Annotated in this window: 52 protein-coding genes, 3 rRNA genes and 1 riboswitch (1 of these 56 running past the window's edge); of the genes, 51 read left to right on the forward strand and 4 right to left on the reverse strand. The window is 47.3% G+C overall.

The window, feature by feature from the left end; genetic code table 11:
* The 6 genes from dnaA (at position 1) to gyrB (ending at position 6,317) form a co-directional block, all read left to right on the forward strand.
* Positions 1 to 1,347, forward strand: coding sequence for a chromosomal replication initiator protein DnaA (gene dnaA, locus T3H97_RS00005; protein ID WP_250241425.1), 1,347 nt, complete (start codon positions 1 to 3; stop codon positions 1,345 to 1,347).
* A 186-nt stretch (positions 1,348 to 1,533) separates the two neighbouring features.
* Positions 1,534 to 2,676, forward strand: coding sequence for a DNA polymerase III subunit beta (dnaN, locus tag T3H97_RS00010; protein ID WP_029518977.1), 1,143 nt, complete (start codon positions 1,534 to 1,536; stop codon positions 2,674 to 2,676).
* Positions 2,677 to 2,723: 47 nt separating this feature from the next.
* Positions 2,724 to 2,942, forward strand: coding sequence for a S4 domain-containing protein YaaA (gene yaaA, locus T3H97_RS00015; RefSeq protein WP_023986416.1), 219 nt, complete (start codon positions 2,724 to 2,726; stop codon positions 2,940 to 2,942).
* 54 nt (positions 2,943 to 2,996) lie between these two features.
* Positions 2,997 to 4,112: a DNA replication/repair protein RecF gene (recF, locus tag T3H97_RS00020; RefSeq protein ID WP_013308098.1), complete on the forward strand. Its 1,116-nt coding sequence runs from the start codon at positions 2,997 to 2,999 to the stop codon at positions 4,110 to 4,112.
* Between the two features lie 12 nt (positions 4,113 to 4,124).
* Positions 4,125 to 4,376, forward strand: a complete 252-nt coding sequence (gene remB, locus T3H97_RS00025) for an extracellular matrix regulator RemB (protein WP_007433255.1) — start codon at positions 4,125 to 4,127, stop codon at positions 4,374 to 4,376.
* A gap of 30 nt (positions 4,377 to 4,406) precedes the next feature.
* Positions 4,407 to 6,317: a DNA topoisomerase (ATP-hydrolyzing) subunit B gene (gene gyrB, locus T3H97_RS00030; protein ID WP_013308100.1), complete on the forward strand. Its 1,911-nt coding sequence runs from the start codon at positions 4,407 to 4,409 to the stop codon at positions 6,315 to 6,317.
* Between the two features lie 141 nt (positions 6,318 to 6,458).
* Here gyrB and T3H97_RS00035 read toward each other — a convergent pair whose 3' ends face one another.
* Complete coding sequence (locus T3H97_RS00035) at positions 6,459 to 7,286, reverse strand: YheC/YheD family protein (protein ID WP_025720769.1); 828 nt, start codon at positions 7,284 to 7,286, stop codon at positions 6,459 to 6,461.
* Between the two features lie 466 nt (positions 7,287 to 7,752).
* On the opposite strand from T3H97_RS00035, the gene gyrA reads away from it, so the two are divergent.
* The 6 genes from gyrA to T3H97_RS00065 all read left to right on the forward strand — a co-directional run bounded on the left by gyrA (position 7,753) and on the right by T3H97_RS00065 (position 17,685).
* Entirely contained in the window at positions 7,753 to 10,317 is a 2,565-nt protein-coding gene (gene gyrA, locus T3H97_RS00040; protein WP_165178328.1) for a DNA gyrase subunit A, read from the forward strand.
* A 215-nt stretch (positions 10,318 to 10,532) separates the two neighbouring features.
* Positions 10,533 to 11,621 carry an HD-GYP domain-containing protein gene (locus tag T3H97_RS00045; RefSeq protein WP_328802886.1) on the forward strand — a complete coding sequence of 363 codons (1,089 nt, stop codon included), beginning with the start codon at positions 10,533 to 10,535 and terminating at the stop codon, positions 11,619 to 11,621.
* Positions 11,622 to 11,940: 319 nt separating this feature from the next.
* Positions 11,941 to 13,496, forward strand: a 16S ribosomal RNA gene (locus T3H97_RS00050).
* A gap of 339 nt (positions 13,497 to 13,835) precedes the next feature.
* A 23S ribosomal RNA gene (locus T3H97_RS00055) occupies positions 13,836 to 16,762 on the forward strand.
* Between the two features lie 150 nt (positions 16,763 to 16,912).
* Positions 16,913 to 17,029 (forward strand): 5S ribosomal RNA (gene rrf / locus T3H97_RS00060).
* Together the 16S, 23S and 5S rRNA genes form the textbook arrangement of a ribosomal RNA operon.
* A gap of 236 nt (positions 17,030 to 17,265) precedes the next feature.
* Positions 17,266 to 17,685, forward strand: coding sequence for a hypothetical protein (locus T3H97_RS00065; protein ID WP_013308104.1), 420 nt, complete (start codon positions 17,266 to 17,268; stop codon positions 17,683 to 17,685).
* A 372-nt stretch (positions 17,686 to 18,057) separates the two neighbouring features.
* Here the strand turns inward: T3H97_RS00065 and T3H97_RS00070 are convergent, their stop codons facing one another.
* Complete coding sequence (locus T3H97_RS00070; RefSeq protein WP_103049266.1) at positions 18,058 to 18,585, reverse strand: hypothetical protein; 528 nt, start codon at positions 18,583 to 18,585, stop codon at positions 18,058 to 18,060.
* Between the two features lie 400 nt (positions 18,586 to 18,985).
* On the opposite strand from T3H97_RS00070, the gene T3H97_RS00075 reads away from it, so the two are divergent.
* The 10 genes from T3H97_RS00075 (at position 18,986) to rsmI (ending at position 26,920) form a co-directional block, all read left to right on the forward strand.
* Positions 18,986 to 19,171, forward strand: coding sequence for a sigma factor G inhibitor Gin (locus tag T3H97_RS00075; protein WP_023986422.1), 186 nt, complete (start codon positions 18,986 to 18,988; stop codon positions 19,169 to 19,171).
* 144 nt (positions 19,172 to 19,315) lie between these two features.
* Entirely contained in the window at positions 19,316 to 20,902 is a 1,587-nt protein-coding gene (locus T3H97_RS00080; RefSeq protein WP_328801374.1) for an aminotransferase class I/II-fold pyridoxal phosphate-dependent enzyme, read from the forward strand.
* Between the two features lie 103 nt (positions 20,903 to 21,005).
* Positions 21,006 to 21,653, forward strand: coding sequence for a dTMP kinase (gene tmk / locus T3H97_RS00085; protein WP_013308107.1), 648 nt, complete (start codon positions 21,006 to 21,008; stop codon positions 21,651 to 21,653).
* 74 nt (positions 21,654 to 21,727) lie between these two features.
* Entirely contained in the window at positions 21,728 to 22,057 is a 330-nt protein-coding gene (locus tag T3H97_RS00090) for a cyclic di-AMP receptor DarA (protein ID WP_007427998.1), read from the forward strand.
* 197 nt (positions 22,058 to 22,254) lie between these two features.
* Positions 22,255 to 22,698 (forward strand): YaaR family protein, encoded by a 444-nt coding sequence (locus T3H97_RS00095; RefSeq protein WP_013308108.1) that lies wholly within the window; start codon positions 22,255 to 22,257, stop codon positions 22,696 to 22,698.
* Positions 22,699 to 22,859: 161 nt separating this feature from the next.
* Entirely contained in the window at positions 22,860 to 23,855 is a 996-nt protein-coding gene (gene holB / locus T3H97_RS00100) for a DNA polymerase III subunit delta' (protein WP_023986424.1), read from the forward strand.
* Positions 23,856 to 23,993: 138 nt separating this feature from the next.
* Positions 23,994 to 24,794 (forward strand): PSP1 domain-containing protein, encoded by an 801-nt coding sequence (locus T3H97_RS00105; protein ID WP_013308110.1) that lies wholly within the window; start codon positions 23,994 to 23,996, stop codon positions 24,792 to 24,794.
* 27 nt (positions 24,795 to 24,821) lie between these two features.
* Positions 24,822 to 25,196, forward strand: coding sequence for a DNA replication initiation control protein YabA (yabA, locus tag T3H97_RS00110; protein WP_025722558.1), 375 nt, complete (start codon positions 24,822 to 24,824; stop codon positions 25,194 to 25,196).
* Between the two features lie 90 nt (positions 25,197 to 25,286).
* The gene (locus tag T3H97_RS00115) at positions 25,287 to 26,042 is read left to right on the forward strand and encodes a tRNA1(Val) (adenine(37)-N6)-methyltransferase (RefSeq protein WP_025722559.1); all 756 of its coding nucleotides are present in this window, start codon (positions 25,287 to 25,289) and stop codon (positions 26,040 to 26,042) included.
* On the forward strand, positions 26,039 to 26,920 hold the full coding sequence (gene rsmI / locus T3H97_RS00120) for a 16S rRNA (cytidine(1402)-2'-O)-methyltransferase (RefSeq protein WP_328801375.1): 882 nt from the start codon (positions 26,039 to 26,041) through the stop codon (positions 26,918 to 26,920). The genes T3H97_RS00115 and rsmI overlap by 4 nt, the downstream gene beginning before the upstream one ends.
* 124 nt (positions 26,921 to 27,044) lie before the next feature.
* Here the strand turns inward: rsmI and T3H97_RS00125 are convergent, their stop codons facing one another.
* Positions 27,045 to 27,299 carry an AbrB/MazE/SpoVT family DNA-binding domain-containing protein gene (locus T3H97_RS00125; RefSeq protein ID WP_007428005.1) on the reverse strand — a complete coding sequence of 85 codons (255 nt, stop codon included), beginning with the start codon at positions 27,297 to 27,299 and terminating at the stop codon, positions 27,045 to 27,047.
* Between the two features lie 331 nt (positions 27,300 to 27,630).
* Between T3H97_RS00125 and T3H97_RS00130 the strand changes: the two genes are divergently transcribed.
* The 13 genes from T3H97_RS00130 to T3H97_RS00190 all read left to right on the forward strand — a co-directional run bounded on the left by T3H97_RS00130 (position 27,631) and on the right by T3H97_RS00190 (position 40,218).
* Entirely contained in the window at positions 27,631 to 28,914 is a 1,284-nt protein-coding gene (locus tag T3H97_RS00130; RefSeq protein ID WP_103049269.1) for an HD domain-containing protein, read from the forward strand.
* A gap of 42 nt (positions 28,915 to 28,956) precedes the next feature.
* Positions 28,957 to 29,727 carry a TatD family hydrolase gene (locus T3H97_RS00135; protein ID WP_328801376.1) on the forward strand — a complete coding sequence of 257 codons (771 nt, stop codon included), beginning with the start codon at positions 28,957 to 28,959 and terminating at the stop codon, positions 29,725 to 29,727.
* 201 nt (positions 29,728 to 29,928) lie between these two features.
* Positions 29,929 to 30,211, forward strand: a riboswitch (cyclic di-AMP (ydaO/yuaA leader).
* A 271-nt stretch (positions 30,212 to 30,482) separates the two neighbouring features.
* Positions 30,483 to 31,631 (forward strand): resuscitation-promoting factor, encoded by a 1,149-nt coding sequence (locus tag T3H97_RS00140; RefSeq protein ID WP_023986430.1) that lies wholly within the window; start codon positions 30,483 to 30,485, stop codon positions 31,629 to 31,631.
* 146 nt (positions 31,632 to 31,777) lie between these two features.
* Positions 31,778 to 32,323: a ribonuclease M5 gene (gene rnmV / locus T3H97_RS00145; protein ID WP_013308117.1), complete on the forward strand. Its 546-nt coding sequence runs from the start codon at positions 31,778 to 31,780 to the stop codon at positions 32,321 to 32,323.
* A 7-nt stretch (positions 32,324 to 32,330) separates the two neighbouring features.
* Complete coding sequence (gene rsmA / locus T3H97_RS00150; RefSeq protein ID WP_103049272.1) at positions 32,331 to 33,215, forward strand: 16S rRNA (adenine(1518)-N(6)/adenine(1519)-N(6))-dimethyltransferase RsmA; 885 nt, start codon at positions 32,331 to 32,333, stop codon at positions 33,213 to 33,215.
* A gap of 55 nt (positions 33,216 to 33,270) precedes the next feature.
* A complete protein-coding gene (yabG, locus tag T3H97_RS00155; RefSeq protein WP_272640836.1) occupies positions 33,271 to 34,167 on the forward strand; it encodes a sporulation peptidase YabG in 897 nt (298 codons plus the stop codon).
* 200 nt (positions 34,168 to 34,367) lie between these two features.
* Entirely contained in the window at positions 34,368 to 34,649 is a 282-nt protein-coding gene (veg, locus tag T3H97_RS00160) for a biofilm formation stimulator Veg (protein ID WP_013308120.1), read from the forward strand.
* A gap of 162 nt (positions 34,650 to 34,811) precedes the next feature.
* Positions 34,812 to 34,991 (forward strand): small, acid-soluble spore protein, alpha/beta type, encoded by a 180-nt coding sequence (locus T3H97_RS00165; protein WP_007428013.1) that lies wholly within the window; start codon positions 34,812 to 34,814, stop codon positions 34,989 to 34,991.
* Between the two features lie 144 nt (positions 34,992 to 35,135).
* Positions 35,136 to 35,990 (forward strand): 4-(cytidine 5'-diphospho)-2-C-methyl-D-erythritol kinase, encoded by an 855-nt coding sequence (gene ispE / locus T3H97_RS00170; RefSeq protein ID WP_029519377.1) that lies wholly within the window; start codon positions 35,136 to 35,138, stop codon positions 35,988 to 35,990.
* Between the two features lie 181 nt (positions 35,991 to 36,171).
* The gene (gene purR, locus T3H97_RS00175) at positions 36,172 to 36,999 is read left to right on the forward strand and encodes a pur operon repressor (RefSeq protein ID WP_013308122.1); all 828 of its coding nucleotides are present in this window, start codon (positions 36,172 to 36,174) and stop codon (positions 36,997 to 36,999) included.
* Positions 37,000 to 37,174: 175 nt separating this feature from the next.
* Positions 37,175 to 37,462 carry a septation regulator SpoVG gene (gene spoVG / locus T3H97_RS00180; RefSeq protein WP_007428016.1) on the forward strand — a complete coding sequence of 96 codons (288 nt, stop codon included), beginning with the start codon at positions 37,175 to 37,177 and terminating at the stop codon, positions 37,460 to 37,462.
* A gap of 345 nt (positions 37,463 to 37,807) precedes the next feature.
* A complete protein-coding gene (gene glmU, locus T3H97_RS00185; protein ID WP_328801377.1) occupies positions 37,808 to 39,205 on the forward strand; it encodes a bifunctional UDP-N-acetylglucosamine diphosphorylase/glucosamine-1-phosphate N-acetyltransferase GlmU in 1,398 nt (465 codons plus the stop codon).
* 59 nt (positions 39,206 to 39,264) lie between these two features.
* Positions 39,265 to 40,218, forward strand: coding sequence for a ribose-phosphate diphosphokinase (locus T3H97_RS00190; protein ID WP_013308125.1), 954 nt, complete (start codon positions 39,265 to 39,267; stop codon positions 40,216 to 40,218).
* Between the two features lie 68 nt (positions 40,219 to 40,286).
* Here the strand turns inward: T3H97_RS00190 and T3H97_RS00195 are convergent, their stop codons facing one another.
* Positions 40,287 to 40,487, reverse strand: a complete 201-nt coding sequence (locus tag T3H97_RS00195; protein ID WP_023986434.1) for a hypothetical protein — start codon at positions 40,485 to 40,487, stop codon at positions 40,287 to 40,289.
* 74 nt (positions 40,488 to 40,561) lie between these two features.
* Between T3H97_RS00195 and pth the strand changes: the two genes are divergently transcribed.
* The 16 genes from pth to T3H97_RS00275 all read left to right on the forward strand — a co-directional run.
* Positions 40,562 to 41,122, forward strand: a complete 561-nt coding sequence (gene pth / locus T3H97_RS00200; RefSeq protein ID WP_061831840.1) for an aminoacyl-tRNA hydrolase — start codon at positions 40,562 to 40,564, stop codon at positions 41,120 to 41,122.
* A gap of 86 nt (positions 41,123 to 41,208) precedes the next feature.
* The gene (locus tag T3H97_RS00205; protein ID WP_013308128.1) at positions 41,209 to 41,439 is read left to right on the forward strand and encodes an anti-sigma-F factor Fin; all 231 of its coding nucleotides are present in this window, start codon (positions 41,209 to 41,211) and stop codon (positions 41,437 to 41,439) included.
* A 134-nt stretch (positions 41,440 to 41,573) separates the two neighbouring features.
* Positions 41,574 to 45,101, forward strand: coding sequence for a transcription-repair coupling factor (gene mfd / locus T3H97_RS00210; protein WP_103049274.1), 3,528 nt, complete (start codon positions 41,574 to 41,576; stop codon positions 45,099 to 45,101).
* On the forward strand, positions 45,085 to 46,203 hold the full coding sequence (locus tag T3H97_RS00215; protein ID WP_103049275.1) for a peptidylprolyl isomerase: 1,119 nt from the start codon (positions 45,085 to 45,087) through the stop codon (positions 46,201 to 46,203). The genes mfd and T3H97_RS00215 overlap by 17 nt, the downstream gene beginning before the upstream one ends.
* Positions 46,204 to 46,370: 167 nt before the next feature.
* Complete coding sequence (gene spoVT / locus T3H97_RS00220) at positions 46,371 to 46,913, forward strand: stage V sporulation protein T (RefSeq protein WP_013308131.1); 543 nt, start codon at positions 46,371 to 46,373, stop codon at positions 46,911 to 46,913.
* Between the two features lie 141 nt (positions 46,914 to 47,054).
* The gene (locus tag T3H97_RS00225) at positions 47,055 to 48,713 is read left to right on the forward strand and encodes a putative polysaccharide biosynthesis protein (protein WP_328801378.1); all 1,659 of its coding nucleotides are present in this window, start codon (positions 47,055 to 47,057) and stop codon (positions 48,711 to 48,713) included.
* Between the two features lie 159 nt (positions 48,714 to 48,872).
* Positions 48,873 to 50,372 (forward strand): bifunctional methyltransferase/pyrophosphohydrolase YabN, encoded by a 1,500-nt coding sequence (gene mazG / locus T3H97_RS00230; RefSeq protein ID WP_328801379.1) that lies wholly within the window; start codon positions 48,873 to 48,875, stop codon positions 50,370 to 50,372.
* Between the two features lie 333 nt (positions 50,373 to 50,705).
* On the forward strand, positions 50,706 to 50,978 hold the full coding sequence (locus T3H97_RS00235; RefSeq protein WP_007428028.1) for an HU family DNA-binding protein: 273 nt from the start codon (positions 50,706 to 50,708) through the stop codon (positions 50,976 to 50,978).
* Positions 50,978 to 51,256 (forward strand): RNA-binding S4 domain-containing protein, encoded by a 279-nt coding sequence (locus T3H97_RS00240; RefSeq protein WP_016818913.1) that lies wholly within the window; start codon positions 50,978 to 50,980, stop codon positions 51,254 to 51,256. The genes T3H97_RS00235 and T3H97_RS00240 overlap by 1 nt, the downstream gene beginning before the upstream one ends.
* Before the next feature lie 179 nt (positions 51,257 to 51,435).
* Positions 51,436 to 51,720 carry a sporulation protein YabP gene (yabP, locus tag T3H97_RS00245; RefSeq protein ID WP_025721693.1) on the forward strand — a complete coding sequence of 95 codons (285 nt, stop codon included), beginning with the start codon at positions 51,436 to 51,438 and terminating at the stop codon, positions 51,718 to 51,720.
* Positions 51,717 to 52,295, forward strand: a complete 579-nt coding sequence (gene yabQ / locus T3H97_RS00250) for a spore cortex biosynthesis protein YabQ (protein WP_328801380.1) — start codon at positions 51,717 to 51,719, stop codon at positions 52,293 to 52,295. Before yabP ends, yabQ begins: the two co-directional genes overlap by 4 nt.
* Positions 52,296 to 52,299: 4 nt before the next feature.
* On the forward strand, positions 52,300 to 52,629 hold the full coding sequence (locus T3H97_RS00255; RefSeq protein ID WP_328801381.1) for an FtsB family cell division protein: 330 nt from the start codon (positions 52,300 to 52,302) through the stop codon (positions 52,627 to 52,629).
* 123 nt (positions 52,630 to 52,752) lie between these two features.
* Positions 52,753 to 53,277, forward strand: a complete 525-nt coding sequence (locus T3H97_RS00260) for a S1 domain-containing RNA-binding protein (protein WP_013308138.1) — start codon at positions 52,753 to 52,755, stop codon at positions 53,275 to 53,277.
* 505 nt (positions 53,278 to 53,782) lie between these two features.
* Positions 53,783 to 56,290 carry a stage II sporulation protein E gene (spoIIE, locus tag T3H97_RS00265; RefSeq protein ID WP_328801382.1) on the forward strand — a complete coding sequence of 836 codons (2,508 nt, stop codon included), beginning with the start codon at positions 53,783 to 53,785 and terminating at the stop codon, positions 56,288 to 56,290.
* 125 nt (positions 56,291 to 56,415) lie between these two features.
* Positions 56,416 to 57,165, forward strand: a complete 750-nt coding sequence (locus tag T3H97_RS00270; RefSeq protein WP_328801383.1) for a hypothetical protein — start codon at positions 56,416 to 56,418, stop codon at positions 57,163 to 57,165.
* On the forward strand, positions 57,149 to 57,671 hold the 5' portion of the coding sequence (locus T3H97_RS00275) for a protein kinase domain-containing protein (RefSeq protein WP_103049279.1). 416 nt of this gene lie beyond the right edge of the window; the window shows 523 of its 939 coding nt (coding positions 1-523); the start codon lies at positions 57,149 to 57,151; its stop codon lies off the right edge, out of view. Before T3H97_RS00270 ends, T3H97_RS00275 begins: the two co-directional genes overlap by 17 nt.

Raw genomic sequence — 57,671 nt, forward strand, 5'->3', positions numbered from 1 at the left:
GTGGACAGCCATACCTCTGAACTATGGCAGCAAATTCTATCCATTATACAAACCAAGCTGAGTAAGCCGAGTTACGACACTTGGTTTAAGGCTACCAAGGCAGCGAAACTAAATGACCACTCCATTGTGATTTCTGCACCGACAACTTTTGCCGTGGAATGGCTTGAAAGCCGCTATACCAAGCTAGTCGGAGCAACGGTTTATGAAATTTTGGGCAAACAACTAGAGGTCAAGTTCGTTATTGAAGAGAACAAGCCCGCCGAGGTCGACCTTCAGCAACAACCTCAGCAGCAGCCGGTCGTTCATGAAGAAGCTGTGTCCCATATGCTGAATCCCAAATATACATTCGATACATTCGTCATCGGATCGGGGAACCGTTTTGCCCATGCGGCATCGCTGGCCGTCGCCGAGGCGCCGGCCAAAGCTTACAACCCGCTGTTTTTATACGGTGGTGTAGGGCTGGGAAAAACGCATCTGATGCACGCTATCGGGCACTATATTTTGGAGCACAATCCGGCCAGCAAGGTCGTTTATTTATCGTCGGAAAAGTTTACGAATGAATTCATTAATGCCATCCGGGACAACCGCGGGGAAAGTTTCCGGAATAAATATCGCAACATTGATATTTTGCTCATTGATGATATTCAATTCATTGCGGGCAAGGAATCGACGCAGGAGGAATTTTTCCACACGTTCAACGCGCTTCATGAGGAACGCAAGCAGATTATAATCTCAAGCGATCGGCCGCCTAAAGAAATTCCAACGCTGGAAGAACGGCTACGCTCTCGCTTCGAGTGGGGACTTATTACGGATATTCAACCGCCGGATCTGGAGACAAGAATTGCTATTCTTCGGAAAAAGGCGCGGGCGGAAAACCTGGATATTCCCAATGAGGCCATGATGTATATCGCTAATCAAATTGATACGAACATCCGTGAGCTGGAAGGGGCGCTAATACGCGTTGTCGCCTATTCTTCCTTAACAAATCAGGATGTAACAAGTCATCTTGCGGCTGAAGCGTTGAAGGACATTATCCCGTCCAGCCGTCCAAAAATGATCACGATTCAGGATATACAGCATCAAGTCGGGGAATTTTACAATCTACGGCTGGAGGATTTTAAAGCGCGTAAGCGGACGAAGGCTGTAGCTTTTCCACGACAAATTGCCATGTATCTGTCTCGTGAGCTAACCGACTATTCTTTGCCGAAAATCGGCGAAGCTTTCGGTGGGCGTGATCATACGACTGTCATTCATGCGCACGAAAAAATCTCCAAATCCATTCAAGTGGATCAGGATCTGTTTAAAGTTATCAACAACCTAATAGAAAAAATCAAAAATCCAACCTGAACAAGTTCAGAGCCTATACACAATTTATACACATGTGGATAGGCTTGATTTTATTAGGGTTACAGTGACTTATCCACATATTCAGTGCGCCTATTACTATTACTAATATATTTTAAAGATATACATCACCTAAATAAGGCCCGCGTCAACGCGTGCTTGAAGGATTAAAACCCGTAGGAGGAACTTATGAAGATCAGCATTCTGAAAAACGTTTTGAACGAGGCTATACAACATGTATCCAAAGCGATATCAAGTCGGACTACGATTCCAATTCTGAGTGGTATTAAGCTGGATGTGAATCACCAGGGAGTAACGCTGACTGCCAGCGATACAGATATCTCCATTCAATCCTTTATTCCGATGGAGGATGGCGACCAAACTGTCGTTCAGGTCGAACAACCCGGTAGTGTTGTGCTACCAGCCAAATTCTTTGTCGAAATTATCAAAAAGTTGCCGTCTCAGGAGATCCGTATGGAGGTAAAAGACCAATTCCAAACCTTTATCTCGTCCGGTGCAACTGAAATTCAGATTGTTGGTTTAGACCCTGAAGAATTCCCGGTGCTTCCCAACATTGAAGAAAATCAAGTCATCTCTGTGCCAGGAGATTTACTTAAAAATATGATTAAACAGACGGTGTTCTCCATTTCCACCCACGAAACGACACCGATTTTAACCGGCGTGTTGTGGAATCTGGCTGAGGGGGAACTAAAGTTTGTGGCAACGGACCGCCACCGTCTTGCCACCCGCAGCGCTCATTTGGAGACGTCTGAAGGCTTGCGCTTTAGCAATGTTGTCATTGCGGGCAAAACGCTGAATGAGTTGAGCAGAATTATTCCGGATCAAAATATGCTTGTGGATATCGTAGTAGCGGACAATCAGGTATTATTCAAAGTAGATCGGGTGCTATTTTATTCCCGCATCTTGGACGGCACCTATCCTGATACTTCTAGAATTATTCCGACCTCCTACAAAACAGAACTGATTGTGGATACAAAAAGTTTAAGTGAGTCAATTGACCGTGCTTATTTGCTGTCCCGTGAGGAAAAAACGAATATTGTAAAAATGCAGTCCCTGGAAAATGGAGGTTTGGAAATTTCCTCTAGTTCCTCTGAACTTGGCAAAGTGCGTGAGGAAGTAACTGTATCCAAATTTGAGGGAGAGCCGCTCAAAATTTCGTTCAACTCCAAATACATGCTCGACGTGCTCAAGGTGATTGACAGCGAGCAGCTGACGATTGCTTTTACCGGCATTATGAGTCCCATTATTTTAAAACCGGCAGATTCCAGCAATGCGCTGTATATCATCCTGCCATATCGCACAACCAACTGACGTTTAGCTTTAACCCACCCGAGGACAAGCGAAAGGATGAACAAGCCTTGAAACAGATATCTATACAGACCGAATACATCAAGCTCGATCAATTTTTAAAATTAGCCGATTGTGTATCCACAGGAGGCATGGCTAAAGCCCTGCTGCAAGAGGGACAAGTCCGTGTGAATGGTGAACCGGAAGAACGTCGTGGAAGAAAACTGTACCCGGGTGATACCGTAGAAGTAGAGGACAACGGAAGTTTCGAAGTTACAGCAGGAGCATGATCGCCTGGGTGGCAAGGACTCCTTTTAGGTACGGAGTAACAAGGGGGACCCTATGTGTTTGTGAACAACATTGTTTTGCAGCAGTACCGGAACTATGAACAGCTGGAGCTGAATGAATTTGGGCCCGTTAATTTGCTGATCGGACAAAATGCGCAGGGCAAAACGAATCTGGTAGAGGCGATTTTTGTACTGGCTTTAACCAAAAGTCATCGAACGTCCCGCGACAAGGAGTTAATCTCTTTTGGGGCTACTTCCACTCACCTAGCTGCGGATGTGGATAAAAAATACGGGAAAATCAGACTGGATCTCGCGTTATCCACACAAGGCAAAAAAGCAAAGATCAACGGACTGGAGCAGCGAAAACTGAGCGATTTTATCGGTTCGTTAAATGTGGTCATGTTTGCACCTGAGGATCTGGAAATCGTTAAAGGAACACCGGGGGTTCGCCGCCGGTTTCTTGACATGGAAATCGGACAGGTTGCGCCAGGATATCTGTATCATTTGCAGCAATATCAGAAAGTATTGGTTCAGCGAAACAACCTGCTCAAGCAAGCTTGGGGTAAGGATATGGCGTCAGTGCAGCTGATGCTGGAGGTATGGAATGAGCAACTTGTTGAGCATGGTGTTAAAATTGTTAAAAAGCGGAAACAATTTATAACAAAGCTACAAAAGTGGGCTCAGGCCATTCATGAAGGGATCGCAGGTGGGACAGAAGAGTTAAAATTAACCTATGTTCCCTCCTTCAGTGAGCCAGAGGAAGAAGATGAAGCTGTCTTATTGGAGCGATTTATGATAAAGTTATCCCAAATGAGGGAACAGGAAATCCGCCGTGGCATGACTTTGGCGGGACCCCATCGTGACGATTTGGCCTTTGCCATTAACGGCAGAGAAGTGCATACGTATGGCTCTCAGGGGCAGCAGCGGACGACGGCCCTGTCCTTGAAGTTGGCCGAAATAGAGTTAATTCATGAGGAAATTGGTGAATATCCTGTCTTGCTGCTGGATGATGTTTTGTCCGAGCTGGACCCCTATCGTCAGACCCAGCTGATCGAGACTTTCCAAAGCAAGGTACAGACCTTTATCACGGCAACCGGGGTTGAGACTTTGAACGCAGAACGACTCAAGGATGCCAATATTTATCACGTCCACGACGGGCATGTGGAACACTAAGGAGTGACCGCTATGTATATTCATCTGGGTGGAGAAAAAATCATCCGCTCGTCAGAGCTTGTGGCTATTTTCGATATCTCGATTGAAAAATCCTCTAAAATCTCCAAGCAATACGTGAACCACGCCCAACAGCAAAAGCATGTCGAGATGATTGGCGAAGAGGAAGCCAAGTCCATTGTAGTGACTCAGAATACGGTGTATTATTCCCCCATCTCCTCAACAACACTCAAAAAGCGGGCAAACCAGTTTGTTGCCAATGCTTAACCATAGAATCTATAGAAGTAGGTGAAAGGCATGTCTATGAATCAACCGTCTTATGATGCGGGCGAGATTCAGGTCCTCGAGGGCCTGGAAGCGGTTCGGAAACGTCCCGGGATGTATATTGGCTCCACGAGCGCCAAAGGTCTCCATCATCTGGTCTGGGAAGTTGTGGACAACAGCATTGACGAAGCGCTGGCGGGTTATTGTGACAGCATTCAAGTTGTGGTTCACGAAGATAACAGCGTTACCGTTACAGATAACGGACGCGGTATTCCGGTAAGCGAACACGCCAAAATGAAAAAATCTGCGCTGGAAGTCGTTATGACTGTACTTCACGCAGGTGGTAAATTCGGAGGCGGAGGGTACAAGGTATCCGGTGGTCTGCACGGGGTTGGTGTATCGGTAGTGAACGCTCTCTCCAGCAAAATGATCGTTCATGTTAAACGGGACGGACATCTGTATGAGCAGGAATATCACCGTGGTGCTCCGCAGTATGATGTCAGAGTCATCGGTGATACAGACGAGACCGGTACCCAAACGACCTTCTATCCAGACGACCAAATCTTTACAGAAACGACCGTATATGATTATGATACGCTCCAAACGCGGATTCGTGAGTTGGCCTTCCTGAACAAAGGCATTGCAATCAGCTTGACTGATGAACGGACGGGAGCCAGCGATACATTCCATTATGAGGGCGGAATCAGTGAATATGTGCAATTCTTGAACCAAAAAAGAGAAGCGCTACATGAACAGCCGATTTATGTCGAAGGTTCGCGTGATATGATTCAAGTCGAAGTTGCATTGCAATATAACGACAGCTATACCGAGAATATTTATTCTTTTGCCAACAACATCAATACCCATGAGGGCGGAACCCACGAATCAGGCTTCAAGAGTGCATTAACCCGGATTATTAACGATTATGCACGTAAAAATGGCTTGATTAAGGACAACAATGCCAACTTGACCGGTGACGATGTGCGTGAAGGATTGACGGCGATTATCTCCGTCAAAATTCCAGAACCACAGTTTGAGGGTCAGACCAAGACAAAGCTGGGGAACAGTGAGGTGCGAGGGATTGTCGAATCCTTATTCGCAGAGAAACTCCAGGAGTTCCTAGAGGAAAATCCGTCTGTTTCCCGCCGGGTGGTTGATAAATCATTACAAGCAGCACGTGCCCGGGAAGCAGCGCGTAAAGCGCGTGAGCTTACACGTCGCAAAAGTGCGCTGGAAATTAGTTCGCTCCCAGGCAAGCTGGCGGATTGCTCCTCTAAGGATGCTTCGATTAGTGAACTGTACATCGTCGAAGGTGACTCAGCAGGGGGATCGGCCAAGCAGGGTCGTGATCGTCACTTTCAAGCTATTTTGCCGATTCGCGGTAAAATCCTGAATGTCGAAAAGGCACGCTTGGACCGTATTTTGTCCAGTGATGAAATCCGGTCGATGGTAACAGCAATGGGTACAGGGATCGGAGACGACTTTGACATCGCCAAAGCCCGTTATCATAAGGTCATTATCATGACAGATGCGGATGTCGATGGTGCCCATATTCGTACGTTGTTGCTGACGTTCTTCTATCGGTACATGCGTAAAATCATTGATGCAGGCTATATTTATATTGCTCAGCCACCACTATTCAAAGTGGAGCGTAACAAAGTTGTACGTTATGCGAACTCCGAGGCGGAACGTGATGAGATCATCAGGGAATTTGGAGAAAACGCGAAGTACAATGTACAGCGCTATAAAGGTTTGGGTGAGATGAATGCGACCCAACTTTGGGAAACTACGATGGACCCTGAGAGTCGTACTATGCTTCAGGTAACTGTCAGTGACGCGATGCTGGCTGATACACTGTTCAATACCTTGATGGGTGATAATGTAGAACCTCGTCGTGACTTTATCCAAGAACATGCGAAGTACGTGAAAAATCTCGATTTTTAATGTGTGATGTTCTTTCCTAGTGACTGTATTACGTGCTCATTAGGTAGTATTTTGTAGGAGTTCACAAGGGGCGCCCAAATGGGCGTCCCTTTTCTTGTCATTAACCAGCCCGGGTGTATTTGAATATTTAATCTCATTGTTTTAGGCTTTTTTCTTAGAGCGTACGGCTTTACCCGTGGATGGAGAGTACCGTCCGTAGCCTACTGCATATCTGAATATTTTATGATAGAGGCTTTTGTTTGGAAGGGAAGAGAACACCTTGATTGCTGGTCTCGTGTTAACCTCCAGAATCCACGGATAATTTTGCTGATCCAGTCCCACATCTAATCCAATTTCCCTTAAACGTGGGTATCTTTTTTGCAACTGCCAGGCTACCCGTTCGCCCATTTTCGATAATTTTTGCTCCAGTCGTACAGATTCCTTTACATCCATGTATGGAGCGACCAGCTCATTGAAAAAGCGTGTTGTCCCACCGCTGTGATGATTGGTGACGACTTTGTCAGGAGCAGCTACGCGTCCTACAATAAGCGTTGTTTCCCATTGGTGTCTCAAGTTCATCTGGGTTAATACCCTCAAATCGAAGGGGCGTGCTTCATGCTGAAGAAGTGGAATTCCACGCTGGATCAGATATGGACGTTTTCGTATGCGGGAAGAAACCACTCTATGCAGATCTTCTAGACTTTCGAAGGTGAAGGTATCTACTTCATAGCGAAGCACATACCAAGTTCTCTCTTCGATGATTCCTTCTTCTGTCGGCGGAAGCGGCTCTGTCAGCCTCTCTGCCCGCATAACCCCTTTTCCATAAGTACCGTTATCAGGCTTAATATAGACAGTACCATACACGGCCAACATTTCGTTCAAGTGATCAAATGTGTACAACCGTGTTTCCGGTACATAAGCGGCCAATGTCGGATTGGGGAGAATGGCATTTGTTTTGGTCCACTTACTGGATACTCGCTGAATAGACAAGTAATCTCATCCCTTTCTTTTCGAAATATGAGTCATGTACTTGGAATCCGCAACACTTTGACAAAACAAGGGAAACTAAAGGACAAGTGCGTAAAACAATGATATAATAGAGAAATACGGCGTTTTTCGGAATTTTGCTAAGTGAACCCTGACCGTATACGTATTGTATGTGGAAAATGCCCTTAGGGTGGGGGCTAATCCCCAGCTCTGGGGAATTTGTTATAATCAGGGCTTGTGAGTTGTACAAGAGAATAGCGATCTGCTACAGGCAGAGAGAGAATGACGAGGGATTTACGCTGTAAAGAGGACAGATGCGTTTAATTGTGCTCTTTTTGTGAAAGTAATATAATTATACAGATGAGGATTTCAGCCAAAATCCTGCGCAGAGAGCGGAGTGTATAGGCAGTATCTTGTTAGGCTTTTCACATAGAGAGCATTGTATTGAAGGATAAGAAGGAGGACCAGCATGGCGGATCAAAATAACTCGCAAATCATCAATAGGGATATCGGAGTGGAAATGCGCGAATCCTTTATGGATTATGCCATGAGTATTATTGTTAGCCGTGCCTTGCCTGATGTGCGGGACGGACTGAAGCCGGTACACCGTCGTATTTTGTACGCGATGTCCGAGCTAGGCATGTCGCCAGATAAGCCTTACAAAAAATCGGCAAGAATCGTCGGCGAAGTTATCGGTAAATATCACCCTCATGGTGATACGGCTGTATATGATACGATGGTGCGGATGGCGCAGGATTTTTCTTTGCGTTATATGTTGGTGGATGGACACGGTAACTTTGGCTCCGTGGATGGAGATATGGCGGCTGCGATGCGTTACACCGAAGCACGGTTGTCCAAGATTGCCATGGAAATGCTACGTGATTTGAACAAAGAGACCGTTGATTTTATGCCGAACTACGATGGTGAAGAGAGCGAGCCCGTCGTATTACCTGCACGTTATCCTAACTTGCTGGTGAATGGTGTCGGCGGAATTGCAGTCGGGATGGCTACCAATATTCCTCCGCATAACTTGGGAGAGGTTATCGATGGTGTACAAGCATTGATCGAAAACCCCGACATTACGCCGATGGAACTTATGGATTATATTCAAGGGCCCGATTTCCCGACAGCAGGTTATATTTTAGGACGCTCTGGTATCCGTCAGGCGTACCAGACTGGCCGCGGATCTGTGACCATGCGTGCGAAGACCACCATAGAAGAGATTGGCAATAAAGCACGGATTATCGTGCATGAGCTGCCTTACCAAGTGAATAAGGCTCGTCTGGTCGAGAAAATTGCCGAATTAGTACGTGACAAACGTATTGAAGGCATTACGGATCTTCGGGATGAATCGGACCGTACGGGTATGCGTGTCGTTATCGAGTTGCGTAGGGACGTGAACCCGAACGTCGTTCTAAATAATTTGTTTAAACATACGGCTATGCAGTCGAATTTCGGTATTAATATGCTTGCCATTGTAAACAACGAACCGAAGATTTTGAACCTGAAGGATGTCTTGTATCATTATCTCAAACATCAGGTCGAGGTTATTCGTCGCCGGACAGAATTTGATCTGAAAAAAGCCGAAGCTAGAGCGCACATTCTGGAAGGCTTGCGCATTGCCCTTGACCATCTGGACGAAGTTATTGCCTTGATTCGGTCTTCCCAAACTGCAGAAGCAGCTCGTGAAGGACTGATTGAGCGTTTCTCGCTCACTCTTGAGCAGTCTCAGGCTATTCTCGATATGCGTCTGCAGCGCTTAACCGGTTTGGAACGTGAGAAGATCGAAAACGAATATAACGAGCTAATACAAAAGATTGCGGAATACCGTGAGATTTTGGCGAACGAGCATCTGGTACTCAACATCATTAGCGAAGAGCTGAATGAACTTAAGGAACGTTTCGCTGATGACCGTCGCACTGAAATTACAGTGGGTGAAGAGAGTATTCTGGATGAGGATCTCATTCCGCGTGAAGATGTTATTATTACTGTAACCCATACAGGATATATCAAACGCCTTCCTGTTACTACCTATCGCAGTCAAAAACGCGGTGGTCGTGGTGTAGTGGGTATGGATACCAAAGATGAGGATTTCGTAGAGCATCTGTTCATTACGAATTCACATCATCATTTGTTATTCTTTACCGACAAGGGTAAGGTATATCGGATTAAGGCCTATGAGATTCCTGATCTAAGCCGGACAGCCCGGGGGACACCGATTATTAACCTGATTCAGATTGAACAGGGTGAGTCGATCAATGCGGTAATTCCTATCGAGGAATTTGTGGAGGATAGCTATCTATTCTTTGCGACCCAGCATGGAATCATTAAGAAGACACCTCTTGACGACTATGCAAATATCCGCAAAGGTGGCTTGATTGCCATTAACTTGCGTGAAGATGATGCCCTGATCGAAGTGAAGCTGACGGACGGACAGCAGGAAATGATTATTGGTACAGCACAAGGCATGTCTATCCGTTTCCCTGAAAGTGATGTACGGTCTATGGGCCGTAGCGCTACAGGGGTTAAAGGGATCAACCTTGATGAGAGTGATGCTGTAATTGGTATGGACATCGTGGATACCAGCCTGGATATCCTGATTGTAACGGCCAAAGGTTATGGCAAGCGTACCCCTGTTGTGGATTATCGTATCCAAAGCCGTGGAGGTAAGGGGATCAAGACGATTAATGTTACGGATAAAAATGGTCCGGTTGTCGGTCTCAAGGTTGTAAAAACCGAAGAGGATCTGATGATCATTACAGCTAGTGGCACCTTGATTCGGACTAGCATGGGGGAAATCTCCACGATGGGTCGGAATACACAAGGGGTAAGGCTGATTAATATTCGCGATGATGATTCGGTTGCAACTGTTTGTCGAGCGAACAAGAATGAGGAGCAGGATGAACTGCTTGAAGAATTATTAGAGGATGGGGAAGCTGGAGAGGGCTCATCTCTATCATCTGTTGAACCAACTCTCGAAACGAATACAGAAGATACGGAAGGTAACGACCCAGAATCTTCTGAAGGCGAATAAGAGCCTGAATATGGAAACAACAATAGTTATTAAATTTTAGATGGAAGAGACTCTCTGACTATTTGGTCGGGGAGCCTTTTTCTTTTTCTGGCTAACGAATTCAGACAAGTATGCTTTAAATGGCATAAAATGAATGTACAGGATCATTCCCAAGTAATATAATGACATCATAACTGGCAGCTGGAGCAGCTGTTGTGAGAACAGAGAGGTTGACCATGACAACTGTACCCGTATCCGAATTAAAAGCAGGACTTAGATTGGAAAGCGATGTATTTACAGAAATGGGCAGCTTGCTGCTACCGAAAGGGCGCATTCTGCTACCACGTGACTTGGAGATTTTACAGGCGTTCCTGATCCAGCAAGTTGAGGTAGGGACGGATGATCTTACAAAATCCAGTAGCGAGTCTACGACTGTTCGATCTGGAATATCTGAATCGCAAGGACCTTCGTTAGATGGACGAGATGAATCTGAACAATTTCAGGATGAGTATGACAAAATGGTGATGCTCATTAAGAACGCATTTCAATCGGTACTCGTCTCTAATTTATCTATATATGAACTGCGAGGACAATTGGAGTCCTTACTGGTGCACATTCAGCGCTATAATGTAATGACCTATACTCCGCCCGCCATGATCGAAGTGGACTATATTTTTCACAATGCCGTGCTAACCTCCCTTACTTCCTACTCCATTGCACAATGGATCGGATTACCTCAAAAGGATTGGATGCAGGTGGCTTTTGCTGGATTGCTTCATGACATAGGGAACGCTAAAATGGACCCGGCCATTCTGTACAAGCCCTCCAAACTAACGTGGGAAGAGCAAGAAGAAATACGTAGTCATACATCACTAGGATACCAGTTGCTTAAAAATGTGAAAGCTATTAACGAAGGTGTGCGTTTGGCAGCTCTTCAGCATCATGAGAAAGTGGACGGTACTGGATATCCACTGCGTCTTAAAGGTGAACAAATCCACATCTACGCTAAAATCGTTGGAGTGGCTGATGTATTCCATGCCATGACTCTAGAGAAAACATACCGGCCTGCCCAATCCCCGTATCTGGTTCTAGAGCAAATCAAGTCAGAATCATTTGGAAAGCTGGACCCAAGTGTTGTACAAGTTTTTATTCATAAGTTAACCCAATTCAATAATGGAACCAAGGTGCGCCTCAATGATAACCGCACAGGGGAAATTATATTTGCTGATCGAGATCATCCGACTCGTCCGTTGATTCAAGTAGATGGGAAAATCATTAGCTTAATGCTGCAAAGAGAGCTTTATATCGAGTGTATTGTTACTTGACTAAGTATTTCAAAAAAACAGTTGCACAATATAAAGAAAGTATGATATATTATTTCTTGTCGCTTCAAGTGTTATCGAAAAGGGCGAAAAACACTTTTGAAAAAAGTGTTGACATAACTCTAGAAAATATGATACACTATAAAAGTTGCTGAGGGGTTGAGAGAAAACACCGAGGCGGACGATAGATGTTTGATCTTTGAAAACTGAACAACGAGTGAGTAAAACGATTTTGCTTGCAAAATCAAACAAGAGATATTTTTATCTCGTCAGTTTCAACATGAGCTTATCGCTCTTTCTATAAACCAACTTCGGTTGGTCTTTAATGGAGAGTTTGATCCTGGCTCAGGACGAACGCTGGCGGCGTGCCTAATACATGCAAGTCGAGCGGGGCTGTTTAGAAGCTTGCTTCTAAACAGCCTAGCGGCGGACGGGTGAGTAACACGTAGGCAACCTGCCCACAAGACAGGGATAACTACCGGAAACGGTAGCTAATACCCGATACATCCTTTTCCTGCATGGGAGAAGGAGGAAAGACGGAGCAATCTGTCACTTGTGGATGGGCCTGCGGCGCATTAGCTAGTTGGTGGGGTAAAGGCCTACCAAGGCGACGATGCGTAGCCGACCTGAGAGGGTGATCGGCCACACTGGGACTGAGACACGGCCCAGACTCCTACGGGAGGCAGCAGTAGGGAATCTTCCGCAATGGGCGAAAGCCTGACGGAGCAACGCCGCGTGAGTGATGAAGGTTTTCGGATCGTAAAGCTCTGTTGCCAGGGAAGAACGTCTTGTAGAGTAACTGCTACAAGAGTGACGGTACCTGAGAAGAAAGCCCCGGCTAACTACGTGCCAGCAGCCGCGGTAATACGTAGGGGGCAAGCGTTGTCCGGAATTATTGGGCGTAAAGCGCGCGCAGGCGGCTCTTTAAGTCTGGTGTTTAATCCCGAGGCTCAACTTCGGGTCGCACTGGAAACTGGGGAGCTTGAGTGCAGAAGAGGAGAGTGGAATTCCACGTGTAGCGGTGAAATGCGTAGAGATGTGGAGGAACACCAGTGGCGAAGGCGACTCTCTGGGCTGTAACTGACGCTGAGGCGCGAAAGCGTGGGGAGCAAACAGGATTAGATACCCTGGTAGTCCACGCCGTAAACGATGAATGCTAGGTGTTAGGGGTTTCGATACCCTTGGTGCCGAAGTTAACACATTAAGCATTCCGCCTGGGGAGTACGGTCGCAAGACTGAAACTCAAAGGAATTGACGGGGACCCGCACAAGCAGTGGAGTATGTGGTTTAATTCGAAGCAACGCGAAGAACCTTACCAGGTCTTGACATCCCTCTGACCGGTCTAGAGATAGACCTTTCCTTCGGGACAGAGGAGACAGGTGGTGCATGGTTGTCGTCAGCTCGTGTCGTGAGATGTTGGGTTAAGTCCCGCAACGAGCGCAACCCTTATGCTTAGTTGCCAGCAGGTCAAGCTGGGCACTCTAAGCAGACTGCCGGTGACAAACCGGAGGAAGGTGGGGATGACGTCAAATCATCATGCCCCTTATGACCTGGGCTACACACGTACTACAATGGCCGGTACAACGGGAAGCGAAATCGCGAGGTGGAGCCAATCCTAGAAAAGCCGGTCTCAGTTCGGATTGTAGGCTGCAACTCGCCTACATGAAGTCGGAATTGCTAGTAATCGCGGATCAGCATGCCGCGGTGAATACGTTCCCGGGTCTTGTACACACCGCCCGTCACACCACGAGAGTTTACAACACCCGAAGTCGGTGGGGTAACCCGCAAGGGAGCCAGCCGCCGAAGGTGGGGTAGATGATTGGGGTGAAGTCGTAACAAGGTAGCCGTATCGGAAGGTGCGGCTGGATCACCTCCTTTCTATGGAGAATCGTTTCCTGCAACGGAAACATTCAAATATGAAGCGTAAGCTTCAAAAACTACTCACTCGTTGCTCAGTTTTGAGAGCTCAAACTCTCAACATACTGCATGAATATCATCTACTCGGTTGAGTTAGACCGATATTCACACAGGCTACAGTTTCGATGAAACTGTATTGCACCTTGAAAACTGGATACCGAAACGAAATTGCGTTTTAGAATATTCCTTTAAGCTGATCTTGTGTAAACAAGTGAAATAAAGGTAGCAGCCTTGAATTTCATTCACACGTAAGTGTTGAACCAAAATTCAAAGCAAATCGTATTTACGATGTAAATACTAGGTTAAGCTACAAAGAGCACACGGAGGATGCCTAGGCGCCAGGAGCCGACGAAGGACGTGGCGAACAACGATAAGGCCTCGGGGAGCTGTAAGCAAGCTTTGATCCGGGGATGTCCGAATGGGGAAACCCGGCTGTCTTCATCGACAGTCACTTTCTGCTGAATACATAGGCAGAATAGAGGCAGACCAGGGGAACTGAAACATCTAAGTACCCTGAGGAAGAGAAAACAATAGTGATTCCGTCAGTAGCGGCGAGCGAACGCGGATTAGCCCAAACCAAGGAGCTTGCTCCTTGGGGTTGTGGGACGTCTCACATGGAGTTACAAAGGAACCGGTTAGATGAAGAGGTCTGGAAAGGCCCGCCAGAGAAGGTAAAAGCCCTGTAGTTCAAAACTTGTTCTCTCCGAGACGGATCCCGAGTAGTGCGGGGCACGTGAAACCCCGTATGAATCCGGCAGGACCATCTGCCAAGGCTAAATACTCCCTGGCGACCGATAGTGAAACAGTACCGTGAGGGAAAGGTGAAAAGCACCCCGGAAGGGGAGTGAAATAGATCCTGAAACCGTGTGCTTACAAGAAGTCAGAGCCCTATTTATGGGTGATGGCGTGCCTTTTGTAGAATGAACCGGCGAGTTACGTTCCCGTGCAAGGTTAAGGTGAAGAGCTGAAGCCGCAGCGAAAGCGAGTCTGAATAGGGCGAATGAGTACGTGGACGTAGACCCGAAACCGGGTGATCTACCCCTGTCCAGGGTGAAGGTGCGGTAACACGCACTGGAGGCCCGAACCCACGCATGTTGAAAAATGCGGGGATGAGGTGGGGGTAGCGGAGAAATTCCAATCGAACCCGGAGATAGCTGGTTCTCCCCGAAATAGCTTTAGGGCTAGCCTCGGAAAGAAGAATCGTGGAGGTAGAGCACTGATTGGGTGCGGGGCCCGCAAGGGTTACCAAGCTCAGTCAAACTCCGAATGCCATAGATTTAGTTCCGGGAGTCAGACAGTGAGTGCTAAGATCCATTGTCGAAAGGGAAACAGCCCAGACCATCAGCTAAGGTCCCCAAGTGTGTGTTAAGTGGGAAAGGATGTGGAGTTGCACAGACAACCAGGATGTTGGCTTAGAAGCAGCCACCATTGAAAGAGTGCGTAATAGCTCACTGGTCGAGTGACTCTGCGCCGAAAATGTAACGGGGCTAAACACACCACCGAAGCTATGGCTTGATGCATTGCATCAGGGGTAGGGGAGCGTTGAATGCGGGTTGAAGGTGTACCGTAAGGAGCGCTGGACTGCATTCAAGTGAGAATGCCGGTATGAGTAACGAAAAGATCTGTGAGAATCAGATCCGCCGAAAGCCTAAGGGTTCCTGAGGAAGGTTCGTCCGCTCAGGGTAAGTCGGGACCTAAGGCGAGGCCGATAGGCGTAGTCGAAGGACAACAGGTCGAAATTCCTGTACCACCGTAATCCGTTATGAGCGATGGGGTGACGCAGTAGGGTAGTGACGCGGACTGATGGATGTCCGTCTAAGCAGTGAGGCTGGTGTGTAGGCAAATCCGCACATCGTTAAGGCTGGGCTGTGATGGGGAGCGAAAATTATAGTAGCGAAGGTCATGATCTCAGACTGCCAAGAAAAGCCTCTAGCCAGGAGAAGGTGCCCGTACCGCAAACCGACACAGGTAGGCGAGAAGAGAATTCTAAGGCGCGCGGAAGAACTCTCGTTAAGGAACTCGGCAAAATGACCCCGTAACTTCGGGAGAAGGGGTGCCTCGGTAGGGTGAATAGCCCGAGGGGGCCGCAGTGAAAAGGCCCAAGCGACTGTTTAGCAAAAACACAGGTCTGTGCGAAGCCGCAAGGCGAAGTATACGGGCTGACGCCTGCCCGGTGCTGGAAGGTTAAGGGGAGTGGTAAGCCTTCGGGCGAAGCTATGAACCGAAGCCCCAGTAAACGGCGGCCGTAACTATAACGGTCCTAAGGTAGCGAAATTCCTTGTCAGGTAAATTCTGACCCGCACGAATGGCGTAACGACTTGGGCGCTGTCTCAACGAGAGATCCGGTGAAATTTTAATACCTGTGAAGATGCAGGTTACCCGCGACAAGACGGAAAGACCCCATGGAGCTTTACTGCAGCTTGATATTGAATTTGGGTACGATCTGTACAGGATAGGTGGGAGCCGTAGAACTTTGAGCGCCAGCTTGAAGGGAGGCATCCTTGGGATACCACCCTGATCGTATCTAGGTTCTAACTTGGTACCGTAATCCGGTACGAGGACAGTGTCAGGTGGGCAGTTTGACTGGGGCGGTCGCCTCCTAAAGAGTAACGGAGGCGCCCCAAGGTTCCCTCAGAATGGTTGGAAATCATTCGAAGAGTGCAAAGGCAGAAGGGAGCTTGACTGCGAGACCTACAAGTCGAGCAGGGACGAAAGTCGGGCTTAGTGATCCGGTGGTACCGCATGGAAGGGCCATCGCTCAACGGATAAAAGCTACCCTGGGGATAACAGGCTTATCTCCCCCAAGAGTCCACATCGACGGGGAGGTTTGGCACCTCGATGTCGGCTCATCGCATCCTGGGGCTGAAGTAGGTCCCAAGGGTTGGGCTGTTCGCCCATTAAAGCGGTACGCGAGCTGGGTTCAGAACGTCGTGAGACAGTTCGGTCCCTATCTGTCGTGGGCGTAGGAAATTTGAGAGGAGCTGTCCTTAGTACGAGAGGACCGGGATGGACGTACCGCTGGTGTACCAGTTGTTCCGCCAGGAGCACCGCTGGGTAGCTATGTACGGAAGGGATAAGCGCTGAAAGCATCTAAGCGTGAAGCCCCCCTCAAGATGAGATTTCCCAATTAGTAAGACCCCTTGAAGACGACGAGGTAGATAGGTTGGGGGTGGAAGTGCAGTAATGCATGGAGCTGACCAATACTAATCGGTCGAGGGCTTATCCTAAAATAAAACGCAAATGAGTTTCGGATCCAGTTTTCAGGGTGTAACCTTGAAGGTATGTAGAAATACATACAATAAGCGCATGGGTATTCATTCACACGATAAGTGATGAACTGAATAACCGTACGGAAGAATTTGCACAGCAAATTCATGTTTGGTGGCGATAGCGGAGGGGTTCCACACGTACCCATCCCGAACACGACCGTTAAGCCCTCCAGCGCCGATGGTACTTGGACCGCAGGGTCCTGGGAGAGTAGGACGTCGCCAAGCAACAAGTAAAGGGAATCATGATCTCGTTGAGATTATGATTCTTTTTTTTTGTATATACGTATATTTTAGAAATATCCTTACAAAAGGAAGGTAACATTTTTGTTACGGAATGTTGGAGTAAACCCTGTATAATATAGGTATTGAATCCCATACACACACGCTGCATTATTGCAGAATTATGCAAACTCCATCATAGGATTTTGTATAGTCAATCAGGCTGGTAAGGAGGGAAGATCATGCGGCGAAATAAATGGCTTGCTCTATTGGTGCTATTCAGTGTCGCTGTCGCGATTCTTACCGGGTGCGTGGAAGAGGAGCCTTCTTGGACATCGTTTGAGGGTGCTGCCAACGAGAAGACGTTTCCGGTTCCCAAAGAAGCTAGTAAAACCGATCGGGCCAGCAGTAATTCGGACATGGACTATGTTCGCTATGCACTGCCAGCATTGAAGGAAAGTGATAGTCTACCTGCTCCTTATCTAGAGGAGATTGCAGCTTGGGGCTGGACTGAGGAACCGAATTTATCCACCTCGAATCAGAAGGTGTTTCAGAAAAATAAACACATGGTGCATCTGTCTGTGCATGATGGTTCTTTTACTGTATTGGTTCCAAAAGACAGAAAGGCTGTTGTGAAAAGCAAAAGTGTGGATCTTAATTAGGGACAGGGTTTTCAAACGAGTAAGCAGCATAGGACTTATTGTAGATCATATTTATAGCAAACTCATAGTGTATTGTATGCTGTCTATAATGATGAATGAAGAGATCGGATATGGGGAAGCACTAGAACTGCCGTAGAGTAGGGAGTGGCTTCCTTTTATATATTTGCATGTTGATCAAATGCTCTACATGAATATCGAGGATAAAGATGAGGAAAAGTTTACTTGATAAAAGAATAAAGCGATTTTAGTTGTTAAGACACAAAAAAAGGAGTAACCGTTTGAGGTTGCTCCTTTTTTATTGCTTCAGTCTAGATCGTTGTAGGTTAGTTCAGACGTGAGTCTTCTATCTGTACGGATAATGAGTGGTTAGATTTACTGTTGATAATATGAGGCATCTTCATCGGTAAACTTCAACATGCCGTCTTTTCTCTCGCCTGTAAGCCGACTGAGGATGTATAGACGCGGCGCAATAAGCCAAAGATGCCAGAAGAGTAAGGATACAGTAAAGGCTGGTGGAGACCAGAGAATGAATACGGCTGATAAGCAGATGCCGATCCATAGGGTATGTATGTGCACACGACGAAAGATGCTATAGCCTATGTACTGGTCTGTCATATAGCCTAGCCAAGGTAATTTACGGTGGAATGCCCAGCGTTTGCGGAAGGCTGTTCCGCCACCGATGAATAGGACAGATCGTGAGATTACGAAGTGTACCCATAAGGTTAGGAAAAAGGCAAGAGCAAACAAAAACACGCTAGTCCAGGAAAAGGCAAGAAGTAGAAAGAGAAGCATAATAACAGGTAATGTGATGTGACTCCATATTAGTTGACGCGGTATACTGATTTTTTTAATGAGCTTGTAGTGATAGTAGGTAGCTTTGGTTCCGGTTTCCTCTGTCATGCGAACAGTCCTTTCATTAATCTACTGCATCACAAGTGGCTTCCCGTCCACAGCCGGAAAAAGGGACGGTACTTCGCTCATGCCGCTTTAAATAAGCATTTAATCGTTTTTGTAGAAGTACAGAATGATCGACATCCGGTGTTAGCTAGCCTACTCTATAATTACTGGAAAAGCTATCACTGATGAAGTGTTCAAGGGCTCCGATGAAAGGGTATCCATACATAAGAGCTTTTCTTATTATATCGGCATAGACGGCTGTTTTTTAAACATACGGGGTACAAACACCATAATGGCCCAGATGGAATATATATAGAGTATATCGTCGAACTGGGCTATGAAAAGGTTTAAAATAGTAGAAAGTGCCCCATACTAATAGTAAAAGAAACAAGGTGGGATGGATATGCATGATCAAGGCGGCCACCGCTGTATTATATGCGGGCAGCACAAGCATGAAGGCATTTTTATCGTTTCCGAGTTTATCTGTGATACGTGTGAAGCTGAAATGGTGCACACGGATGCAACTGATGCCAAATATCATTTTTTTATTGATCAACTAAAGCAAATCTGGGTACAGAAAAATGCATAATATCCTTTGCTAATTAGTCTTTGAAGGATTGGCATTCCAAGGTCTGTCGATACGGGCCTTTTTTTCTGTGAGTAAAAGTAGGATTCCGCTTGATTTTACGATAAAATAAGGTAGATATAAAGCTTTGTTTGGAAGGATTGCAGAATGATGGGGAAAAAGGCGGTACATGCACCATTAATGGAAGCTCTAATACGTTACCGGACTCAGGGCAATGCTTCTTTCCATGTACCCGGTCATAAAAATGGACAAGTATATGAGCATGAAAATATTGCATCTCTGTTGCAAGAAGTGATGTCTATTGATGCGACAGAAATTACTGGACTGGATGATTTGCATCACCCAGAAGATGTGATTCGTGAAGGGCAAGAGCTGGCTGCAAAGTGCTTTGGTGCTGAAGAGAGCTTTTGGCTAATTGGAGGAAGCACGGTCGGTAATTTGGCTATGATTTTAACTGTATGTACGGAGCCGGGAGATCTACTGCTGGTACAGAGAAATGTACACAAATCTGTCCTGAACGGTCTCATGCTGTCAGGGGCTAATGCGGTATTCCTAGATCCGGAAATAGATACCCTAAGCGGGCTGGCGGTTGCCCCAACGACGGATACAATAAAAGCTGCACTGAAGGCCTATCCTTCGGCTAAAGGGGTGTTACTTACACTACCTAATTACTATGGGATGGGGCATGACCTGACGGCAACGGCTAAGGCCTGTCATGCAGCCCATGTGCCGCTATTGATAGATGAGGCACACGGTGCCCATTATGGGTTGCATCCTCGTTTGCCAGCCTCTGCGCTATCCTGCGGGGCTGATGTAGTCGTGCAGTCGACACATAAAATGCTTCCAGCCATGACCATGGGGGCCATGTTACATGTGCAGGGAGAGAGAATCCATCGGGAACTGCTTCGTCAGCGTTTGGCGATGGTGCAAAGCTCTAGCCCTTCTTATCCGTTAATGGCCTCGCTGGATTTGGCAAGATGGTATATCGAGGCGCATGGTGCAGATGCCTTTACAGTGGGCTTAGCAGCGGTAGATGCTTTTAGAAAGGGCCTGGAGCAGCTCCCACGCTTTCGCTTACTAGAACCTATACAGCAGCAGGCACTAGAGGGACAGGACGCTCACAGGGGAATCTCTGAGGTCCTAGAAAGGGCTGATGAGGGAATAAGCGGATATTCAACCCAGGACCCTTTTAAATTGGTGCTGTATGATACATGGGGTGTATTAGATGGGTTTGGGTTAAAGCATGAGTTGGAGACTTACGGATGTGTTCCAGAGATGAGCGACGAAAAACATGTTGTTTTATTGTTTTCGTTAGGCTCTACGGCTAAGGATGCGAGTCACCTGTTGCAGGCTCTTGTGCATATAGATAATGATATAAGATTTAAGGAGACGGCTGGTGAGCCGGGGTCAACGGAAAAAGAGCAGCAAAGATTCGAATTAGATTTTTCCACGTGGAACAATGATAGAATGAAGGGGTACTCTAGTCCGGTGCCGTTTGGGCTTCGACCGATTAGCCCGGATCAGATGGAGACCGTGCCTGTAGACGAATCCGCTGGCAGGGTAGCGGCTGAAATGATTATCCCGTATCCTCCAGGTATTCCACTGCTATATGCAGGAGAAACGATCACAGAAGCGATTGCATTGCGGATGGGTCATCTACGTGAGCTGGGAGCCAAGTGGCACGGGGTAGCAGATGAAAGTATGCTTACAATTCGGGTATTCCGTTTACAATAAAGATTAGATACTAGAGACTTAACAAATACAGAAGACTGAATAAAAGAAGCATACGTAGCCTATGGGTGACTTTTATTTTTCAGGCAGGAAAGCAGGGAATAGCATGAATCGCAAAGGCATTTTTATCACACTGGAGGGGGGAGACGGCTCCGGTAAAACAACTATGATTCAACGGCTGGCGAAGTTTATGGAGGAAGAAGGCTATCCAGTCATCACGACGAGGGAGCCGGGTGGCATCGAAATTTCCGAAAAGATTCGCTCTATCATTTTGGACCCTGCTCATACCAGTATGGATGCTCGAACAGAGGCACTTTTATACGCAGCGGCGCGGCGTCAGCATTTGGTGGAGAAGGTAAAGCCGGCTATTGAACAGGGAGCTATCGTATTATGTGATCGTTTTGTGGATAGTAGCTTGGTCTATCAAGGATTTGCAAGAGGGATCGGAATTGAAGAGGTAGCTTCAATTAATCGCTTCGCGGTGGATGATTGGGAGCCGGATGCCACATTTTATCTGGATATTGAGCCCGAATTGGGATTGGCAAGAATTAATGCGTCACGAGGAGCAGAAATGGACCGCCTCGACATGGAGAGTATATCGTTTCACCATAAGGTGCGAGAGGCATATTTGGAGTTGGCTCGCAAATTTCCGGAGCGAATTACAATTGTTGATGCATCTCCGGCGCCAGAGCAAGTGGAGCAAGTATTGAAGGATTTGCTGAAAAAGCGGTTTGTTCAGAATTTTAGCATATAATTGTCGAAGGATATACGGTAAAATTGAGCTAGGGACAAGGTTGTCTCTAATATGACTTGAAGGAGGAATACAGGATGAAGCTGATTATTGCGATTGTACAGGATAAGGACAGTAATAGATTATCCAGCGGACTGGTGAAAGCTAATTTCCGTGCTACTAAATTGGCGAGCACAGGAGGATTTCTGCGTGCTGGTAATACGACATTTATGATCGGTGTTGATGACAATCAGGTGGACTCATTAATGAACGTCATTCGCAGCAGTTGCAAGGTTCGTGAACAGCTGGTCACACCCGTTACCCCTATGAGCGGGACGACGGATTCCTATTTACCGTTGCCTGTTGAAGTCCAGGTGGGTGGAGCGACGGTATTCGTGATGCCTGTAGACCGTTTCGAGCATTTCTGAATCTACACAATAGGGCCTATTCTGCCGATATGTTAGGGGAATTGCCTGTATCTTCTCACATGATGAGAGTGAGGGCAGATCCACTAAAACGGCAGCGCTACAGCGCAGTCCCTGGAAAGCCGAAGAAACCCTGAGTTCTAGGTTGAACTGTTCATGAAGGGGGAAAGTGGAAGCATCCGGGGAGAAAGCAGGTTTATATGAAAATAAATCCGGGCTATCGCCCTTTACAAAGTACATTGTCTACAAATGAAATGAGTGCAAAGCCAATTCAGCCCAAGAGCTTCTCCGACGTTATGCAGCAAAATGGGGAGCAAGCTTCGCAGGAGGAATTGAATCGGCGCTTTAAGGAAATACAAATGCAGGGAGATCGTCTTGCACGTTCAATGACGATTCGTGAGCTGAAGGCTTATAAGATGCTGGTTAAACGGTTTTTGGAAGATACCGTTCGGCGAGGCGTGTCCATGAAGGACACAAAGGGCTGGGATCGCCGGGGACGCAGCAAACGTTATAAGCTGATTGATGAAGTGGATGAGCTGTTGCTCAAAATGGCGGATGAGCTGCTAGAAACCGAGCAAGGCAAGATTGAGCTTTTGCAAGGGGTCGGTGAGATCAGAGGATTGCTAATTAATCTCTCATTTTAATGCAGACTTATGTTATAAATGAATACAGACGGGCTGTTGCCACGAAGAAATAATCTGCTTGCTGATCATGCTGGCAGATTATTTTTGACTATGTACATGCCCGGAAGAACAACGGTTTGCCGATGGATCACAGTTGTTTTCAGTGGAGAAAGTGAGGAAATATGTCTTTTCAACATATAATGGGCCAGGATGTAGCCAAAAAAATGCTGCAAAGTGCACTACGGAATCATACGGTCAACCATGCCTATGTTTTTAGCGGGCCGCCGGGAAGTGGGCAGATGAACATGGCGCAGATCTTTGCTAAGGCTTTATTTTGTGAGCGACAGACGGATGATGCATGCGGGGAGTGTTTGTCATGCCGCAAGGTAGAGCACGGGAATCATCCAGATTTGCATATTGTAGAGCCGGATGGAGCTACGATTAAAATTGATCAGATTCGCGGGCTTCAACGTATTTTTTCTTACAAATCTGAAAGCTCCAATCCGAAGGTATATATCATTCGGCAGGCGGATACCATGACAGTGCAAGCTGCTAATAGCCTACTTAAATTTCTGGAGGAGCCCCAGATTCCAGTGGTCGGCATACTCATTTCTGAAAATGGACAGGCGTTGCTGCCTACGATTCAATCACGGACGCAGCAGGTTCCTTTCCACGCTTTACAGCCGGAAGTGATGATGCAGGCATTAATTGGGGAAGGCTATACGGCAGGGCTTGTCCGGTCGGTCGTTCATATTGCTTCAGGACTGGAATCATGTAGAGAAATTCTCCAGCAGAATTGGTTTGCAGAAATTAGAAACGTAGTGTTACAATTAGTGAAGGAGTCCATGAGTCGGGGGAGCTCGTCTATTATTCTGGCTCAACAGAAGATTTTTAAAACTGGACTTTCTGAACACCTGGATATTCTGTTTCATCTGTTTCATTTGTGGTTTAAGGATATGCTTCATTTCCGTTACGGAAGGCACGAAAGCATTGTTTTCATAGATCATTTGGAGTCCGTCTCCAAATTGGCAATCACCCGCAGCACGGAACAATGGGTCTCTTATATGGATTTGGCCGCGAATTGCAGGAAGAAGCTCCGTTTTCACGTCAACGGGCAATTATGCGTGGAGCAGCTTCTGATTGGGTTGTCCGATACAAGCGGTTCTATCACCGGCTAACAGGAAGGCGCGCTTGTTCCACTCTGCACAATCCGCGACGCCAGGTTCCCGGTTTGTGCGACAGTGAGACTTCAATTGCGGCCATTCGTACAATGTCGGCTTCAAATGAGGTTTAGTGGCATACAAGGGGGTTAATTTTTGTATAGTGTAGTGGGTGTCCGTTTCAAGAAGGCGGGCAAGACTTATTATTTTGATCCGCTGGACCTTCCAGTGGAGAAAGAAAACTGCGTCATTGTAGAGACCGCGCGCGGTATTGAATATGGCAAGGTTGTAGTGGGCAAAAAAGAGGTAAATGATTCGGATGTTGTCCTGCCCTTAAAAAAAGTCATTCGTATTGCTGGGGATGATGACGCTCTTGTTGTAGAAGAGAATAAATTGGCAGCCAAGGATGCATTCGGCACGTGTTTAAATAAAATTAAAGACCATGGCCTTAAAATGAAGCTGGTAGATGTAGAATTTACATTTGACCGCAATAAGATCATTTTTTATTTTACGGCAGAGGGTCGGGTGGATTTTCGAGAGCTTGTAAAGGACTTGGCCAGTATTTTTCGTACACGGATCGAGCTACGGCAGATTGGCGTACGGGATGAGGCTAAAATGCTTGGCGGAATCGGACCTTGTGGACGTATTCTGTGTTGCTCCTCATGGCTGGGGGATTTTGAGCCGGTATCTATTAAGATGGCGAAGGATCAGAGTTTGTCGCTGAATCCGACGAAGATTTCCGGGTTGTGCGGGAGATTGATGTGCTGCCTCAAGTTTGAACATGATAACTACGAAAGCATGCGAGAAGAGCTACCTCAGGTGGGTAAGATGGTTATCACCTCTTTGGGGGAAGGTAAAGTCGTAGGTGTGAATGCAGGTCATCGCACGGTGCATGTTCAACTGTTTGAGATCAGTAAGGTCAAGGAACTTCCAATGGACGATGTAGTCGTCAAGTAAACCATTAGGTTGCTTCGGGGTGGAAACTTGGATAAATTAAATGTTTTTGCGCGTATTCACGAAATGGAAACCCAAATGGGACAGTTGCATAGCGATCTGGGTGAATTGAAACTGGCAGTAAAAGAGCTGCTGGAGGAAAATCAACGACTAACGATTGAAAACGAACAGGTGCGCAAGATGCTCAAACGTGAAACCTCTGGAGAAGAAAAGACGGCAAACAAGCCGAAGCTTCCTCCTCCGATCGTCATTAAGGATGAAGGGCAAACGGGTGAGGTCGTGGGCGAAGGCTACGACAATCTAGCGAGGCTGTATCATGAAGGATTTCATATATGCAACGTGTATTACGGACATTTGCGAACGGAAGGCGATTGCCTCTTCTGTCTGTCATTTTTGAATAAATAAAAACAAGCCGTAGGAGCAAGATGCCTACGGCTTTTTTGTAAGGAAGTATGAGTGAAAAGCGATTTTGGTTATAAAAGATGGGAGAGCACTATGTACGAAAATGAAAAGAAGTCGGAACGAATTGATGATCTGCTTTCACATAATTTGCGTATTATCCAAAGTGATGAAGTATTCAGCTTCTCGATGGACGCGGTCTTGCTGGCACGTTTTGCCGGTATTCCGCAGCGTGGGAAGATTCTGGATTTGTGTACTGGCAATGGGGTTGTCCCGCTGTTGCTAACGACACGAACAAAAGCGTCTATTGAAGGAATTGAGATTCAACCACGTTTGGCAGATATGGCTAGACGTAGTGTCAGCTTGAATGGATTAGAAGCAGCAATTCAGATTCGGGAAGGGGACCTACGTGAGCTGGTTCACATCACGGGACATGGTGTTTATGATGCGATTACCGTGAATCCCCCCTATATGCCGCTAAATGGTAGCGATATCAAGCTGAATCCTCACCAGGCAATTGCCCGTCATGAAGTGAACTGCACACTGGAAGAAGTCATTCAGGCATCCACCCGGCTTGTCCGTAATGGAGGAAAAGTGTCCATGGTTCATCGCCCGCAGCGATTGGGTGAAATTATAACCTTGATGCGTAAACATAGTTTGGAACCCAAACGAATACGTTTTGTTCACCCACGAGTTCATATGGAAGCCAATATGGTCCTGGTTGAAGCATTACGTGACGGTAAACCGGAGGTTCGTCTGTTGCCTCCGCTCATTGTATATCAGGAAAATGGGAATTATACTCAGGAAATAAGAGATATCTATGGAGAAGTAAGCAAGGGGGATTCTGTGTGAAAGCAGCTGTACAAAAAAGCTTTAGTACCAGCGAAGAAGAACGGGGAAAGTTGTATCTTGTTGCAACACCCATTGGGAATCTGGATGATATGACCTTTAGGGCAATTAACACCTTGAAATCATGTAGTATTATCGCTGCCGAAGATACCCGGCAGACACGCAAACTGCTCACCCATTTCGAAATTACACCGGATATGCTCTTCAGTTATCATGAACATAATAAGGCTGCCAGTGGGCCTGAACTGATACGTTATATAATAGAAGGAAAAAATTTGGCACTGGTTAGCGATGCAGGTCTACCAGCCATTTCTGACCCTGGTTCGGATCTGGTCAAACTGGCACTGGAAGCGGAAATTAGCGTCATTCCTATCCCAGGAGCAAATGCGGCACTATCGGCATTAATTGCCTCAGGACTGGATACAGAAAGGTTCACCTTCGCTGGCTTTCCACCACGGGAGAAAAAGGACCTAGAGAAGCTGTTGCTTTCGTTTCAGGTATCTCACGGCACAATTATTTTTTATGAATCGCCTCATCGCATCATGAAGACATTGATGGTATTGAAGGAAACATTAGGTTCACGCAAAGTAGTGCTTGCGCGTGAGCTGACCAAGCTGCATGAGGAATGGGTGCGGGGAACCGTGGAGCAATGCCTTGCTAAACTAGAGGAGAATCCGCCAATTGGTGAATATTGTCTGGTGGTTGAAGGGAAAGACGAAGAGGAAGAGGAACAGGAACGTCAGGCATGGTGGCAGTCCTTATCTTTGGAGTCCCACGTCGCACATTATGAGGCAGAGGGACTCACACGCAAGGATGCAATGAAGCGTACAGCCACTGATCGTTCAATCTCCAAGAGAGATGTTTACAACGCACTCTTATGAATATCTGCCTAAACAAAAAAGGGCCTTCCAACGGTTGGGTTCAAACCGTGGAAGGCAACAAGGAGTATATATGAAAAAGGTTAGAATTAACAATATCTGATAAGTCTATTATATACTAAAATTCTCAGTTTGTCACAGGTGTTGGGATTTCAGAAATGCAATCTTGGCAAACAATTTTTCCTTTGAAGTAAATTACGTTCTCAGCATTGCCGCAGAAGATACAAGCAGGCTCGTATTTTTTAAGCATGATGCGTTCGCCATCAACATAAATTTCCAAAGCGTCTTTCTCTCCGATTCCCAGGGTACGGCGCAATTCGATTGGAATAACAACACGTCCGAGCTCGTCAACTTTTCTTACAATACCAGTGGATTTCATCATAATAAATCAGGCTCCTCTCGCCGTTTAAAATAATATAAGTGTCATGATTCGACAAAATTTTCTCTTTTCTGATATTTACTATACCAACGATTCCCAAAACAGTCAACCTTAAAAATGTAGTAACAGTCTGATTATGCAAAAGTATTTAGATTAAAGAGCTTTACTTGTGTGTATTGCCTTATCTTATTGATGATTTATTCAGTTTGTCGATTTGGAAATGTCGAAAAACTATAATTCGACATATTACGACAAAGAATGTCGAATGAGGGAAAACATTTAGGATTTTATTGTATTTTAATCCATTATTCCGAATATTAAAGGAGCTGATATCTTGCACCAGCCACTCAGTGAAGAAAAAGTTTTTAAAGACCCGGTACATAATTACATCCATGTTCAGGATACTGTGATATGGCGGTTGATCAATACGCCGGAGTTCCAACGTTTACGGCGCATACGGCAGTTAGGCACATCGTATCTTACGTTTCATGGAGCGGAGCATAGCCGGTTTTCACACTCATTGGGCGTATATGAGATTACGAGAAGTATTATTTCTCAATTTGAACGTGGAGATTTCCCAGATTGGCCGAAGGAGGAAAGGCTGGTTGCTCTGTGTGCAGCTCTATTGCATGATGTGGGGCACGGCCCATTTTCTCATTCAATTGAGGAAGCCTTTCATATGAACCATGAGGATTGGACATGCCGCATTGTATTGGGAGACACGAAGATCAACGCTGTGCTACGGCAAGTCGACGAGAAGCTTCCACAAAAGGTGGCTGCGGTTATAGCCAAAACGTATGATAAGCCGATTGTTGTCAACCTGGTAACCAGTCCGCTAGATGCCGATCGTATGGATTATTTGTTGCGGGATGCTCACTCGACAGGCGTCAACTACGGCACGATTGATTTGGATCGTATTTTACGACTGCTGCGTCCTCATAATGGGAGAATTGTTGTGAAGGAATCAGGTATGCATGCAGTAGAAGATTATTTAATGTCACGCTATCAGATGTATTGGCAAATTTATTTCCATCCTGTAACACGCAGCTCGGAAATCCTTTTACGTAAAATTTTCAAGCGAGCAAAGGAATTGTTTAAAAACGGATATGAGTTTGGTTTTCTGCTGGACCCGCTGCCGGATCTGTTGAAAGGAGAGCTTACAGTAGAGCAGTATCTGATGCTCGACGAGTCATTAATCCAGACTGTATTTAGCCAATGGAAACGAGAAAAGGACGAGATTTTAAGTGATTTGAGCAGCCGTTTTATGGACCGTAGATTGTATAAATATGTAGAGATTGAAAATATGGATACAGATACCATTGACAGTATTCGAGAAGCTTTGAAAGAGGCTGGTTTGCACCCTGAATATGATTTTGAAATTGATTTTCCAACAGATCTTCCTTATGATGTGTTTCGGCAGGGTGGCTCGACGGACAACCAGATTTTACTGCTTGGACGTCAGGGCGAGGTGAGTGAAATATCCGAAGTTTCGGAAATTGTGCGCTCAATAAGTGGTATTCACCGAGGAAAATATCATATGTATTTTCCCCAGAATAAATTGAACGCGGTAAAAGACAGGCTTCCTGCCGAAATAAGGAATTATTTTGTCAAAGAATAGACAACTATATAGAAATGTAAGTAAAAAAAGGAGATGTAAGCCTTGGGTTTATTCGACACTCATACTCACTTGGATGCGCCACAATTTGACGAAGATCGTGAAGAAGTTATAGCACGTGCTGTCGAATCAGGAGTAACGCGGATGATCAATATCGGATTTAATCGTGAGACCATTCCATCCACCATGAAATTGGCCGAGACGTACGATTTTATTTATGCGGCAGTTGGATGGCATCCGCAGGATGCGATTACAATGCAGGAGGGCGATCTAGAATGGATTGCATCGTTATGCAGTCATAAGAAGGTTGTAGCCATCGGGGAGATCGGTCTGGATTATTATTGGGATACATCACCGAAGGATGTTCAGCATCGGGTGTTGCGAAGTCAAATTGGTCTGGCTCGTGAACTCAAAATGCCCATTGTTATTCATAACCGGGATGCCCATGAAGATATTGTTAAGATTTTGCGCGAGGAAAAAGCGAGTGAGATTGGAGGAGTCATGCACTCCTTTTCGGGTAGCTGGGAGACAGCCAAAATGGTGCTGGATATGGGATTTCACCTTTCCTTCGGTGGTCCAATAACGTTCAAAAATGCCAAGCAGCCAAAAGAGGTGCTCGCACAGGTGCCGCTGGACCGTCTGCTCATTGAAACTGATGCTCCCTATCTGACGCCTCATCCGTTTCGTGGGAAGCGAAATGAGTCTGCACATGTGAGACTGGTGGCAGAGGCTGCAGCCCAAATCAAGGGGATTACAGTGGAGGAATTAGTGTCAATAACGACCCGAAATGCCCTGGAACGATTTGACATTCAATGAAAAAGTGAAGAAATCGATCAAAATAAAGAGATAGACGAAGCTAATCATGAATTTGTTGCAGGAAACTCGAGAATATTACAATATTTTAACCGAATATTTTAAAAAATGTACTTGAAACCTGCTTTACAACATGCATAGAAACAGGATATCATCTTTTCAGTGAATTGTTGTTTGAATGTAAACATCAACAAGTCATTTCATGAACCAGTCTCGCTGAGTCCCTTTTACAGGGAACGGGGGAACCGATATGGCTTACAGTACGTCCGGCGTATGTGCAAGAAGGGAACGTCTCTTCCGCCAGCCGGCTCGACCTAAATTCTTTTCCCGGATGGGATTGAACAGGTGGAGGAGCCGTATTTCGATTTCTTTCTGGGTCTTCGGGGTGAATGTGAAGGCGACCGCCATGAGCGGTTGACCCAAGCTAGGGCGACTCTCTACGTCCGAACCCGACAGCTAACCCCGTAAGCGTAACAAGAGAGAAGCCATCTCGTGCATGAGTTTTCCCGCATATTCACACATGCCGGAAGCCACGAAAGAGCTCTCTAGTCTCTTTCTCTGGCTTTTTTTGTTGTGAATAAAAGAAAATCTGTCATCATACTGTGGTTAAACAGGGGAGGACAGCATGCCGCGAAGACGGGTACATGGTGCAGGACAGTCGTAGTTTGGGCTTGTCTTGTAGAAAATCTGTTATAGTCACGTCAAATCTCAACTATGTCTTACTCCAGACGGCGGGCTATGTAAGGAGGACGGAGGAAATGGGAATTTTCCAAAAAAAGGATACCCATGAGTCACGCTCATCCAGCATGTCTTACGTATTGCGTTGGAAGCAAGAGAATGTGCGCCAGGCTGCTTTGGTTGCTATTTTTCTAATCGCGCTAACGATTATGATTTCAATTCTGATGTACACGCAATCTAAAAAACAAGTCTTTTTTGTCATCGATGGCAAGGCGTCTGCGGTAGAAACCCGGGAATCCAAGCTTCAAGATTTGCTGAGCGAGCATTCCATTTCACTTCAGCCGCATGATACAGTTTCCATGCCGCTAAATGGAGCAATACAGGATGGGGATCGCGTAGTCATTAAACGTGCCAATCAGGTTAAAGTATCTTCAGGCAATGAGACGAAAAAGCTGTACACAACAGAAAATACAGTAGAAGGTGCCATTCGTACCTCGGGCTATAAATTATCGTCAACGGATAAAGTTTATCCTGCGTTGGATGCCTCTGTTTCGTCTAACATGGACATAAAAATCGTCCGTGTGAAGAAACAGCAGGTCGAACAGAAAAAACAGGTGCCTTATCAGGTCATCAAAACGGCCGATCCGAGTCTCTATAAAGGCGATAATCGGGTCATTCAAAGTGGCAAATCGGGTGTGGTAGTCCAGCACGTTCAAAAGGTATATCATGATGGAAAGTTGGTATCCAAACAGCTGGTTAACAAGGAAGTTGCACAGAACCGTGTGGATAAGGTCATTGCGGTAGGAACGAAGAAAAAACCGGTCGTTCTTGCTGCTTCCGTCGGTCCCAATGATGCGGTTAAGGCAACAACGGTTAGTTCGGGCAGTGCTGTCCGTAAAGCAGGCGTAAATTTTAAATATAGCAAAGTTTTACAAAATGTCTCCATGACGGCGTATTCCTCACAGGAGCCAGGTATCGGTACACGTACTGCATCCGGCGCACGTGTCACGGAAGGACGCACCATCGCGGTCGATCCGAGTGTAATTCCAATCGGCTGGTGGGTGTATATCGAAGGGGTGGGCTTCCGCCGTGCGGAGGATACCGGTGGCGCGATTAAAGGCCACAAAATCGATGTGTATTATGAGAGTTTGAGCCGAGCCAACCAATTTGGTCGTAAGCACGGTAAAACCGTATATGTTATCGGACCGGTAAAGCCTGAAATCAACTAAAACAGGTTGTGTATCTTGAGGGCAATGCGATAGTATTAACAACATAGTTATGCCATGCTAAGAAGAGGATATCCTCTTCTTATTTTGTTTTCAAAAGCAGGGAAAGATAAATATAGCTTGCTGTGTAGCAGTGGAGGGAAATGCAAATGATCAAGGAAGTGATCGTGGTAGAGGGCCGAGATGATACGGTGGCCATTCGCCGCGCTGTTGAAGCGGATACAATAGAAACTGGCGGCTCAGCCATTAATAAAATGACGCTGCGTAAAATTGCATTGGCGCAGGAGCGGCGGGGGGTCATCATTTTAACCGATCCCGATCATGCAGGGGAGCGCATTCGTAAGATTATCGCTTCCAAGGTACCCGGCTGCAAGCAGGCTTTTATACCCGAGGCAGAAGCGACGCGCAAAGGAGATATTGGCGTGGAGAATGCCTCACCAGAAGCGATCAGACACGCCCTTGCACGGGTCCATACGACAGTGGAAGGCGCCGACCCGCTGATTGAGTGGGCGGACCTGATTGATGCTGGACTCATCACCCACCCCAATGCTGCTGCACGCCGTATGGCCTTAGGGAATGTGCTGGGTATTGGTTATTGTAACGGAAAGCAGCTACATAAACGGCTCTCTGTATTTCAGATCAGCCGCGAGGAATTTGCCGGGGCGCTGGCACAAATTGAAAGTGAAGGATTGTGATGTCCGTATGACAGGGATTCAAGATATAGCAACACCGCGGCGTACGAAGGAAATTATTCAACGGCACGGTTTTTCGTTCAAAAAGAGTTTGGGACAAAATTTCCTGATTGATCAAAATATTCTCAATAAGATTGTAAATGCTGCCGGATTGGATGAGACGAAGGGTGCACTTGAGATCGGTCCTGGGATTGGCGCTTTGACCGAGAAGCTGGCGCAATCGGCCAAGGCGGTTACCGCTGTCGAGATTGACCAGCGGCTGCTGCCAATTCTCGAAGAGGTGTTGGCCCCTTACGAGCATGTGAAGGTACGTCATGGAGACGTGCTGAAGCTGGATTTGCGCGAGGTGTTCGCAGCCGATTTTGCAGACGTGAGCAAAGTAAGTGTCGTGGCTAATCTGCCGTACTACGTTACTACACCGATTCTGATGAGGCTGCTGGAGGACAAGCTCCCTCTGGAGAATATCGTCGTTATGATCCAAAAAGAAGTGGCTGAGCGCATGGCTGCGTCTCCTGGAACGAAGGATTACGGCAGTCTGAGCATTGCGGTGCAATATTACAGCGAACCTGAATTAGTCTGTACTGTGCCGAATACAGTATTTATTCCCCAGCCGAATGTGGAGTCTGCAGTCATCCGGCTGCGTGTACGGGAAGCCCCTCCGGTGGAAGTGGTGGATGAGAAGCACTTCTTTGAAGTGGTTCATGCTGCTTTTGCCCAGCGTCGTAAAACCATCTCCAATAATTTAAAAAGCCGTTTCTTCACCAAAGAGAACAGGGACACGCTGGAGCCGCTGTTGCAACAAGCTGGTATTGAACCCTCCCGTCGAGGAGAAACGTTAAGTATTGAGGAATTTGCGCGCCTCAGCGCTGTGCTATTGGAGGCAGGTATATCCTAAGCTGGAACCAAACTGTGCATTCACCCATACGATATAGGAGGGGTGATACAGTGTGATGAGTTTAGGAGACTTGGTCGTTCGGAAATCGTACGGCGGGGATGTCACGTTTCGCGTTGAGGACATCCAGCGGGATAAAGCGATCATTAAGGGAATAGAATTTCGGCTGCTGGCCGATTCTCCGGTGAACGATCTGGTCAGAGTGCCTGCAGACCAGATTAGTGGTAAGGCTCAGCAGGCCCACATTAAGGCTGGTGAGTCTCTTAATCTGTTGCAACGGGCACGCCAGCAGCAAGCTGCTCGTAGTCAGGCAGCTCTCGTAGGGGACTGGAGTGATCCGGTCGAGTCAACGTATTTTGAAATGCCGGGAAAGGTTCTTCATCTGGATGGAGATCCCAGCTATCTGAAAAAATGTCTCAGTTTATATGAACAGCTCCGTGTTCCTGCAGAGGGACATCACGTTCACGAATCGGCAATGGCGGACACGTTGTACCGACTGCTTCCCCGTATCCGTCCGGATATCGTAGTCATTACCGGACATGACGGTGTGCTGAAGCAGCCACAGCCTTACGATTTGTACAGCTTGAAAAGTTATAAAAATTCGCAAAATTTTGTGGCGGCAATTCAGGTAGCAAGACAATATGAACGTCATCTTGATTCGCTGACGATTGTAGCGGGGGCGTGCCAATCCCATTTTGAGGCGCTGCTACGTGCGGGAGCGAACTTCGCCAGCTCACCAGGGCGTATCCTGATTCACGCGCTGGACCCCGTTTACGTGGCTGCTAAGGCGGCCTTTACTTCGATCCGTGATACGGTCAACATGGGGGACCTGTTTCACCAGACAATCAGTGGCAGTCGCGGAGTGGGTGGAATTGAAACTAGGGGAAGCTATCGCATCGGCCTGCCGAAGCTTGAAAATTTATCAACGCTTAAAGTAACGCCTTCCGCAATCTAGGATTCAAACGGCTAATAGGATTAATTTGAGCAAAAAGCCTCTGCTTGCAGAGGCTTTTTATCATTTTTTATATAAATTATTCCTGTTCGCAAAAAATTAAATTGACAACTTATTTTTCGTGTTGTTATAATATTTAGCTTGATTTGACAATCCCTCTAAAATCCGTTATAATGGACAAGGAAAGAGGTGGTCGTTAGGCAATGGCTAAAAATACGCTGTTGGAAATCAAACGCAGTCTCGACGCACATGTAGGGCAAAAAATTTTGCTGCGGGCTAACGGCGGACGCCGTAAGACCGTCGAACGAACTGGTGTCTTGGAAGAAACGTACCCTTCTGTTTTTATCGTCAAGCTGGATCAGGAGCAACAGACGTTTAAACGTGTCTCCTACAGCTATGCTGACATTCTTACCGAGTCGGTGGAAGTCAGCGTATATGATCCCGACTCACATACAAGTGTAGTCGAATATTTTGAAACACCTTAATTGATTTCGTGATTTATACCAGCTTTGCAGGTTTAACGACGGCTTCGTCATTTCAAATGACGGGGCCGTTTTGTATATACAGAGCAGGATGAAGCATGACATCTCTGCACATACTAAGCCGGGAATGATCTTCCTTATTCCATTGCCGAAGGGGGCGTATGTATGAGCAGAAGAAGACGGAGTGTCATGTCGGAGGAGCTAAAGTACGAGCTGGCCAAAGATCTTGGGTTTTACGACACGGTCAAGGAAGAAGGCTGGGGAGGCATTAAAGCCAAGGATGCGGGCAATATGGTCAAGCGGGCCATCCAGCTTGCTGAGCAGGCAGCTTCTCGCAAATCGTAGCCATCGGTGGTGCTGATGAAAAGCGGGGATATCCGGGTTCATACCGGGTCATCTCCGCTTTTTTGAGCCTCATGACTTGACACGCTGAGTCTGATATAATATGTTAAGCTGTCTTGAGGGAAAAGTTGAAGGTGGGTGAACGCCTTGAAAATATATGAAAAAGCACCGGCGAAAATCAATTTAATGCTTGATGTTCTACGTAAGCGGGACGATGGTTATCACGAGGTCGAAATGATTATGACCATGGTCGATCTGTCTGACCGATTGACGATGTCTGAGTTACCGCGTGATACCATTATTATTTCAAGTCAAGCCGGGTACATACCATTGGATGAAAAGAATTTGGCTTTTCAGGCTGCGCGTCTGATCAAAGAACGTTATAACGTGTCTACGGGCGTCCACATCCATCTGGATAAGCATATCCCGGTGGCGGCAGGGTTAGCGGGTGGAAGTAGTGATGCTGCCGCAGCGCTGCGTGGACTGAATAAGCTATGGAAGCTTGGTATCTCGGATGCAGAATTGAGGGTGCTGGGTGCGGAACTGGGCTCAGATGTACCTTTCTGTATTACAGGGGGTACAGCTTTAGCAAGTGGACGCGGAGAACTGCTCAAGCCACTTCCGAATCCGCCACAATGCTGGGTGATCCTTGCGAAGCCGCCGATTAATGTATCGACGGCAGAAGTGTATGGTCGTGTCAAAGCAGATCAGATTACGCACCACCCGTCTGCCCGCCAGATGGAGCATGCTATCCGTAACGCTTCTTTTACCGATGTATGCAACGCGCTGGGGAATGTACTTGAGGATGTAACACTAAAGCTGTATCCAGAGGTAGAGCATCTCAAAAACTCCATGATCCGCTTAGGAGCAGACGGTGTGCTGATGTCAGGTAGTGGACCTACGGTGTTCGGACTGGTATCGAAGGAAGCCAAAGTGCCACGGATTTACAATGGACTAAGAGGGTTCTGTAAAGATGTGTACGCAGTACGACTTTTGACCTGATTTTAGATACTTTTTTCTTATTATAGTGGTAATTGTTGTACAAATACGTACGAAGATGATATATTTACTATTAAATATTCGGATTTTACTATATCACTTACATTCCGCCAGCAACCGGCCAGTCCGCCGGTGCTTTACTGTACAAAGCGGGCGGCAGGAGAATAGATCGCGAGGAATTGTTGTGAAAAAACTTAAAAGAAGCTCACGATTGGTGGAAATGACGCAATTTTTGTTGTCACGGCCGCATACGCTGGTACCTCTTACTCATTTTGCGGATCGCTACGGGGCAGCTAAGTCGTCCATAAGCGAGGATCTGGCCATCATCAAGGAAGTATTTGAGGATGAGGGCACTGGCGAGCTTCTGACGCTGGCGGGAGCGGCAGGGGGCGTGAAACTGATCCCGAGGCTTTCCAAGCAGCATGCGCTTGCGTTTGCGAACGACCTGTGTGCGCAACTGGAGCAGCCTGACCGCATATTACCGGGAGGATACCTGTATTTGTCCGATTTGCTGGGCCAACCTGCGATGATGAACGAAGCTGGTAAAATATTCGCAACCGCTTTTGCCAATCGTCAGATTGATGTGGTTATGACGGTGGAGACCAAGGGTATTCCACTTGCCTATGCAACCGGAGCACAGCTGAATTTGCCAGTCGTTCTCGTACGGCGTGATCATCAGGTAACAGAAGGCTCGGCTGTAAGTATTAATTATGTTTCAGGATCACAAAAGAGCCTGCATACGATGTCTTTATCCAGACGTGCGATGCGTGAGAAATCGCGTGTGCTCATCGTAGATGATTTTATGAAGGCCGGGGGCACGATTCAGGGGATGGTCGACTTGCTGGCTGAGTTTGATGCTGAGGTGGCCGGTGTAGGTGTGCTGGTAGAATCGGGCGAGGTGGAGAACGAAGAGCGCCTGCTGCACGATTATATTTCACTGGCGAATCTGACCGCAGTCGATTCTCGAAGCAAGCAAATTACGGTCAAGCTGGGCAATTATTTTGATGAGTGAACAAGGCAGTAAATTGTCACAATCCATCATAAAATACCTAAATATGTCGAAAAGAAATCTTTTCAAAAAAATTACCTGAATTTAGGATACGAATTGCCGAAAAAAAGAAGGATTTCGAACTGCTGTGTGGAATGTATACACCAAGTCCTATTTGGAAAAAGGTGGTGAAACACACATGCAGATTACGGATGTTAGACTCCGCCGAGTGAACTCAGAAGGAAGAATGAAGGCGATTGCATCCATTACGATTGATAACGAGTTTGTTGTTCATGACATCCGAGTTATCGACGGTAATAACGGGATGTTCGTGGCTATGCCAAGCAAACGAACTCCAGACGGAGAGTTTCGCGATATCGCTCACCCGATATCTTCAGGAACCCGTGAGAAGATCCAAGCTGCTGTATTGACTGAGTACGAACGTGCAGCTGTGGATGAAGAAGTTGCTATTGAAGAAGGCGCTTAATTCGCCTAAAGCAGGATTGGGGTACAAAAGAAAAAGAGAGCCACTAACTGTGGCTCTCTTTTCTTTTTGTCTGGAATGAGATATATTCTTTAGTGAGTTAACAGTCAGTTTTAAGGCAACTTGGAGCCATCCGGGCTGCCGAAGCGGCTTTTTCATAAGACAGGGACTAGGCAGCGATGCGTCCCGGGGATGAATGTCCAGCACAAGCTGGCCTGAAAAAATAGCCATTAACCAAAGGTTCGCCGTTATTTTTCAGGAGGATTGTGAAAAGTTAAGCAAAATCTGATCTGGGAATTAACGTTTTAGCCAAGGGGTAACTGTTATTTTCAGGATAGGAGGTTGGACTTGTTGGAAAGGTTGGCAGTCATTCTTGCCGCAGGGCAGGGAAAACGTATGAAATCCAAATTATATAAAGTTCTGCATCCGGTGTGCGGAAAACCGATGGTCGGGCATGTGCTCGATACGGTTCGTGAAATCGGTGTGTCCCGAAGTGTAGTCGTCGTGGGTCATGGAGCAGAGGCGGTACAATCTTATTTGGGACCGTCGGCAGAATATGCGCTTCAGGCAGAGCAGTTGGGAACGGGCCATGCTGTCAAGCAAGCCAAGGACTTGCTCGGTCAGGAAAAAGGTACAACCATTGTCATTTGTGGGGATACTCCTTTGATCACAGCTGAAACGCTGGAGGGCTTGGTGCAACTGCACGAGAGCCGTGGGGCGGCTGCGACGATTCTGACCGCTGAGTTGGACGACCCGAAAGGATATGGACGAGTTATTCGTGATGCTTCCGGGGCCGTGCTCAAGATCGTTGAACAGAAAGATTGTTCACCTGAGGAAGATGCTGTCCGGGAGATCAATACGGGAACGTACTGCTTTGACAATGCCAAGCTGTTTGCAGCGCTGGACAAGGTAACGAACACCAATGCACAGCAGGAATATTACCTGACAGATGTCATTGGTATTTTGCATGGTGAAGGTGAGCAGGTTGAGGCGTATTTGACACATGATGTGTCTGAATCCATTGGTGTTAACGACAGAGTCGCTTTGTCGGTAGCTGAGGGCTATATGCGTGAGCGCATCGTTCGCAAGCATATGCTGAATGGCGTCACTGTCATTGATCCGTCTTCTACCTATATCGGGAGCGAGGTTATTATTGGTTCCGATACGGTACTGTACCCGAACACATGGCTGCATGGTCAAACACAAATCGGAGAAGATTGTGTGATTGGTCCGCAGGCTGAGATTCAGAATACGATTATCCATTCAGGCGCGACGGTAAAACATTCGGTGTTGAACGAAGCGGAAGTGGGAAGCAGTACATCTGTGGGGCCGTTTGCTTATCTGCGTCCAGGTGCGAAGCTTGGCGAACATGTGAAAATTGGTGATTTTGTTGAGGTGAAAAATGCGACCATTGGAGATCATTCCAAGGTGTCTCATTTGAGCTATGTCGGTGATGCCAAGGTGGGTACAAACGTAAATATTGGCTGCGGGGCAATAACGGTCAATTATGATGGATATAATAAATCCATTACAGAAATTGAAGACGATGCCTTTATTGGCAGCAACGTGAATCTGATCGCCCCGATTAAGATTGGAAAAGGTGCTTATGTTGTAGCAGGCTCCACTGTAACACATGCTGTCCCTGATAACGATCTGGCCATTGCCAGATCACGTCAAGAGAACAAAGCCGGATATGCGGACAAAATCCGCGCACGTGCCAAAGCGAAGAAGAAAAGATCGGAATGACCTTAATCAGCAAGCTGTTGAATCTGTAATGAATGAACCAGCACGGAGGGTTTCTATTAATGACTTATTGCGATTCCAAACTCAAAATATTTACTTGTAACTCCAATCCGAAGTTAGCCCACCAGATTGCGGACTACATCGGCATCCCAATGGGGGAATCCCATACCACATCGTTTAGTGACGGTGAAATCCAGGTTAAGCTGTCGGAAAGCGTACGCGGCTGCCATGTGTATATTGTGCAGTCAACTTGTCTGCCGGTTAACGACAACTTGATGGAGTTATTGGTTATGATTGATGCACTTAAACGCGCTTCTGCCAAAAGTATCAATGTCGTTATGCCATATTACGGTTACGCTCGTCAGGATCGTAAAGCTCGTTCACGCGATCCGATTACAGCGAAACTTGTCGCTAACTTGATTGAAAAAGCGGGAGCTCACCGCGTAATCAGCATGGATTTGCATGCGATGCAGATTCAGGGATTCTTTGATATTCCAGTGGATCATATGCTGGGAGCGCCAATTTTGGCCCAATATTTCCGTTCCAAGCAAATTGAGAACCCGATTGTAGTTTCACCCGATCATGGCGGGGTTGTTCGTGCGCGCAAGCTGGCGGACTTCCTGAGTGCGCCGCTCGCTATTATTGATAAGCGTCGTCCAGAGCCAAATGTCAGTGAAGTGATGAACATCATCGGGAACATTGAGGGTAAAACGGCTATTTTAATTGATGATATCATTGATACAGCCGGAACGATTGTATTAGGTGCAAATGCGCTTAAAGAAGGCGGCGTAAAAGATGTGTATGCGTGTTGTACACATGCTGTGCTGTCCGGTCCTGCGATGGAAAGACTGGAGAATTCGCCATTAAAAGAGGTGGTTGTGACGGATACAATCCCGATCGTTCACCCGAATCCGACAAGCAAGCTGAAGGTATTGTCTGTGGCTCCATTAATGGGAGAAGCTATCATCCGTGTGCATGAAGAATTGTCGATCAGCAAACTGTTTGAAATCGAATAAGCGCTGGCTCATTTAAAAAGGGGTTGCCTTTTCCATATGGAAAAGGTAACCCCTATCAGCATGTCAGGCTAAAAGCCTGGGCGAGATATGAATGTGAAACGTTGACGATTGTATAGTGTGTCCTCTATTTCGACAAAATGCTCATTAAAACGCGCAACGATGCCAATCTGAATATGTACATTCCCGTCATATATCTGGACAGGAACGGAATGTTTTAAATGATATAGAAAATGGCTGTCATATAAGAGGATATCACCTTGATTGAGCATACCGGCACGCACCTTCCTATTCAATACAACTATTTTACCAAAAAATCCAGACTGCGAAAGAGGGTGTCAAGGTTATGAAGTGGATTGTAGGATTGGGCAACCCCGGTCCCCAATACGAGAAAACGAGACATAATGTCGGATTTATGGCATTGGATGCTCTTGCCTCGCGTCATAACATCCAGATTAACCAAAGCAAATGCAAGGCGTTGATTGGAGAGGGCCACATTGGTGGCGTAAAAACCGTACTGATTAAGCCAATGACCTATATGAATCTATCAGGCGAGTCTCTACGTGCCTATATGGACTATTACAAGGCCGATATGGAAGATCTGATTGTCGTGTACGATGATCTGGATACAGAAGTCGGTAAAATAAGATTGCGTTATCAAGGTAGCGCAGGCGGTCATAACGGCATTAAATCGATCATTCAGCATACCGGCACGCAGTCCTTCAATCGGATTCGTATGGGCATTTCCCGCCCGGAGCCTGGACATGCTATTGTCGATTATGTTCTGGGTACCTTTCCAAAGAAGGAAAAAGAATTACTGGCCGGAATGATCGAGGACACGTGCAACGCCTTAGAACACAGCTTGAGTCATCCGTTTGAACGGACGATGGCTGAATTCAACAAGTAAGTTCAGACGTAGGCAGACGGGCTTAAATGGAAGATTGTTGGACATACTGAAAGGTATAGAAAACTTTCAGGAGGCATATACATTACATGATTGTTAATTATGTATGCAGACATTGTCGAACTTTCTTGGGACGAATTGATTCCGCGGCAATAACCGAAGAAAGGTTGGGCTTCCATTCCTTGACCCCTGCCGAACGTAGAGATATAATAGCGTATAATTCGGGTGGTGAAGTGACCGTCAAAGTCATTTGCGAGCATTGCAGTCAAGCATTGGAGAATAATCCAGAGCTGAGTCTGCTCGTTAATCCGCTCCAATAACAGGTATTCAACTGGTAGGATGTACCAGCTTGAGAGGTGAAGCGGCAATTCCGCTTATGGAGCCTTGGCAGCATTGCTGAGGCTTCTTTTTCGGTTTACATGTAACTATTTATAAGCATAAAGGGGTGCCTTTTTTGTTACAAGCACTTATTCAGGCTTTTACGAAGGATGCTGATTATGCATCCATTGCAGCAGGTATTTCATCAGGGATGAAGGAACAACTGATATCAGGTTTATCAGGCTCTTCCCGACAGGTACTGATGGCCGCGCTTGCCGAAGATACCGGACGACCGTTAATGGTCATGACGCACAATATGTTTGCCGCTCAAAAAATAGCAGATGACTTACAGGAAGCGCTTTCTCCTGATCAGGTTTTATTGTATCCTGCTAATGAGCTGGTAGCTGCTGAAGCAGCAATATCCAGTCCAGAGACATTGTCCCAACGAATTGATGTATTGATACGCTGCGCCCAGGGTTTTCGTGGGATTGTTGTCGTGCCGTTTTCTGGCGTCCGACGTTTACTGCCAATCCCGGAAACATGGCGTGAGGCTCGTATTGAGCTGAAAGAAGGCGAGACGCTTCAGCTGGAAGCGTTTTTGCTACATATGGTAGAGATGGGCTACCAGCGTGTAGAGCGTGTGGAATCACGTGGAGAGATGAGCGTACGCGGAGGAATTATTGATTTTTATCCAATGACAACCCGTTGGGGTTATCGTGTGGAGCTGTTTGACGATGAAATTGATTCGATCCGTAAGTTTGATCCGCAAGATCAGCGTTCGGTGGAAAAGGTTCAGGACGTTACCGTAACACCGTGTAAGGAAGTTATTGCGAATAACCAGCGTATGGACCAGGCGGCGGATGCCGCTGCTATTTTGTTGGAGGAGCAGCTGGGCAAAATGACGGATCGTCAAGCTAAGCAGCACCTGAAAGAAGAGATTCATCGTGAAATTGAGTTGCTGCGAGAGCATGTGTATTTTGACGAAATCTATAAATATATCTCCCTGCTGTATCCTGAACGTAAAACCCTAGCAGACTATATGCCGGAAGATACGATTCTGATTATTGACGAACCGGCACGTATGCTGGAAACAGCCAAGCAACTGGAACGGGATGAGTCAGAATGGAATCTGCATTTGCTTCAAAACGGTAAAACGTTACCGCAGCTAGAACTGTCAGATGACGCGGACAATCTGCTGTACAACCGGAGATTTCAGACGTTGTTCCTGTCGATTTTCCTCCGTCAGGTTCCTCATACCCAGCCACAAAATATTTTGAATTTCATCTGCCGAGGAATGCAGGATTTCCATGGCCAAATGAATGTGCTCAAGGCGGAGATGGATCGTTGGCGCAAAGCCGGCACACAGGTTATGATGCTGGCAAGTGGAGATGAACGTCTGGACCGGATGCGCCGAGTGCTTGAAGATTACGGTATTGATGAGCCGACGATGGCTATCGGCAATCTGCAAAGCGGTTTTGAAATGCCGTCTATTCATCTGGCAGTCATTACCGAGGGCGAGATGTTTTCCCAGAAGCAGCGGAAAGCTCGTAAGCAGGGCCGACATGTGGACAATGCAGAACGGATTAAGAGCTATAGCGAGCTGAAGGTGGGCGACTACGTCGTACACCAAAATCATGGGATCGGGAAGTACATGGGGATCGGCACGCTGGAGGTTGGCGGTATCCATAAGGATTACATGCATGTCCTCTACGCGGGTGGAGATAAGCTGTCTGTGCCGATTGAACAAATTGATCTGATTCAGAAATATGTCGGCTCAGAGGACAAGGAACCCAAGATTTATAAACTGGGTGGCAATGAGTGGACACGGGTTAAAAGTAAGGTGCGCAGCTCGGTTCAGGATATTGCGGATGACTTGATCAAGCTATATGCAGAACGACAGTCGGCACCAGGGTTTGCTTTTGAAAAGGATTCACCGGAGCAACAAGAGTTTGAGGATATGTTCCCGTATGATGAGACACGTGACCAGATTCGGGCCATCGAAGAGATTAAGAAGGACATGGAGCAGAGCCGCCCGATGGATCGTTTGCTATGCGGTGATGTAGGTTACGGCAAAACTGAAGTTGCCATTCGTGCTGCTTTTAAGTCTGCTATTGAAGGCAAACAAGTAGCGGTGCTGGTACCGACGACGATTTTGGCACAACAACACTATGAGACGTTCCGTGAACGTTTTTCAGGGTATCCGTTCAATATTCAGGTATTGAGCCGTTTCCGCTCGCGCAAAGAGCAAAATGAGACGATAAAAGGAGTTCGGCAAGGCACAGTCGATATTGTCATTGGTACCCATCGTCTGTTGTCGCAGGATCTGGTGTTTAAGGACCTCGGAATGCTGATTGTCGATGAAGAACAGCGATTTGGCGTAACCCACAAGGAAAAGCTGAAGAAGCTGAAAACGAACGTAGATGTGCTGACGTTAACGGCAACACCTATTCCGCGTACGTTGCATATGTCCATGCTGGGTGTACGTGACTTGTCAGTCATTGAGACGCCACCGGAAAACCGTTTTCCAGTGCAAACCTATGTGGTTGAGCACAGCCAGACTCTAGTTCGTGAGGCCATTGAACGCGAGATGGCACGCGGTGGACAGGTGTACTATCTGTATAATCGCGTGCAGGGCATTCAGGAGATGGCTGCAGAGATCAATGCGCTCGTACCGGAGGCCAAGGTGGGCGTGGGTCACGGACAGATGTCCGAAACCGAACTGGAGAAAACTATTTTGGATTTCCTGGATGGCGAATATGATGTGCTGGTCAGCACCAGCATTATCGAAACCGGCGTGGATATTCCAAATGTGAATACACTCATTGTGCATGATGCCGATAAAATGGGGCTATCTCAGCTTTATCAGCTGCGTGGGCGTGTAGGTCGTTCCAATCGGATTGCCTATGCTTATTTCACGTACCAGCGGGATAAGGTGCTCACGGAAGTGGCGGAGAAGCGCCTTCAGTCGATTAAAGAATTTACGGAGCTGGGCTCCGGGTTCAAGATTGCAATGCGCGATTTGTCCATCCGTGGAGCGGGTAACTTGCTTGGCGCTGAGCAGCATGGATTCATCGCATCCGTCGGTTTTGATCTTTACTCGCAGATGCTGGCTGAGGAAATTAATAAACGTAAAGTCAGCGTACTTGGAGAAGAAGATCAGTCCAATCGGAATTGGAGTACGTCGATTGATTTAGGCGTCGATGCTTACTTGCCGGGAGACTATATTTATGACAGCATCCAGAAGATTGAGATTTATAAAAAGGTTGCAGCGGTCAGCACCTTTGACGAGGCTTCCGAACTGGAGGATGAGCTGATCGACCGATTTGGCGATCTGCCAGAGGCTGTGCGTCATTTGCTAGCCGTGGCTCGACTCAAGGTATATGGACGCATGTATGGCATCGAGTCCATGGTGCAACGGGATGACAATATAGTGTTGAAATTCCATGAAGGACGCCAGCAGGCGGTACAGACCTCCAAACTTGCCGAGATTGGCAATCGCTTTGAAAGACGTGTACAATTTGAACAGGGCACTTCTATGAGCGCACGCATAAAGGGCAAAGGTCTAAATGATCCACAGTTGCTAGAACTGCTGGAACAATTTTTGAGTGCATTGAAAGAAGCATTCACATTGAAGGAGGAACTGCAAAATGCCACAACTAAATAAAAGAAAACCTTGGAGAATGCTCTCCTTGGGAATGGCAGCGCTGCTAGCTATATCCGTGCTGGCAGCATGTACGAAGCAAGCGGATGAGAACAAGGTCAAGGATGAACCGAAGGACAACAGCAAGGTTGTCGTGACCTATAAGGGTGGAACCATTACCGAAAATGAGTTCAACCAAGAAATCAGCATGATGAAATTCCTTTACCCGGAATATGAGGCTGCGTTAGCTTCGGATCAGGTACGAGAGCAAATTGTAAAGCAGGAAGTGGTGTACAAGCTTCTGGCGGCCAAAGCGGACGACAAAGCCAAGGAGCAGGGTGCCAAAGAAGGGAACGAACAGCTGGAGCAGTATAAAAAGTCAGTCGGAGAAGATAAGTTCAAGACATTTCTGAGTGATAAAAAACTGACCGAACAAGGTGTGAAAGATTACTTCACGCGTGTAATGACGGTAATCAACAGCGAAACCAATAAAGTAACAGATGATCAGCTAAAACAGGAATTTGAGAAAAATAAAGATCAATTCACGACAGCAACCGTGCGCCATGTATTGATTAACTTCGAAGATCCTAAAACGAAGAAACAGCGCAAAAAAGAGGATACCCTCAAGCTGGCTAAAGAAGTGAAGGCGAAGCTGGATGGAGGAGCGGATTTTGCGACGATTGCTAAGAAATATTCAGAAGACCCAGGTTCTGCGTCTAACGGAGGTCTGTATGAGAATGCATCCGTAGCGCAATGGGTACCTGCCTTTAAAGAGGCCGCTGAGACTCAGCCGATTAACAAAATCGGTGAGCCAGTGGAAACGGAATACGGATATCACGTGATCAAAGTGGAGTCCCGCAATGAGCCAACGTTTGATAAATTGAAAGACAACGAAAAGGCAGCCCTGAAAAATAAATTGGCCGGGGAAAGTATCCAAAACTTTACCGAAAATGATTTGGCGAAACTTGATTTGAAAATCAATCTGCCGAAGGTACCCGCTACGCAAGAGAAAAGCGGTGCAACTTCCGGGGCTGGTAGCACAACCACACCGGGCGCAACAACAAACGGTACGGGCGATACCAACGCAGGAACAGCCAAAGATGGAGCTACAAACGAAGGTAAATAACTGAACATGCATAAGGAATTGGGAACAGATGAATACTATGGTCAGATATCACCATAAACACCATGACCGTGACGTTCTTCGTGACCGCTTCTGGGGGAGTGGAAGCGTCTTTCGATACCGTCAGTAGTTTACTAAATTCTTCTTGAGAAAGTGGGGCAACATGTGAAATGAAAGCTACTGGTATAGTTCGCCGTATTGATGACCTTGGGCGGGTAGTTATTCCAAAGGAAATTCGCCGCACCTTGAGAATTCGTGAAGGAGATCCGCTTGAGATTTTTGTGGATCGTGACGGAGAAGTCATTTTGAAAAAGTATTCACCTATTGGTGAACTTGGTGATTTCGCCAAAGAATATGCTGAGTCCCTGTTTGAAAGCACGGGCCATATTACAATGATTACCGATCGAGACACCATCATTACGGTGGCTGGAGGCTCTAAAAAGGATTTTCTGGACAAGCCAATCGGTAGCATTATCGAAGGTAGTATGGATAATCGCAAAACTGTGCTGGAGACAGCCAGCGGCTCCTATGAGCTAACGCGAGACCACGAAGAAACACTCTCGTCCTTTGTGGCGGCTCCCATTGTTTCCGGTGGTGATCCCATTGGTTCCGTTGTATTGTTGAACAAGGACGAAAATGTAAAAATGTCCGAAATGGAAATCAAAATGGCTGAAACAGCCGCTGGCTTCCTGGGCAAACAAATGGAACAGTAACATCCCGTTTCACCCCTGTATGACGTACAGAATGGCGAAAGCCGTCCTACGTTGTACAGGGTTTTTTTTCTTTCCGGGAGAAGAGGCGGTATAATAGGACTCGGGTAAGATGCATATTTCAGGTGGGAGTGGAGACGGAGAATGCAGGAAAATCGCGCCGCTTCGCGGCTGCTACGGGGTGCTGTCATTTTGACACTGGCAGCGGTAGCGAGCAAGCTGATCGGCACAGTGCAAAAAATCCCGCTGCAGAATATCGGCGGCGACGGCGTGTTTGGCATTTATAATACGGTTTATCCTTTTTATACGCTGTTCATTACCATTGCAACCGCTGGATTTCCGGCTGCCATATCTAAATTTGTAGCTGAGTTTGAGGCAGTGGGAAATCCAGCGGCGGGGCAACGTGTTGCTCGGCTATCTTCGCTTGTATTGGGTGTCTTTGGATTGATCCTGGGCGTGCTGATGTATACGTGTGCGCCGCTAATTGGTCAATGGATCGACAATGTTCACGTCATTCCGTCGGTGAGGGCGGCGGCGTTTGCCTTTTTGTTCGTGCCGGTTATGGCTGGACTGAGAGGATATTTTCAAGGTTTGCAAAATATGCTTCCGACTGCTGTTTCCCAAGTGACGGAGCAGGCGATACGGGTAAGCGTGATGATTATGCTGTTGCTGCTCATGCTGTCGCAAGGAGCGGGAGCGGATATGATCGCCGCCGGAGCAGTGTTTGGTTCAGCAGCAGGTGGAGCAGCGGGTTTGGTCATCATGTTGCTATATTGGCGAAATCACAGGAAGAGACTTAGAAGGCAAGGGACGGTCATGGCGACAGTGCAAGCACAGACTGGAGAGCTACACGCAGCGGAAAGCAACGGTGCCTTGCTAAAGGCGCTGCTGCGTTATGCCTTGCCTGTTTGCCTTGGAGCGCTAGCCGTTCCGTTAATTAGCCTAGTAGACACATTTACTGTACCTCGCTTGTTAAAGCAGGAGGGTTTGGACGATACTGCGGTTATGGTGGCCTTTGGCGTGTATAACCGAGGTTTGCCGCTGGTACAGCTAGTCATGATGTTTGCCACCACACTGTCGGCATTATTCATTCCATCGCTGGCTGAGGCCAGGGTGACCGGCGGTACGGAGCTGGCACGTCGCCAGTGCGAGCAATCGCTGCGCTGGTTTTGGCTACTGGGACTAGCCGCTGCGACAGGCTTGATCGTGCTGGCTGTGCCCGTCAATGTGATGCTGTATGCGGACGACACCGGTAGCGGGGTCATGCGCTGGATGGCGCTAACCGCCGTAGGCGGCACGCTCAGCATCATCTCGGCTGCGCTGCTGCAGGGGCTTGGCGCGGTTCGCGCGCCGGCTCTGGCGATGCTCGCGGCCGCAGCAGCCAAGGCGCTGCTAAACTGGCTACTCGTGCCGCATCTAGGCACGGCTGGAGCCGCCATTGCGGGGGCTGTCGCCTATCTGCTAGCAGCGGTGATCAACATCGTGCTGCTGGCTCGCTTGGTAGGCCTGCGCGGGAGCTGGTCCGCCAGCGTGCTCAAGCCGGCGGCACTGCTTATCGCCCTGGCTGGTGCGGCCGGGGCGGCGATGTGGGGCACCAGCGCTGTGCTGGGTGCCTTGGGGTGGGTTGCCGGAGGTCGTGCCACGGCAGCCGCGGAGAGCCTGCTGGGCGTAGCCGCAGGCGCCGTTGTGTTCGTGATCGGCCTCGCACGCTTGAGGCTGATCACGGAAGCCGAGCTTGTGGCGGTGCCCAAGCTCGGACGCCCGCTGGCAGCCGTGCTGCGCAGGCTACGTGTACTGGCTTAGCCCAGGCATAGGGCTTAGGGCGTGAAAGCGGCACAGCCATTTTATGAGCTTATACAACTTTGTGGTATAGTAAATGCCAAAGCAAAGGAAGCGGAAGCGGGTTAGGCTGTGTATTTTTTTCGAGCATGAACCTTGTTTCTGCGAAACGGAGGATTGAATATGAGCGTAACATTAACGGTCGTAGGTTTGGGCTCGGGGGATCCGGATCAGCTTACGATAGGGATATTGAACAAAATGCGGGGCGCTTCAGCGCTCTATCTGCGGACCAAGGAGCATCCTGCGGTTCAAGTGCTGAATGAGTTTGAAGTGGCTTTTGAGTCGTTTGACGAGGTATATGAGACAAAGGAGTCTTTTCCAGAGGTATACGAGGAAATTACCAGCCAATTGATTACGACGGCTGCTAAGGCGGCAGACGGAAGCGAAATCGTCTATGCGGTTCCCGGTCACCCGATGGTGGCAGAAGCAGCGGTACAGTTGCTTAAGGAGCGTTGTCCTACGCAAGGGATTGAACTGAATATTCTGGGCGGCGAAAGTTTCCTGGATGAGGCTTTTGTGCGTCTTGGTTTTGATCCGATTGAGGGTTTCCAGCTGTTGGACGCAGGTACACTGGATGCCAGCTGGCTCCAGCCTCAGCTGCATACGCTGATCGGACAGGTGTATGACACCTTCACGGCTTCTGATGTGAAGCTGTGCCTGATGGAGCGGTATCCTGACGATTATGAGGTATATGTCGGTCACGCCCTTGGGGTGGAAGGGGAGGAAGCGGTGCACAAGGTGCCGCTGTACGAGCTGGATCGAGTAGAGGGCTACGGGAACCTATCCTTGGTATACATACCTCGCAGTGAAGATGAGGCGCTGAAACGGCGTTCTTTTGACCGTCTACACGAGATTGTCGATATTTTACGCAGCCCGGAAGGCTGTCCATGGGATCGTGAACAGACACACCAGTCGATCCGCAAAAATCTGATTGAAGAAACGTATGAAGTCATCGAAACGATAGATGAGGACGACCCTGAGCATATGAAGGAAGAGCTGGGCGATCTGTTGTTGCAAATTTTGCTGCATGCCCAAATGGAAGAGGAAGTCGGAACCTTCAATGTGTATGATGTAATCCAAGGGCTGAATGATAAGCTTATTTTCCGTCATCCACATGTATTTGGTGACAACCAAGCGAATGATGCGGAAGAGGCATTGCAAAACTGGGAACAAATGAAGGCTGAGGAAAAACGGCTTAAAGGTACGGCAGAAGCATACCCTTCCGTACTGGATGGAGTTCCGCGTGATCTGCCTGCTCTTATGAAATCGTACAAGCTCCAGAAGAAAGCAGCTAAAGTAGGCTTTAACTGGGATAGCATTGAGGGCGTATTCGATAAATTGGACGAAGAAGTGGCTGAGCTGAAGGAAGCGGTTCGTGAAGGGCATGCTGTGGAAGCCCAGTTGCTGGAGTTAGGCGATGTGTTATTTGTTGCCGTGAATGCAGCCCGATTCATGGGAGTAGATCCGGAAGAGGCATTGTCCGCCACCAATCGCAAATTTGTAGACCGTTTCCAGTATATTGAGCAGAAATTACGCGAGCAGGGGCGTCGTCCCGAAGAAAGCAGCGTAGATGAAATGGAGACTTACTGGCAGGAAGCGAAAAAGCTCCTTGGCAAAGCGTGATTCCACATATTCGCTTTTGGCTGCACAGAACAGTAAAATAAGATATATGCAGGGTTGAAAGAAGGCCCAGTTTGAGAAGACTTGCCAATGGACAGAGTTTTGTAGTAGGATGTTGGCTTAACTGGGGTCGAATAAAAAAACGCCTGTCATTGCAGGATTTTTATGGACAAGCCAGAATAACTTGTAGTAATTCTGAAAATAACTGTAGCTTATAGTTAAGCGTGTTACAGTGACATTCAGGAGGGCTTCGGCCACAGTTGGACCTCACGTCTGCTCCATAAATGGACATGCAGCGTGATGATTATTTTTTGACATTTGGGAGGCTTTTATCTTATGAACAAGACAGATCTGATCAACAATATTTCCAGCAAAAGCGGTTTGAGCAAACGTGACGTTGAAGCTGTATTGAATGGCGTTCTTGGTGAAATTACAGATGCACTCGCTAGCGGCGACAAAGTGCAACTGATCGGCTTTGGTACTTTCGAAACACGCAAGCGTTCCAGCCGTACAGGCCGCAATCCACAAACCGGTAACACGATTGAAATTCCAGAATCGACCGTTCCTGCTTTTAAAGCCGGTAATAAGCTTAAAGAAGCCGTTAACTAATGCGTCTTGATAAATTCTTGAAAGTCTCGCGGCTGATTAAGCGGCGTACGGTAGCCAAGGACGTCTCCGAACAAGGGAGAGTGCTGGTGAACGGACGCGAAGCCAAGCCGAGCAGTGCGGTCAAAGTAGGCGATGAAATTACCGTCCAGTTTGGCCAGAAGCTGGTGACCGTGCGAGTGGAACGGCTCGCCGACACTACACGCAAGGACGAGGCTGCAAGTATGTACACTTTGGTAAAGGAAGAGCCTATTGCCAGGGACAATGGTTTGAACTGGTAAGCAGACATCTGATTTTCTCACAACTGTACATGAAAGCATTCCTTCATTAATTTTATGAAGGAGTGCTTTTTTTCTTTAGATGGCGAGTTTTCGTCCATCATATGCTGATTAACAGCAAAAACGGTTCTAAATCATACGGCCCCCTTCATAAGCTAAGAACAGAAGGAGGGGTACATGCCATGATTGAACAAGGGAAGTCCAAGCACCATGATCTGCGCATGCAAAGCCGCAAGCAACTCGATATTTCAGGCGTCAGCAATGTGGAGAGCTTTGACAGTGAAGAATTTCTGCTTCAGACCGAGCTGGGCCATCTCACCATTCGCGGACAACATTTACATATCAAAAACCTCAGTCTAGAAGAGGGGCTGTTGTCCATTGAAGGTCTGATTACTTCCCTCGTCTACCTGGAGCCCGGGGCCCCGGCCAAAAACGGAAAAAGCCTATTCGGCAAGATCTTCAAATGAACCCTTACACGCAATGGCTGACGTTGACGTGGATGCTGTTGTCGGGCATAGCCATGGGAGTGGTGTTTGACAGCTACCGGGTGCTGTCCATCCGCTTTCATTTTGCCCGCTGGAGCGTTCATATGATGGACGTGCTGTACTGGGTGGCCTCGGCTTTGTTTATTTTCCGTGTGCTATACGCGAGTAATCGCGGTGAGCTGCGGTTTTATGTCTTTTTAGGACTACTTTTGGGGGTTTGGCTCTATTTTTGGGCCTTTAGTGTTACAACCCAACGTTTTGTGGTAATGTTATTAGAGATAGTTCGCAGACTGACGTTGATCGTGAACAGCATACTGCGCATCCTGATTGTTCTTCCGGTGTTAGCGCTGTATCGGCTGTTACGCAAGCTGGTCGGATGGACATGGGCACTTATTGTGTTCCTGGGAAGGATGCTGATATACATCTTGATGCCGGTTTGGAAGCCGATTCTATGGCTGATCGGTCCGCTTAAAGCGCGCTGGAAGACTCCAGAGTTGCTTGTAAAGCTGGGTATCAGACTGAAAAACACAGCGAAAACATGGTTTGGAAGGAGGTAGTATCATGCGTAATTCGTCTGTAGATCGCCATTTATCTTCTACATCCAAGTCCAACGCGGGCGGGCGCAGGCGAATCATGATTTGGTTGCTATCGCTTGCCGCCTTTGGTAGTTGGGCAATTTTTACCTTTTTTTCTCAAGGCATAATTATGGCCGATCGAAGTGAACAGCTCACCCAGAAGGAAAAGCAGAAGCAAGCTGCTACACAAACGGAACAACAGCTTCAAACCGAAGTGAATCGTCTCAAGGACCCTGAGTACATTGGCGAGATTGCCAGAAGCAAGTACGGTCTTTACAAACCGGAAGAGACGCCAATCATCGGAGATCAGAAATAGGAACATTATCGGGCCAATGCTTAGTTGACCTTGGTTCCGCCATTTTGTATAATCAAATCACCACAGCGGGATTTTTTTGCAAAAAAATCGGTTGTATATTTTAAGGGAGGATCATTTTATTCTATGGCAATTGAAGTGGGCACCAAGTTAGAGGGCAAAGTGACAGGCATCACGCATTTTGGAGCATTTGTGGATTTGTCTGGAGGTGTCACGGGTCTCGTTCACATCTCGGAAATCGCCGATAACTATGTTAAGGATGTTAACGACCACCTGAAGATTAATGATGTTGTGATGGTGAAAGTCATTAATGTTGACAAAGATGGCAAAATCGGACTTTCCATTAAGCAAACGATTGACAAGCCGGCAAGTGAAGCCCGTCCCCCAAGAGCTCCAAGACCGGAGCGTACAGGAGGACCAGGCGGAGGCGACCGTTTCGGCGGTGGAGGTTCAGGTCCAAGTCAAGGACGCGGTGGTGGTGGCGGTGGTTTCAACCGCGATCGTGGAGGCCGTTCTTTCAAGCCTGCACCGGGTAAACCTTCATTTGAGGATAAAATGTCACGCTTCCTGAAAGATAGTGAGGAACGCATTTCGTCGCTGAAAAAGAACACCGAAGGTAAACGCGGAGGACGCGGCGCGAAGCGTGTTTAATTCACTTTGACAACCGTATCAATCATACACGGAAAACCGTACAGTCGAGAGACTGCTACGGTTTTTTTGCGTTCTACCGACAACAGATGCGATAAGCAGCGACTGTGGGCGCTGAATCCAGTGGTTAGTCGTACGGGCATTTATGAGATTCGCAATTTTGATGAAGAAGAAAAGAGCTTCGATGCTGGAAAGCGGATGTTTTTTTTGTCGTGAGGACATAATCGTCCGACAAACTCCAACGGTTTTCCGTCTATCTTCTGTGCAAATCGCTAGATTGGACATCAGGATGAACGACATCGAGAGGTCATATAAGGAGTAGCTGGACGTTTCTTCCATCGGCTTCCATACGGGCGTAGCTTGATGTTCAGAGTGATGCTCTGTCCTTTCGCGCAGAACGTTTTTTTGTCGGAAATTTCTTGGAATAAGACGTGGGGTTCTGACAAACTTTCTCAGTCGTTCCGGTTTAAGATGGGAACATCAAATTGATGAATGGGGTGCCTGACGCATGATGGAGAAATGGAACGTGGTACATTTTCCGGGGTTAAAATCTAGAAAGTCCAAATCCAAAGAGCGTACGGAAGGGTGGTCTTCCAGACTCAAGAAACGGCTGGATTCACATAAAATGGTGCAATGGGTAACGGCGCAAAGATGGATGCTGCTATTGTCAGCTATGGGAGTTCTACTGGGACGCGCCACTATTTTGGACGAGCTTTCTCCTTTTGCCCTCGCTTATTTTGCGGTCATAACGTTCCTTCGGCGTGACCTGATGCTGCCTGTAGCTGTATCAGTTGTGTTAGGCAGCCTGTTAGCTCCTTATCCATCGTTATTTATGATTGGTGGCGAGCTACTGGTATTTTATCTCCTGTATCGCGGACTACGAACCTTCGATCGTCTGGAATTATCCTATGCCCCGCTTATGGTTTTCTTGTCGGTATTTATGGTCAATTTATTTAACGCCGTGATGGCTCCAACTTTCACATGGTATGAGCTTATCATTGTGGGAACGGATGCGGTTCTCAGCTTTATGCTTACGCTGGTGTTCACGCAGGCCATACCGTTGTTTACGTACCGCAAGAAGACAAGCCAGCTCAAGAATGAGGAAATTTTATGTCTTATTATTTTATTAGCCTCTGTGATGACGGGAGCAGTAGGATGGACTGTTCATTCATTGTCTGTCGATCATGTACTGTCGCGATATTTGGTCTTGGTGTTTGCTTTGGTGGGAGGTGCTTCGCTGGGTGCATCGGTCGGTGTAATTACCGGTTTAATTTTAAGCTTGGCCAATATGTCTGCAATTGTGCAGATGAGTTTACTCGCTTTTGCAGGTTTGCTGGCAGGGATGCTGCGTGAAGGGAAAAAGGGTGCTGTTGCGCTTGGGATGCTGCTAGGCTCCTCAATTCTGACGATCTATTTGGACGGGACCGGAGACGTGCTGACGTCAACCTGGGAGAGTTGTGCGGCAATTCTATTATTTTTAATGACCCCAAAAAGTTTCTTTAAAGCGGTTTCTACCTATGTTCCCGGTACGCAGGACCACGCTAAATCTCAGCATGAATATGCCAAAAGGGTTCGCGATCTCACCGCAGAGCGGGTAACGAAGTTTTCCCGTGTATTCAGTCAGTTATCCCGCAGCTTTCACCAGATATCTGCGAGTGAGAGTACGAAGTCGGACGGAGAAATCGAACATTTTATGAATGCGGTGGCCGAAGGGACATGTGCCTCCTGCTTCAAGTGTGAGCAGTGCTGGGACGGCAAGTTTATGCAAACCCATCAGTATATGACGGAAATGATGAGCGCCATTGAGGATAACCCGGATTTGGAGCCGGAGCAGATACCCCCGCAATGGAGCAAGGCATGTGCTAAAACGGGCGCTGTCCTGCAAGTGATGAAGCAGCAGTATAGCCTCTACCAACATAATATGCAATGGAAGCGCCAAGTATACGATAGTCGTCAGCTTGTTGCTGACCAGCTATCGGGTGTATCACAAATTATGGAGGATTTAGCGCGAGAAATTCAGCGGGAAGGGCAGACCATGCATCGGCAGGAGGAGCAAATACGAGAGGCTCTTGATAGACTGGGCTTGTCCATCCAATCTATTGAGATTATTAACCTGGATGCAGGTCAGGTAGAAATAGAGATTGTCCATGCCTATACAAGGGGATTTGATGAATGTCGGAAAATCATCGCTCCACTTCTGTCGGACATACTGGACGAGCATATAGCTGTGATGCGCGAAACGGAGGCAGATCGCCGTCAGGGCTTGGCTACAGTCATGTTCGGTTCTGCTAAAACGTATGAGATTGCTACAGGAGTAGCAAGCGCCGCCAAAGGAGGGGACTTTTTCTCAGGTGACAGCTACAGCATGATGGAGCTAGGGAACGGGACTTTTGCAGTCTCTTTAAGTGATGGTATGGGGAACGGAGAGCGTGCGCAGCAAGAGAGCAGTGCAGCACTTAACATTTTGGAGGAATTACTGCAATCGGGTATGGACGAAAAGTTGGCGATCAAGTCGGTTAACTCTGTCCTGATGCTGCGATCACCTGAGGAAATGTATGCTACGGTCGATATGGCGCTGATTGATCAGTACACGGCCCAGACAACTTTTATGAAGATTGGGTCTACGCCGAGCTTTATTAAAAGAGGGGAGGAGGTCATCCCTGTATCTGCCAGTAACTTGCCGATTGGCATTATACAGGATATTGAAATTGATTTGGTATCACTGCAGCTCCAGCCGGGCGATATTCTCATTATGATTACAGACGGTATATACGACTCACCGGGTTACGCGGTTAATAAGGAAATATGGATGAAACGCATGATTCAGGAAATTGAAAGCGAAGATCCTCAGCAGTTGGCCGACTGTTTGCTAGAACGGGTTATTCGATACCAACAAAATCAAATCTATGATGATATGACAGTAGTCGTTAGTAAAATCGACCACTTCCGCCCAGAATGGGCAACTCTCCATGTACCTGGCATGAGGTGGTTGGAACGTCCACGGACGGTGAGCTAGGCTGACATTGCCCGGGAAATTCCTTATTCGTTTTAAAAATCTGCATCCTTCGTTTGAATCGTTCCGGATTAGGCAAAGATAGAATCTATCGGGATAGATTAAGAGGAAGCGGAGGTCAAAAAACGATGAAGCAAATTTTGATCATTACAGACGGATGCTCGAATGTAGGTGTTAGTCCAGTCATGGCGGCTGCCCAGGCTTTGCGGGAAGGTATTACAGTGAACGTCGCCGGAGTCATAGATTATGGAACTATTGGCGAGCTTGGCAGTGAGGAGATCCAAGAAATTGCTAAAGCAGGGGGAGGGTTTAGCCAAATCGTAGGGACGAAACAGTTGGCGCAGACCATGCAGATGATGACGCGCAAAACGGTGGTTCAAACCATTCAGCAGGCGGTTAATAGAGAGTTAACGCACATTCTGGGTGAGGGTGGCGCCAAACATATCGGTGAACTTCCTCCGGCCAAACGAGCCCAAGTGGTTGAGGTGATGGATGAACTGACAGAAACAAGCACCCTGGAGATTGCTTTACTCATTGATGCAAGTGCGAGCATGAAGCCCAAGCTGCCTGCTGTAGAGGACAGCATTCGTGATTTGCTGCTCAGTTTACAGTCCAGAAGCGGACACAGCCGTATATCTGTATTTCATTTTCCGGGCGGCAAAATGGGAGAAGACGCAGTCATGGATATCGGTTGGACCTCTGAGCTTAACCAGATCAAATCGATATTTGGACGCTTGCGGATGAAAGGGGCAACACCGACAGGTCCTGCCATTTTACAAGTGATTGATTATTACCGATATGTTACACTAGAAGAACAGAAAGATCTGGAAGAATCCTATGGCAAAGGAGAAGGGATGCTCGGTGACTACGTCGTCTGATCCCGTTCTTGCACCCGGAACGGTCATCAAGGGCAAGTGGAAGCGGAGCAGCTATGTCATCCAGCGCTTGCTGGGCCGGGGAGCGAACGGAACTGTATATTTGGTAAAAGAAGCACAGGCCGATCGGCAATTTGCTCTGAAAATGGGGAAGAACACGCTTGATCTGCAATCGGAGATTAATGTGCTGACCACATTGCAGTCTCAGGGGACTCAGGCCGCCCTTCAGCGAAATGGAAATCCTTCCTTTTTGTTTGAGGTGGATGATGTAGTGTTACGCAGCGGAGAAATCCCCTTTTATGTTATGCGATATGTTAAGGGTGATCCGCTTCATCGTTTTGTGGCAGCCAAAGGGCCGGAATGGTATGGTGTGGCTGGAACCGGTATACTGAATCGTCTGGCGGATCTCCATCAGGCAGGATGGGTGTTTGGCGACCTGAAGCCGCAGAATATTTTGGTCAATGCCTATGGAGAGGCTGAATTAATTGACTACGGTGGGGTGTCTCTTG

Origin of the sequence: Paenibacillus sp. LX16 (assembly GCF_036252815.1) — a bacterium.
Lineage (GTDB): Bacteria > Bacillota > Bacilli > Paenibacillales > Paenibacillaceae > Paenibacillus > Paenibacillus polymyxa_B.

Coding starts and splice junctions, on each gene's coding strand:
- pth (WP_061831840.1), top strand. CDS start 40,562: ATGAAGTGGATTGTAGGATTGGGCAACCCCGGTCCCCAATACGAGAAA.
- yabQ (WP_328801380.1), top strand. CDS start 51,717: ATGAACCCTTACACGCAATGGCTGACGTTGACGTGGATGCTGTTGTCG.
- rnmV (WP_013308117.1), top strand. CDS start 31,778: ATGATCAAGGAAGTGATCGTGGTAGAGGGCCGAGATGATACGGTGGCC.
- T3H97_RS00270 (WP_328801383.1), top strand. CDS start 56,416: ATGAAGCAAATTTTGATCATTACAGACGGATGCTCGAATGTAGGTGTT.
- spoIIE (WP_328801382.1), top strand. CDS start 53,783: ATGATGGAGAAATGGAACGTGGTACATTTTCCGGGGTTAAAATCTAGA.
- yabG (WP_272640836.1), top strand. CDS start 33,271: ATGAGTTTAGGAGACTTGGTCGTTCGGAAATCGTACGGCGGGGATGTC.
- yabP (WP_025721693.1), top strand. CDS start 51,436: ATGATTGAACAAGGGAAGTCCAAGCACCATGATCTGCGCATGCAAAGC.
- T3H97_RS00065 (WP_013308104.1), top strand. CDS start 17,266: ATGCGGCGAAATAAATGGCTTGCTCTATTGGTGCTATTCAGTGTCGCT.
- T3H97_RS00225 (WP_328801378.1), top strand. CDS start 47,055: ATGCAGGAAAATCGCGCCGCTTCGCGGCTGCTACGGGGTGCTGTCATT.
- T3H97_RS00190 (WP_013308125.1), top strand. CDS start 39,265: ATGACTTATTGCGATTCCAAACTCAAAATATTTACTTGTAACTCCAAT.
- T3H97_RS00075 (WP_023986422.1), top strand. CDS start 18,986: ATGCATGATCAAGGCGGCCACCGCTGTATTATATGCGGGCAGCACAAG.
- T3H97_RS00195 (WP_023986434.1), bottom strand. CDS start 40,487: ATGCTCAATCAAGGTGATATCCTCTTATATGACAGCCATTTTCTATAT.
- tmk (WP_013308107.1), top strand. CDS start 21,006: ATGAATCGCAAAGGCATTTTTATCACACTGGAGGGGGGAGACGGCTCC.
- T3H97_RS00140 (WP_023986430.1), top strand. CDS start 30,483: ATGGGAATTTTCCAAAAAAAGGATACCCATGAGTCACGCTCATCCAGC.
- T3H97_RS00045 (WP_328802886.1), top strand. CDS start 10,533: ATGACAACTGTACCCGTATCCGAATTAAAAGCAGGACTTAGATTGGAA.
- veg (WP_013308120.1), top strand. CDS start 34,368: ATGGCTAAAAATACGCTGTTGGAAATCAAACGCAGTCTCGACGCACAT.
- mazG (WP_328801379.1), top strand. CDS start 48,873: ATGAGCGTAACATTAACGGTCGTAGGTTTGGGCTCGGGGGATCCGGAT.
- T3H97_RS00240 (WP_016818913.1), top strand. CDS start 50,978: ATGCGTCTTGATAAATTCTTGAAAGTCTCGCGGCTGATTAAGCGGCGT.
- gyrA (WP_165178328.1), top strand. CDS start 7,753: ATGGCGGATCAAAATAACTCGCAAATCATCAATAGGGATATCGGAGTG.
- T3H97_RS00255 (WP_328801381.1), top strand. CDS start 52,300: ATGCGTAATTCGTCTGTAGATCGCCATTTATCTTCTACATCCAAGTCC.
- spoVG (WP_007428016.1), top strand. CDS start 37,175: ATGCAGATTACGGATGTTAGACTCCGCCGAGTGAACTCAGAAGGAAGA.
- dnaN (WP_029518977.1), top strand. CDS start 1,534: ATGAAGATCAGCATTCTGAAAAACGTTTTGAACGAGGCTATACAACAT.
- T3H97_RS00235 (WP_007428028.1), top strand. CDS start 50,706: ATGAACAAGACAGATCTGATCAACAATATTTCCAGCAAAAGCGGTTTG.
- T3H97_RS00080 (WP_328801374.1), top strand. CDS start 19,316: ATGATGGGGAAAAAGGCGGTACATGCACCATTAATGGAAGCTCTAATA.
- T3H97_RS00125 (WP_007428005.1), bottom strand. CDS start 27,299: ATGATGAAATCCACTGGTATTGTAAGAAAAGTTGACGAGCTCGGACGT.
- T3H97_RS00095 (WP_013308108.1), top strand. CDS start 22,255: ATGAAAATAAATCCGGGCTATCGCCCTTTACAAAGTACATTGTCTACA.
- spoVT (WP_013308131.1), top strand. CDS start 46,371: ATGAAAGCTACTGGTATAGTTCGCCGTATTGATGACCTTGGGCGGGTA.
- holB (WP_023986424.1), top strand. CDS start 22,860: ATGTCTTTTCAACATATAATGGGCCAGGATGTAGCCAAAAAAATGCTG.
- T3H97_RS00070 (WP_103049266.1), bottom strand. CDS start 18,585: ATGACAGAGGAAACCGGAACCAAAGCTACCTACTATCACTACAAGCTC.
- T3H97_RS00165 (WP_007428013.1), top strand. CDS start 34,812: ATGAGCAGAAGAAGACGGAGTGTCATGTCGGAGGAGCTAAAGTACGAG.
- T3H97_RS00115 (WP_025722559.1), top strand. CDS start 25,287: ATGTACGAAAATGAAAAGAAGTCGGAACGAATTGATGATCTGCTTTCA.
- T3H97_RS00260 (WP_013308138.1), top strand. CDS start 52,753: ATGGCAATTGAAGTGGGCACCAAGTTAGAGGGCAAAGTGACAGGCATC.
- remB (WP_007433255.1), top strand. CDS start 4,125: ATGTATATTCATCTGGGTGGAGAAAAAATCATCCGCTCGTCAGAGCTT.
- T3H97_RS00215 (WP_103049275.1), top strand. CDS start 45,085: ATGCCACAACTAAATAAAAGAAAACCTTGGAGAATGCTCTCCTTGGGA.
- rsmA (WP_103049272.1), top strand. CDS start 32,331: ATGACAGGGATTCAAGATATAGCAACACCGCGGCGTACGAAGGAAATT.
- T3H97_RS00205 (WP_013308128.1), top strand. CDS start 41,209: ATGATTGTTAATTATGTATGCAGACATTGTCGAACTTTCTTGGGACGA.
- gyrB (WP_013308100.1), top strand. CDS start 4,407: ATGTCTATGAATCAACCGTCTTATGATGCGGGCGAGATTCAGGTCCTC.
- T3H97_RS00090 (WP_007427998.1), top strand. CDS start 21,728: ATGAAGCTGATTATTGCGATTGTACAGGATAAGGACAGTAATAGATTA.